The following is a 52974-nucleotide window of genomic DNA, read 5'->3' on the forward strand; positions in this document are numbered from 1 at the left end:
GAATAAGTAAAAATGTTTCACGTGAAAAAACACTAAAACTGTCGAATAAATAAATCTATTATTCTAGGTATATTTATTACTAGATTGGCCATACTAATTGATGGAGGTGTAGTAAATGGAGAATAATAAACATGTATGTGGGATATGTGATCAAACGAAAAAAGAGGGAATTTTTCTATACCAACTTTATATTTGTTCAGAGTGTGAAAAAGAAATTTTATCAATAAAATCTCAAGATGAAAACTATCAATACTATGTAGAAAAATTGAGAGCTATCAATCAATCAATATATACTATATAATGGAATCACAATTAGTGATTCCATTTATTTTTTACTATGAAGTGAGGCTAAGTCATGCAAGAACGGCAAAAGCAAATACCAATCTATCAAAAGGTTAGCAGTTTTGCTCAAAACCAAAACACTTCCTTTCATGTTCCAGGCCATAAAAATGGCAAGATATCTTTGGAACCTGTCCCTAATTACTTTCAGGAAATATCAAAAATAGATGTAACAGAAATAGAAGGTTTGGATGACCTGCATGCTCCTCAAGGGATTATTAAGAAAGCACAGAAGCTGGCATCAGAATGGTTTGGTTCTTTAGATACATTTTTCTTAGTGAATGGCAGCACCACAGGTAACTTAGCTATGATATTAGCTGCTTGTCGCCCGGATGACCAGGTGCTTGTTCAAAGAAATTCACATAAATCAATTATGCACGGTATGGAATTAGCTGGAGTGAAACCTGTTTTCTTACCACCAGCTTATAATTTTAGTAAACAACGTTATACAAATGCATCAATGGAAACATTGATAATAGCAGTTAAGAACTATCCAGATGCAAAAGCAATTATTGTTACGTATCCCGATTACTTTGGTGACACGTTTGAATTAGAGGAGTTAATTGAGATAGCCCATTCTAATAACATGCTCGTTATGGTAGATGAGGCACATGGTTGTCATTTTTCATTACCATTTATTAATGCTCCATCAGCAGTATCTTTAGGAGCAGATATTGTCGTTCAGTCAGCTCATAAAATGACACCGGCATTAACCATGGCAGCTTATTTACATATTCAATCAAAAACCATTGATTCTAATAGAATAAAGTACTATCTGCAAATGTTACAATCAAGTAGCCCTTCCTATCCGATTCTGGCAAGTTTAGATCTGGCCCGGTATTATTTAGCAACATATTCGAGAGAAAAGTTTAATACGTTACTTGCATATATAGAAGAGGTCACCCGTATTTTTATGGAGAGTGACTATTGGTCGGTAGAAGATAAGAAACCGATGGATGATCCTTTAAAGATTTGCATTAAAGTAAAGGAAGGAATAGATATCCAGCAGATAAAAAAAATGTTAGAGAGAGAACAATTATATCCCGAATTAGTTACGGAAAGACATATATTATTTGTGTTTGGTTTAGAAGCTGTGATTGATTCAGCTATCCTTCAGAAAAAACTAAGAAGAATTCAAAGAAAATTAAACTTTTCGTCGAACCATGCTACAATAGAAAATAATTCTATGTTTTATAATGATAAGATCATTCCTTTGGCGCTATCCTATGCAAGTATGAATAAGTTAGCGATGGAATGGTGTAATTGGACAGATGCTTCAGGAAGAATTGCTGCGGAAAATATCATCCCGTATCCACCGGGTATTCCTATTATAACCAGAGGGGGGGAAAAGATCAGAACATCTGCAATTGAAGAAATACAACAATTAATGCAACATAACATTAATTTTCAACCGATTAATCGTACAACCGGTTTAAATGTATATATGGAAGATGGGAATAAAATTAAAGGAGAATGAATGTGTTTATAACTTTTGAAGGTGGCGAAGGTGCTGGGAAAACAACGATTTTACATCGACTAGCACAACGTTTAACAGAAGAGGGATATCATGTGATGACTACTAGAGAACCGGGTGGTATTCCAATAGCTGAAAAAATACGAGATATCATTTTAGATAAGAAGAATTCAATAATGGATGCTAGAACAGAGGCGCTTTTATATGCAGCAGCAAGAAGACAGCACTTAGTTGAGAAAGTCAAGCCTGCTTTAGCAAAGGGTGAAATTGTCCTTTGTGATCGATTTATAGATAGCAGTCTTGCCTATCAAGGTGTTGCAAGAGGCTTAGGAGTAGAAGCAGTATTCCAAATTAATCAATTTGCTATTGCAGATCAAATGCCAGATCTAACTTTGTTTTTTGACATTCACCCCAAAGAAGGTTTAGCAAGAATACATAACAATAAAGAAAGAGAACAGAACAGACTTGATTTGGAATCGTTACAGTTCCATAATCAAGTGTATCAGGCTTATCAGCAATTACTTTTAAAATTTCCTGAACGGATCGAGAGAATTGATGCAAATTTTGATATAATAGAAGTAGAAGCAAATGCATATAACAAGATTAAAGCAAAGTTATTATGATTGATAACAAAAGGAGGCGGCAAATGTGAAATTGATTATGGCGGTTATACAGGATAAGGATTGTAATCGACTGCTTGACGCTTTACGGGACCAACAATTCAAAACAACTAAATTATCCTCTACAGGCGGCTTTTTAAAAGAAGGTAATACTACGTTGATGATTGGTTGTGAGGATCAGCATTTAGATGAAGCATTAGAAGTAATCCGGGATAACTGTAGTCAACGGGAACAAATGGTTTCACCTGTCTCTCCTATGGGTGGAAATGCAGATTCTTACATTCCGAGGCCAATTAATATAGAAGTGGGTGGCGCAACTGTATTTGTATTGCCAGTCGACTCGTTTCACCAATTTTAAAGGCAGGTATAGGTAGCCATGAAAATAAATCAGGAAATGCGTACACAATTAGATGCATTGAATAAAATTGATCAACAGGCACGTCCATCTACACAACGATTTGACTCACTGGTTAAACAGCAGTCTACACAGATGCAACAAGCAGAGTTACAAAAATTAATGGGTGATTTAACGTCGCAAGGTCAGAGAATTGCACGATTTCGTTCCTTTAAAGATCTTGCGACCTATAAAAGAATGGTTAAACGCTTTGTGAAGGAAGCAGTTGATTATGGCATGTCTCTCAAACAATCACACAGTTTTGTGTTAGATGGTGATAATCGTAAGCTGACTATTGTAGAAGAAGTCGATGAGAAATTAATGGAATTGACGGATTCAATAATGGATCAGGAAAAGAATTCAATTCAAATATTAGACCTTATTGGGGAAATAAAGGGGCTTCTTATAAATCTGTATACGTAACCTGGATAAAAGGGGATAGATTAGAAATGGTGACTAATCCATCCTCTATATTTTTAGGATGAAAGTAGGCAATCAAATTGAGTGTACTATGGGAAGATATGATGAAAAAACAGCCTATTGTAAGTAAAATGATAATGAATAGCATAGAAAAATCCAGGATATCTCATGCCTATCTGTTTCATGGCGATAAAGGTACTGGCAAAAGTCAATTAGTCCAATTATTTGCGATGAGTATATTCTGCAAGCAGCGTATAACGATTAATCCCTGTCATCAATGCAGTGATTGCCGTCGTATAAAAAGTGGGAATCATCCTGATTTACATCAGATTATACCGGATGGTGCAAGTATAAAAAAGAGCAGATATTAGATTTGCAGAAGGAATTTACTTATACAGGGTTAGAATCTAACAAAAAAGTATATATTATTTACCATGCAGAAAAAATGACGGATAATGCTTCTAATCGACTGTTAAAATTTTTAGAAGAGCCTAGTCAGCAAACCACTGCAATTTTATTAACAGAAAATAGCCAGGCTATCTTACCTACCATTCGATCAAGATGTCAAATGATCGCTTTTAAGCCATTAAATCCAAAGCAATTAGAAGAAAGTCTTCAATTAGAAGGATTGTCAGAGGCAAACGCTCGAATAATGACCGCTATTACCAATAATTTATCGGAGGCCATTGATAAGAGCAAGGATACTTGGTTTGCACAGTCACGAAAATTAGTGGTACAATTAATTGAAATGCTTCAACATAATCGAGGTGAAGTGCCAATATTCGTGCATACACAGTGGATGCCTCATTTTAAAGAACGTTCGCAATTGCAGGAGGGACTGGATTTATTATTAATTTGGTTTAGAGATATTGTTCATTATCATCTTGAAGAAACCACTGCAATCGTTTTTGCCAATCACCAGGATAAATTAGAAGCAGCAAGCATGTTTTGGTCATTAAGCCATACGACAGAAAGCTTGCAATTTATTATGGAGGCTAAGCGAAAAATAGAACAGAATGTGCACCCACAATTAGTATTGGAGCAACTAACACTTCAAATACAGAGGTGAATTTTAGTGATAGAAGTAATTGGTGTCCGCTTTAAGAAGGCGGGTAAAATATATTATTTTGATCCCATTGACTTAAAAATCGATAAAGATAATTATGTCATTGTGGAAACAGTAAGAGGTATAGAGTTTGGCAAGGTTGTTGTAGCAAATAAACAAGTGGATGAAGAAGATGTTGTTCTTCCGTTAAAACAAGTGCTTCGCATTGCCAGTGATAAGGATAAGCTTATTGTCGTAGAAAACAAGGAAATTTCGGAAGAAGCTTACCAGACCTGTCAGACGAAAATTAAAGAGCATGAATTGGAAATGAATTTAGTCGACGTGGAGTATACCTTTGATCGAAATAAAGTCATTTTCTATTTTACAGCAGATGGCAGAGTGGATTTTCGTAATTTAGTTAAGGATCTTGCGTCAGTATTCAAAACTCGAATAGAGTTGCGTCAGATTGGTGTAAGAGATGAAGCAAAGCTATTAGGTGGTATCGGTCCTTGTGGTCGTATGCTTTGTTGCTCCACCTTTTTGGGTGATTTTGAACCAGTATCCATTAAGATGGCTAAGGATCAAAATTTATCTTTAAATCCTTCTAAAATATCTGGTTTGTGTGGCCGTCTAATGTGCTGCTTAAAGTATGAGAACGATGATTACGAAACAGCTAAGAAGGAATTGCCAGACCTTGGTGAACATATCACAACAAATCATGGTCGTGGAAAGGTCGTTGGTCTTAATATTCTAGAACGGTTAGTTCAAATTGAAATTCCTGAAAAGGAACGAATGATTGAATATACGTTAGATGAATTAATTGATGAGGGAGTTATTAAAGCCCAGGCCACAGAATAATGGGGTGGAAGTGACGTGAACAGAAAAGAATTATTTGAACAGGTTTCTGATATGGAAGAACAAATTGGCCAATTGTATCAGCAACTAGGTGATTTAAAACAACAGTTAGGTGAAATGTTAGAGGAAAATCATCGCATAGAAATGGAAAACCATCACCTCAGACAGCGATTGGATAATGAAACAGAAGGTCAGGTTGGTCATGAGCAGAATGAAGATGATCTTGTTATCGGAGAAGGCTATGATAATTTAGCAAGACTTTATGAAGAGGGATTTCATATTTGTAATGTCCACTTTGGAAGTCCAAGACAAGAGGGCGATTGTTTATTTTGCCTGCTCTTTCTTAACAAAACAAAATAATAACAACTTTAAGGCTGACGCAAAACAAGTGTCAGCCTTTTCACTAGAAATCAACCTAGATAACTCATACACAGTATAACTAAACTGCGAAGTACTGGTTTGTTTTGAAAGTAAGATAAGTGTATACAAAAGCTCCGTCCATATACTTCGCTTTCCGCGGGCATGGCCTTAGCCTCCTTACTCACTTTGTTCGTTGCGGGGTCTTCGGCTCACGCTATTCCCGCAGGAGTCTACGTAAATGGACTACGCTTAAGTATAGTGCTACAAAGCTTGTGAGAAATAGTATTTTGAAACGAAGGCATATTACTTCTCGCATAAACAGGACTCTATTCAAAGCGGAGGAAAAATGCGACACTCCTAGGGGGATCAGTGCGAACTGAAGATCCACTTTGGAAAGGGCTCTTCTTTTCAAAGTTAGCTGAAGTCGCACCCCCCCCTGGAAAGGGAGTATTTTTACGTAGCGCTGATTTTAATCCCATCAAATTACTTTAAATTGAAAGTTTTCACTTGTTCGCAGTTTGGGTCTTTTATTTAGTCAGATTTTGTTTAGGAGATTTATATCTAGTGAAAATTGTAATGAGGAGAAGGATTATGCAATTGAAAGACGATGAACGAATTGATGATTTATTAGCAGACCAAACGATGAAAATTATCCAAAGTCCAACGGTGTTTTCTTTTTCAATTGATGCAGTATTACTCGCAAACTTTGCTTCCGTGCCTAAGACAAGGGGAAAAATCTTAGACTTGTGTACAGGTAATGGCGTGATTCCCTTATTGCTGTCACAAGAATCAACGGTGCCCATCACAGGCGTAGAGATTCAGGAGCGGTTATATGATATGGCGTGCCGAAGCATAGAGCTTAACGAGCTAACACCTCAAATTGATATGATCCATGGAGATTTAAAGGAAATGCCCTCCTATTTTAAGAATAATAAATTTGATTTAGTTACTGTGAATCCACCTTATTTTCAAACCACGAATAAAGACCATCAAAATAGTAACGACTATTTAACGATAGCAAGGCATGAAATATACTGTACACTGGAGGATGTAATTCAATCGTGCAGCAAGTTAGTGAAATCTGGCGGGAAAGTAGCGATGGTTCATCGTCCAAATCGCTTTGTGGATATTGTTACGCTATTCCGTCAATATAAAATTGAACCTAAAAGAATCCGATTTATCTATCCAAAGAAAGGCAAAGAGGCAAATATTTTATTAATAGAAGGTATCCGTGATGGAAGGCCTGATTTAAAATTATTACCACCTTTATATGCATTTAACCAGAATGGGAACTATTCAGAGGAATTAGAGGGTATATTATATGGGAGAAAATAATCACTACGTCTATATTCTGAAATGTAAAGACGAAACATTATATACCGGATACACAACAGATATTAAACGGAGAATCGAAATGCACGAAAATGGAAAAGGGGGGGCTAAATACACGAGAGGCAGAGCACCGTTCCAACTAAAATTTCAGAAATGCTGTGCTTCTAAGTCAGAAGCATTACAATTGGAGGCAAGTATTAAAAAACTTTCAAAAAGAAATAAAATGCTTTTGATAAAGGAAAAGCAACTGGAAGGGTATGGCGCAGATGAGAATACAAAAGAGTTATCAGAATGAACAGTCTAAGGGAATCCTTTATGTCGTGCCAACACCAATTGGGAATCTTGATGACATTACTATTCGTGCCTTAAAGATCTTGGAAGAAGCGGATGTGGTATTAGCTGAGGATACAAGAAATACAGGTAAATTACTTCACCATTTTGAATTAAAGAAAAAAATGATTAGTTATCATGAGCATAATAGAATGGAAAGACAAGAGCAGGTTATGGATATGCTGAAGCAAGGACAGCTTCTGGCGTTAGTAAGTGATGCAGGGATGCCAGGTATTTCAGATCCTGGATTTGAACTGATACATGAAATTATTTCTGAGGATTTAACAGTAGTTGTTTTGCCTGGTGCAAACGCAGCATTAACAGCACTTGTTGGTTCTGGATTACCAACCGATCATTTTTATTTTTCTGGCTTTTTGCCACGCAAGAAAAAAGATAGGGAGGAAATATTCGCTAGACTGCGTACAATGGAAACAACCATCATCTTCTACGAGTCCCCCCCTCACCGTATTCAGGAAACGATCCAGGATTTAGCAGCAAATTTTGGGGATAGGAATGTTTCTATTGCGAGAGAAATTACCAAGCGCTATGAAGAGTATATAAGGGGTACTCTCGAAGAAGTTGCAGGATGGTTAGCAGAAAATCCACTAAAAGGTGAATGCTGCATCGTGATGGAAGCAATAAAGCAAGAGAATGAAAGTAGTTGGTGGCAGCATCTTACACTAAAAGAACATGTAGAACAATTAATGGAAAGAGAAGACTGTTCCAGTAAAGATGCTATTAAAAAGGTAGCAAAGGAAAGAGACGTTCCAAAACGGGAAGTATATAGCACATATCACCTAAAATAGAAAAACACGGTCAAAATATGACCGCGTTTTTCATTATTTATTTAATTTTTGTTGAATTTCATCAACTAGTATTTGTGCACCTTCAGGGCTAAGTATTAGTTTTCCATCTGCTAACGTAAAGTTATCGTCAGAAACTTCACCGGTAACCTGACATGTCATATTTGGTTTGTATTTCTGTAAGATGATGCGTTCATCATCGACATAAATTTCTAGCGCATCTTTCTCGTTAATTCCTAATGTGCGACGAAGTTCGATTGGTATTACTACCCGACCTAACTCGTCTACCTTTCGTACAATACCTGTTGATTTCATTATTTATTCTCCCCCCTTTGATAAATAAATTCGGCAAGATTCGACATCTATAGCGTAATAATACCATTAGTTGCCATTAATGTCAAACAGAAAATTACTATTTTTTCTAGGTTTTTTAAATATATTGAAAAAAACAGAACTTTTTGATAAAAATATTTGTTTTAACTCTAAGTTATATGTTGATAAAATTTAGGTGAAAATGTATTAATGATGGAAAAATCCATGAAAAATCGCTACAATAAAAACAGATTGTAAATATTGATTACAAGCCAAAAGGTTGAGGAGGCATAATATGACAGAACAAAAGAAAACTTTTTATATAACGACACCCATCTACTATCCGAGTGGAAATTTACATATTGGCCATGCTTATAGTACGGTTGCCGGAGATGCGATGGCACGATATAAACGCCTTCGCGGATATGACGTTCGTTATTTGACAGGAACGGACGAACATGGGCAGAAGATACAGAAGAAAGCGGATGAGGCAGGAGTAACTCCTCAGGCATATGTCGATGAAATTGTGAGTGGTATTAAAGATTTGTGGGAAAAATTAGACATTTCCTATAGCGATTTTATCCGGACTACAGAAGAGCGACACAAAAAAGTTGTCGAGAAGATTTTTGCGAAATTAGTAGAACAGGGAGATATCTATTTAGATGAATATGAAGGGAATTATTGTACTTCCTGTGAATCATTTTTTACTGAACGGCAATTGGAAAACGGACGGTGTCCTGATTGTGGTGGTCCCGTAGAACGTGTGAAAGAAGAATCCTATTTCTTTAAAATGAGTAAATATGTTGACCGGTTGTTAGCCTTTTATGAAGAAAATCCATCTTTTATTCAACCAGAAAGCCGAAAAAATGAAATGATTAATAACTTCATTAAGCCCGGATTGGAGGATTTAGCGGTATCCCGAACAACCTTTGATTGGGGGATTCAGGTACCAGGCGATCCAAAACATGTTATTTATGTATGGATCGATGCGTTATCCAATTATATCACGGCGTTAGGATATGGAACAGATGATGATTCTTTATTTCAAAAATATTGGCCAGCAGATGTACACTTGATGAGCAAGGAGATTGTTCGTTTCCATACCATTTATTGGCCGATTATGCTTATGGCGTTGGATTTACCATTACCTAAGAAGGTATTTGCTCATGGTTGGATTCTAATGAAAGATGGTAAAATGTCTAAATCAAAAGGCAATGTCGTCAACCCAACAGATTTAACAGAACGTTACGGATTAGATGCTTTACGTTATTATTTATTGAGAGAGGTTCCGTTTGGATCAGATGGTGTGTTTACACCCGAGGGATTTGTAGATCGCACCAATTATGATTTGGCAAACGATTTAGGTAACCTGTTGAACCGAACCGTGGCCATGATTAATAAGTATTTTGATGGTGACGTGCCAGCGTTTCGTATATCTGAGGATCCATTTGATCAGCAGTTAGAAATTCTAGCTAAGAAAACAGTGAATAATGTCGAAGAGGCGCTAGATGAAATGGGATTCTCCGTGGCATTGACACATATTTGGAAATACGTAAGTAGAATCAATAAATATATTGATGAAACAGAACCATGGGTATTAGCAAAAGATGATCATAAGAAAGAGCGTTTAGGGAATGTAATGGCACACTTAGTCGACAGTTTACGTCGGATAGCCATACTCTTACGTCCATTTCTTGCGCAAACACCAAACCGTATTTTTGAACAAATAGGAGTTACAAATGAAGCCGAACAGACATGGGAAAGCTTATTACAATTTGGTTCGAAAGATAACGATAATAAAGTAGTGAAAAAAGATCCAATCTTTCCACGTTTAGATGTCGAAAAAGAAGTGCAGATTATTAAGGAAATGATGACTAAACCGCAGCCTGAGAAGAAGGAAGAAGAACAGGTGTCTGCTAACGAGATTACCTATGACGAATTTATGAAGCTTGATTTGCGAGTAGCAGAAATAACCCACGCAGAAAAGGTGAAAAAAGCAGATAAATTATTGCGAATTCAGCTTGATCTGGGAATAGATAAAAGACAGGTGGTATCAGGTATCGCTGAATACTATACACCTGAAGAGCTGGTTGGGAAAAAAGTGATTTGTGTGACAAACTTAAAACCAGTAAAATTACGTGGGCAATTATCGGAAGGTATGATTTTGTCCGGAGAAGACAAAGACGGTTCGTTATCACTCGCAACAGTAGAAGCAGATTTACCAAACGGATCTATAGTGAAATAATAGTAAACAACGCTTATCATCTAATATGTGATAAGCGTTTCCCTTTAGGAAACAAAACAGCAAGCAATGGAGGATTAATTATGTTATTTGATACACATATTCATTTGAATGTCTCTCATTTTGATGAGGATCGAGAAGAAGTATTACAAAGGGCGAAAGAAGCAGGTGTCGAAAATATGGTCATTGTCGGCTTTGATCATGAGACGATACCGAAGGCAATTGATATCGCAGAAAAATATGATTATATATACGCAGCAGTCGGCTGGCATCCTGTAGACGCTATTGATATGACGGATAAAGAGTTGGACTGGCTGGAAGAGCTTTCCTCCCATCCGAAAGTAGTTGCGTTAGGAGAAATGGGTTTAGATTATCATTGGGATAAATCTCCAAGGGAAATACAAAAGGATGTATTTCGTAAACAAATTCAATTAGCGAAAAAAGTAAAATTGCCAATCATTATTCATAATCGGGAGGCAACAGAAGATATTATCCAGGTATTACAAGAGCAAAACGCAGGAGAGATCGGAGGGGGGGTGATGCATTGTTACAATGATTCCGTCAAATATGTCGATGCGTTTTTAGCAATGAATTTTTACATTTCACTTGGCGGGCCTGTCACCTTTAAAAATGCAACATTACCAAAGGAAGTAGCTAAACATGTACCCGGAGATCGTTTACTCATTGAGACAGACTGTCCGTTCTTAGCACCTCACCCAAATAGAGGAAAACGAAATGAACCAGCATATGTAAGATTAGTGGCAGAAAAAATTGCAGAACTTCGAGAGGAAAGCTATGAAGAGGTTAGTAAAAAAACAACTGAAAATGCTAAGCGTTTTTTCGATATTTCCGGTTAGAGGTTTCCTTTAATACCAATAGTTACATCGAATGTTACCGTATTGTAAACTATTTGAAATATTTATAGGTGTAATGCAGTAGAACCCTTGGATTTACAGGGTTTTACTGCTTTTTTTATTGAAAATGGGCGTTTGACACAGCAAAGTGTTCTTTATATAATACAACAGCGAGCAACAAGGAGGGAAAGTTTATGAAACGTCTCAAATTTAATCGCGTTTTGACTAATAAAGATTTCATTTATGCCATTACATTATTGTTAATTATCGGACTAATCAGTTTCTCATTTTATGAATTGTCAAAAGCGGAAGTAAAAGTAACCCAAGGTGATGAAGTAACAACCATTCGTACTCATGCTAATACTGTTGGGGGATGTATTGAATGAACTTGTAATTGATGTGGGAGAACACGATGAACTTTCGCATAACCTGAATGACCGGGTTACAACGAATATGAAAATACAACATACAGTCGCTAATCAAGTTTTTCTCAGTATAGACGGTAAAGAAACAACCTATTATACAACAAGTAAAACGGTTGAAGACTTTTTATATGAACAAAACATTGAATTAACAGAAAATGATCAATTATCACTGGCTTTAGATACCAATGTGAACAATCAACTTGAAATCGCAATTGATAAAGCTTTTCAAGTTACGATTAATGATGCTGGGGAGAAACAACAGGTTTGGACTACTAATAGTTCAGTAGAGGAATTATTAAACGAAAATAACATTACACTCCATGAATTAGATAAAATCAAACCAAAAACTACGGCTGAATTAAATGGTGACACTGATATTGTAATAACCAGAGTAGAAAAGGTAACAGATGTAGTTGAAGAAGAACAAGACTTTCCGGTTGTCAAACGTCAGGATAGTTCCTTGGAAAAAGGAAAAGAGGAAATTGTAGCTCAAGGTGAACCAGGTGTAATTGAAAAGCACTATGAAGTAGTATTAGAAAATGGTGAGGAAGTATCAAGAGAGCTGGTAAAAGAAGAAGTTAAGCAGGAAGGTAAAGAAAAGATAGTAGCAATTGGAACTAAAGTTAATCAAACTATCTCAACTAATAACATCACTTCTACAAACAGTTCGCCAAAATCTGCAAGCAGTTCACCAAAATCTTCAGGCAGTTCTGAAGTAGTTTCACGTAGTGGTGGAGGCAACGAACCAAAGGGGAAAACATTATACATGAAAGCAACTGCTTACAATTGGGATTGTTCTTCGTGTGACGGACGTGGTCTTACGGCAACTGGTTATAACTTAAAGGCAAATCCTAACGGTGTAATTGCTGTAGATCCTAGCGTAATCCCATTAGGAACGAAAGTATGGTAGAAGGTTATGGATATGCAATCGCACGTGACACAGGTGGAAATATAAAGGGGAATAAAATTGACCTCCATATGGCAACGACACAGCAAGCATCTAGTTTTGGTGTAAGAACGGTACAAGTCAAGATTATTGAATAATTTATGAAAGCTTACCTAATCTAATTTGGTAAGCTTTTTTAAGCGAATAAAGCTAAAAATCATACAGTATAGTGTGATAAGTGAATAATGTTTCTTAGGTTGCAAAAATTCATTTATGAACATAAGGAAGATGATGCGACATAACTTTAATTTATTGAGTAGTAATCTTGAAATTTATATTAGGTGTAACAACCGCTGCGACTTGCCCACTTCGCTTTCCGGGGGGCAGTATGTCTATTTATTCATTAGTTTGTTTAGTGAAAAGTGGTGGGCTAGATGGTAAAATAAACAAAGCTATTACAAGTAAGAATGGGGGCACCTTTTTTGAAGGTAAAAGAAATTATTATCGTAGAAGGAAAAGATGATACCGCAAAGTTAAAGCAGGCTATGGATGTGGATACCATCGAAACCAACGGATCAGCAATAAATAAAGACACATTAGAACAAATAGTACACGCTAAAGATAAAAGAGGTGTAATTGTCTTTACAGACCCAGATTATCCAGGACAACGGATAAGACAAATTATTGATCAACATGTACCAGGGTGTAAACACGCTTTCTTATCTAAAGAAGAAGCTAAAGCGAAGGGAACCCAACATAGAAGTCTCGGAATTGAACATGCTTCTTTACAGGTATTAAGAAATGCGCTCAGCCAGGTGTATCAATTATCAGAAACACAGAAATCAGATATAACCCAATCAGACTTGATGAATCACGGCCTGATAGGTGGTATGGGTGCGAAGGACAAAAGGAATAAATTAGGAATGAAATTAAGAATTGGGCATATAAATGGTAAGCAATTATTAAAAAGACTCCAAATGTTTGAGATCACAAAAGAGGAATTTGAGAACGTTATGGAATCCATTAATCAGGAGGAGCATGCATGAGCGATCAAAAGGCGATAGCAACACCAAAGCGAACAAAGGAAATTTTAAATAAATATGAATTTTTCTTTAAAAAAAGCTTAGGGCAAAATTTTATAATTGATGTAAATATACTCCGAAATATTATTACAAAAGCAGAAATAACAAAAGATATGAATATTATTGAGATTGGACCGGGAATCGGGGCACTAACCGAACAATTAGCACTTGCTGCTAATAAGGTGGTGGCGTTTGAAATAGATGGGCGTCTTCTGCCTATTCTTGAAGATACATTAGAAGGATACAATAATGTAACAATCATAAATCAGGATATATTAAAGGCGGATATTATAGAAATATGTGATAAGTATTTTCAGGATAGTAAACCTGTGAAGGTTGTAGCAAATCTTCCGTATTACATTACCACACCAATTTTAATGCAATTATTAATGGCAAACCTTCCAATTGCCAGTATTACAGTTATGATTCAAAAGGAAGTAGCTGAAAGAATGGCAGCAAAAGAAAACACAAAAGAATATGGGTCATTATCTATAGCGGTTCAATACTATACAGAGGCACGTGTAGAGACGATTGTTCCCAAAACGGTATTTATGCCTCAACCACGTGTAGACTCTGCTGTATTACATTTAAAAATGCGTGAAGTTGCACCAGTAAAAGTAATGGACGAAACGTTCTTTTTTAATCTCGTTAAAGCCAGTTTTCAACAAAGGCGAAAAACGCTGCGTAATAATCTATCTCGACATTTTAATGAAGTCTTTGCAAAATTGGAAATAGAAAATGGTTTGGAGCATGTAGGGATAGATGGGACAAGACGAGGGGGGGAATCCCTGACCATTCATGAATTTGGTTCACTAGCTAATTACTTCTATCAACGAATCAAAGAAAACTCATAAAGAAAGGGTTTTCTTTTTTTTTATAGTTATTTAACAGGCCGAAAACCGCTCTATTTCTGTTTTCTATACATAATTTAAAGAAATTAAGGCAAGCTATAACCAGGAATTCCAATTTTTTTATTGACAGCTCTCAATTGGTATTGATATAATAGAATAATTTTAATTGACGGTTGGACAAGAATGTAGTATAATAAATTTTAGTGAGGTGGAGTGTATTGGCTAAAACGTTGATTGAAATTAAACAAGGTTTAGATGGAAATGTCGGCAAGCGTTTAAGAATTAAAGCGAATGGTGGTAGAAAGAAAACCATTGAACGTTATGGAACTTTATCTGAAACATATCCTTCTGTATTCATTGTTGAATTGGATCAAGATGAGAATGCATTTGAACGTGTTTCATATAGTTATGCAGATATTCTCACGGAGACGGTTGAATTAAACTTTACAGAAGAACTAAAAGCAGTAGCAGGCGAGCAGTAAACCATGCTTACTGCTTTTTTTATGGGCTGAATAATGAATTTTTTTTTAATGACAGCAGGAATGTTATCCTTATATTTCCTGGCATCAAACTTTAAATAACACATAAACTATGCTTGTCGTAAAGAACGACAGAAAGGGAGTATCTTCTATGGCTAGAAAACGAGGGATGATGTCTGATCGTTTTAAGGAAGAGCTTGCTAAAGAGTTAGGGTTTTACGACAAGGTACAGCAAGATGGTTGGGGCGGAATAACGGCAAGAGATGCTGGAAATATGGTGAAAAGAGCAGTACAGATAGCGGAAGAAAGTTTAAATAAGGACAAAGCCTAATCATGGCTTTGTCCTTTTTGCGCTATGAATCAGTTTTATGGTATCTTTACATAAAGTCAATTTCTGAATAAAAAGGCAGTGGGTGAGCAAACAGTGTATATATTGGAGAAAGCGCCAGCGAAAATAAATCTAACTTTGGATGTCTTATATAAAAGACCAGATCATTATCATGAAGTAGAAATGATAATGACTACAGTAGATCTAGCGGATCGTTTAGAATTCTTTTTATTAAAAGAAGACAGAATAGAAGTTGTTTCAGAAAACCGCTTTGTACCAAATGATGAGCGCAATTTAGCATATCGGGCAGCAATGCTTTTAAAGGAAAGGTTTCAAATAAAGATTGGAGTTAAAATTAAAATAGATAAGCAAATACCGGTTGCTGCAGGTCTTGCTGGTGGCAGTAGTGATGCTGCAGCGGCATTAAGAGGTTGAACAAGTTATGGAAACTGGGATTGTCTTTGAGTGAATTAGCAACACTGGGTCAGAAGTAGGATCAGATGTATCTTTTTGTGTTTATGATTCCACTGCACTTGCTAAAGGCAGAGGTGAAAACATCTTGGAATTGCCAGCTCCACCACATTGTTGGGTTGTTCTGGCAAAGCCGGTACAAGGAGTCTCTACACAGTCTGTATATCAATCCCTGCATTTGGATAACTTAGATCATCCAGATACTCAAGGGATGATTCAGGCAATTAAACAATCTGATTATCAAGGAGTTTGTAAGAGACTGAAAAATGTACTGGAAACAGTAACGTTACCTAAGAATCCGGAGGTAGAATTAATTAAAGCCCAAATGAAACGATTTGGAGCGGATGCGGTATTAATGAGCGGCAGTGGTCCAACCGTCTTTGGCTTAGTTCAGCAGGAAAGCAGGGCAGATCACATTTATAACAGTTTGAGAGGATTCTGTGAAGAAGTGTACGTCGTAAGATTACTGGGGAGTCATCAAACACTTGATTAAACACGTATAAAATGTTATATTTACCACAAAATATTCGGATTTTGGGGTGTAGTGATGAAAAGAAGCGATCGCCTGGTTGCGATGACCAATTATTTAGTAGAGCATCCAATGGAATTAATTTCTCTACCATTTTTTTCAGATATGTATGGTGCAGCTAAATCATCGATAAGTGAAGATTTGGCTATTATAAATAAAGTATTTAAAGAAGATGGTATAGGCTATTTAGAGTCTGTTTCTGGAGCTGCTGGTGGTGTGAAGTATATTCCGGATGTATCGAAGGAGAGGGCCGGAAAAATAATCGAAAAGTTATGCTTGGAATTAGAAGATCCAAGTCGTATTTTGCCTGGTGGCTATTTATTTATGAGTGATATTTTGGGGAATCCAAGTACTGTAAGAAATATTGGACGCCTTTTTGCCTCGCGTTTCACGGGATTAAATATTGATTCCGTAGTAACCGTAGCTACCAAGGGAATACCCATTGCGTATGCGGCAGCTGAATTCTTGCATGTGCCAGTAATCATAGTGCGCCGCGATCCTAAGGTGACAGAAGGTTCAACAGTGAGTATTAATTATGTATCGGGTTCATCAAAAAAATCCAAACGATGGTATTGTCAAAACGAAGCTTAAGTTCCAGAGAAAATGTGTGTATTATCGATGATTTTATGAAAGCAGGCGGAACGATTAACGGAATTAAAAACTTACTGCAGGAATTTGATGCTAACGTGAAAGCAATTGGTGTTTTAGCGGAAGCAGAGGATGAAGAAGAGGATCGTGTAGTGGAGGATTACATGTCCTTGGTTCAAATTAAAAATGTGGATTCTACGAAAAGGCATATCGAAGTTATAAAAGGTAATTATTTTGAATATAAAAATAGAGAATAGAGAAGAAAAAAGTCAACAGTATCATTTACAGACTGTGGAGAAGAAAAACATGCAAAAGTAGTCGAAACTTATCGAAATATGTCGTTCATCACTCTAATTAAGAAGTATCTCTTAAAAAGATAAATTATTTTTAAAATTTAGCAGGAATTATCACAAATTTGTTGAATTAAAATAATAAGTTCTTAATAAGGGAAAAGGTGGTGAAACATAAATGGAAGTAACTGACGTGAGATTACGCCGCGTGAATACCGATGGAAGAATGCGAGCTATCGCATCCATTACATTAGATCATGAATTTGTTGTGCATGATATTCGTGTTATTGATGGAAACAATGGAATGTTTGTAGCAATGCCTTCTAAGCGTACACCGGATGGTGAATTTAGAGATATTGCACATCCTATTAATTCAGGCACAAGAGGGAAAATTCAGGATGCTGTTCTGGAAGAATACCAACGTGCTGGTGAAACTGAAGTAGAATATGAAGAAGCAGGTGCTTCCTAAAAAAGAGTAAAAAGTCTAATCATTTTTGATTAGACTTTTATTTTTTGTTCTTCTTTATTGAAAATGTCATGGTTTTCATATATATTCATAATTGGGATACTATTGTGCGAAATGAGCATAATTCAATCATATATACATTTAATGTTAGGAACGGAGGGAATCATTTGTTAAATCGCTATGCAATTGTTTTAGCAGCAGGGAAAGGGACAAGAATGAAGTCGAATTTATATAAAGTTCTACATCCTGTCTTAGGTAAGCCGATGGTACAACATGTGGTAGATCAGTTAAAGACGCTAGATTTAGCCAGTATTACAACTGTAGTTGGTTTTGGTGCTGAAAAAGTACAGGAACAGCTTGGAGATGATTCTGAATTCGTGATCCAGCAAGAGCAGTTAGGAACGGGACATGCTGTACAGCAGGCAGAAAGTTTTTTGGCAAACAAGCAAGGCACAACCATTGTAGTTTGTGGGGGGATACCCCATTATTAACTAAAGAAACCTTGCAAGCAGTATTAGAGCATCATGAGAAAGAAAAAGCAGCTGTAACCATTTTAACTGCACAAGCAGATGATCCAACAGGTTATGGAAGAATTGTCAGAAATGCAGAAAGTCAGGTTAGCAAAATTGTAGAACAAAAAGATGCAACAAAAGAAGAGCAGTTAATTCAGGAAATTAATACAGGTACATATTGTTTTGATAATGTATTATTATTTGAGGCGCTGAAGAAAGTATCAAATGATAATGCGCAGGGAGAATATTATTTACCAGATGTTATTCAGATCGCGCAACAAGAGCAGCAAAAGGTTGTGGCATATGAAACAGAACAATTTGAAGAAACAATTGGTGTAAATGACCGAATTGCATTATCTCAAGCTGAAAAACTAATGAAAAAAAGAATTAATGAGCAACATATGAGAAATGGTGTAAGTATCATCGATCCAGAAAACACTTATATTGGAGTAGATGTACAAATAGGTACTGATGTAACAATTGAACCGGGATCTGTACTTAAAGGTAAAACGATTATTGAAAACGACGCAGTTATTGGTCCAAATTCAGAAATAACAGATTGTCATATTGGAGAAAGCACTGTGATGCGACATAGTGTGGCCACGTCAAGTTATATTGGAAAAAGAGTTCAAGTTGGACCATTTGCGCATATTCGACCTGAGGCAGCGATCGGCAATGATGTAAAAGTGGGTAATTTTGTTGAAATTAAGAAATCAAAAATAGATAATGGAAGTAAGGTTCCACATTTAAGTTATATCGGTGATGCAGAAATAGGCAGTGGGGGGGTCAATATTGGGTGTGGGGGGGCTATTACTGTTAATTATGATGGCAAGAACAAATTTAAGACAACGATAGAAGATGATGCTTTTATCGGATGTAACGCCAATTTAATCGCACCAGTCGTATTGGTAAAGGTGCATTAATCGCAGCAGGTTCAACGATTCACCAGGACGTGCCGGGTGAATCATTATCGATTGGCCGGGCTAAACAAGTAAATAAAGAAGGGTATGCGAGAAAATACAACAATTAATTAAGATCACATGGAGGTATACAAATGTCCTATAAGGATTCATCCTTAAAAGTATTTACATTAAATTCGAATCCAAGACTTGCCGAAGAAATTGCAGCGAATATTGGGGTGGAATTAGGGAGATGCTCGGTAACAAAGTTTAGTGATGGTGAAATTCAAATTAATATTGAGGAAAGTATTCGTGGTTGCGACGTATATGTCGTTCAATCTACGTGCGAGCCTGGTAATCAGCACATTATGGAATTATTGATTATGATTGACGCCTTAAAAAGAGCATCTGCACAATCCATAAATATTGTCATGCCGTATTATGGGTATGCAAGACAGGATCGGAAGGCGCGTGCTCGGGAACCAATTACAGCAAAGTTAGTAGCTGATTTACTGCAAACAGCTGGCGCAACACGAGTGATTACCTTAGATTTACATGCACCACAAATTCAAGGCTTCTTTAACATCCCAGTTGATCAACTAGTTGGTGTACCCATTCTTTCTAGTTATTGGAGTAAGAAGGGACTTGAGGATATAGTGGTAGTGTCTCCTGACCATGGTGGCGTAACACGTGCTCGCCAACTGGCAGATAGATTGAAAGCACCAATTGCGATTATAGATAAACGCAGACCGAGACCAAATGTAGCAGAAGTTATGAACATTGTTGGTAGAATTGAAGGAAAAACGGCAATCTTAATAGATGATATTATCGATACTGCTGGTACGATAACTCTTGGTGCTAATGCTTTAATCGAAAATGGTGCAACAGAAGTTTATGCGTGTTGTACCCATCCCGTCCTGTCCGGCCCGGCTATAGAAAGAATAGAGGAATCATCGATTAAAGAACTTGTAGTGACAAATAGTATTCCCTTACAGGATAAGAAGCATATTGATAAAATTACACAATTATCGGTAGCACCACTTATAAGTGAAGCGATTATCCGCGTGCATGAACGGCTATCAGTGAGTATTTTATTTGATTAATAAGATACTTAGCAGCTCGTTGGAATAAGTATAAACCAAGTGGATTTTTAAAAAAGAGGTTTAGCCTATGACACTTAAGGGAAAAATGTAAATATTAATATTTTTATATGGAGGATGATTATTGTGGCAGTAACTTTGGAAGCAAAAAAGAGAGAAGACTTAAAAACTTCAAATACAAAAGCTTTAAGATTAGCAGGTGATGTACCAGGTATTATTTATGGATACAAGGTAGAACCACAAACTGTATCAGTGAATAGTATTGAATTATTAAAAACGGTAAGAGATGAAGGGAAAAATGCGATTATCTCCTTACAAATAGATGGTAAATCTGTAGATGTGATGCTTCACGAATATCAGGTAGACCCTATCAAAGATCAATTAATACATGCAGACTTTTATGCTGTCAACTTACAAGAAGAATTGGACGTACACGTATCAATCGCAGTAGACGGTGAAGCGATTGGGGGGGTAAAAGAAGGTGGAGTGCTTCAACAACCACTGTATGAACTTGCGCTTAGAGCAAAACCAAAAGATATTCCAGAACAGATTACAATTGACGTTTCTGACTTAGCAGTCGGTGACAGCATTCTGGTTTCTGATCTAAAAGAGGGGGGGAAAAATTACGAAATCCTTGAGGATGAGAACACAACCATTGTATCGATTCTTGTTCCGGATGAAGTACCTGCTGATGAACCAGCAGAAGACGAAGAAGAAACAGAACCAGAAGCTACTGATGAAAAAGGCGAAGAAGAGGAAAAATAAACAGAAAAGACGCAACCATAAAAGTTGCGTCTTTTCATTTATGCTAAGAAGTATAAACCTAACCCAGCACTTACCAATTGAAATCTAAACGAAAAATAATATATGAAATATCTAAACCGCAAAGTAAATGGAGGGAGCTTTTGCTTTCCACTCCTCATACTTTCAAAGTTGTCACTAGTCCGGATTATGTGTCTGCTCGTTTTTTTTTACTAGTTTATGTTAAACTATAGAGAAGAAATAAATGTTAAAGGAAGACTTCAAAAATGAAATGTATAGTAGGATTAGGTAATCCAGGAATTAAATATCAACAGACCCGTCACAACGTCGGCTTTATGGTAATTGAGGAATTACTAAAACGACACCAATGGACATTAGATAAAAGCAAATTTAAAGGCCATTTCACATTAGAATCATTACATAGCGAAAAAGTCATATTATTACAACCTCAAACCTTTATGAACTTATCAGGAGAATCTATTCGTCCCTTAATTGATTTTTATGATATAGTGCCAGAGGATGTTACAGTTATTTATGACGATTTAGATTTGCCATTAGGAAAAATCCGGTTGCGACAAAAAGGTGGACCCGGGGGGGGACATAATGGAATTCGTTCTGTAATTGACCAATTAGGTACCAAAGAGTTTAACCGGTTACGATTCGGTATAGGTAGACCTGAGACACCAATGTCAGTCATTGATTACGTATTAGGTAAATTTAATGAATCAGATCATGATACGTTAGAACAATCCATCAACCATGCTGCAGATGCAATGGAAGCATGGATAAGTCAGCCGTTTCAGAAAGTTATGAACGACTATAACAAATAAAAGTATATTGTCGCGTATAGGAGAATACTTTACCGGTTAGAATAATAACTGATCAATCTCTTTAGAATTCCCCCCCTTAAGGAGGCGTGACGTATGACGTTATTATATACTTGCAAACATTGTGGAAGTGAAGTAGGCAGATTACAGCCTGACATGCTGGATCTGGACAAGATTGGGTGGAATGTTTTATCGATGGAGGAAAAGGCGAAGCTGTTACAGTATCGGCATGATGAGACTATTACTCTCTTTTCAATTTGTGAAAATTGCCAGCAACTATTAGATCAACATCCACAATACCACGAACTGGATTATTTTATTCAATAAACAATAGGCAAAAATTAGCTTTGGTTGAAACCAAAGCATTTTTGCGCGTTTTAGCAATAATTGAAAAAATGATCATATATTAGTTTTAAGGAAATTAGGGGGGGGAGCATTATGTATGAAATAAAACAATATCTACAAAACCGCGATGATGTGTATTCCATTATTAATGGTATTGAATCAGGCTTAAAGGAGCAATTGGTTTCGGGCCTGTCTGGATCTGCCAGAAGTATGTTTACCTCTATGTTGCAGGAAGCTTCTAATAAAAAAACGATTATAGTCACACATCAATTAACACAAGCACAACAACTATATGACGACATGTTGGAGTTTTCTAATGAACAACATGTATATTTATATCCTGTGAACGAATTACTGGCATCTGAACTAGCGGTTCAAAGTCCTGAGTTGCAGAGTCAGCGAATTGCGTCTTTATCCAACTGGTTACATAATAAAACAGGTATTTTAATTGCCCCCCCTGTCGCAGCCCTGAAAAGAATGTTGCCACCGATCGAATATTGGGAAGAATATCAGCTTCATTTTAAATTAACTCAAGTAATTGATATTGAGGATACCATACAGAAGTTAGTAGATATGGGCTACGCAAGGCAAGAGATGGCAGCAAGTCCTGGAGAGTTTAGTTTGCGTGGTGGTATCTTAGATGTATATCCAATTACAGAGGTTCAGCCAATTCGTATTGAGTTATTCGATGATGAAATTGACTCCATACGGTATTATGATGCTGAATCGCAAAGAACTTTAGAAAAAATAAGCGAGATAACTGTGCTACCTGCAACTGAATTGCTGTTAAAGGACCACGATATAGTCGCATCCGCTCAAAAGTTAGAGCAATCTTTGGCAGATATGTTAAAAAAAATAAAAAATAAATTAGATCAGCAAAATCTGAATGAGTCTATTACAGCTGACATAGATCGTTTACAACATTGTGAACGTTTTCAAGAAATGAAAAAGTATATATCCTTTTTCTATGAACATAACTATAGCTTGCTAGATTATCTGTCTAAGGATGGCTTAATCGTGCTTGATGAAATGAGCCGAATTCAAGAGACAGCAAATCATCTGGATAATGAGGAAAAAGAGTGGCTAAAGGATAATTTGCAACGTGGTAAAACGGTTAGAGATACAAGACTGTCATTTGACTGGCATGATGTTTGGCAGAACATGAACCAGCAAAAAATTTATTTATCCGTATTTTTAAGACATATCCCGAATACAAATCCAGTTAATATTGTCAATTTGTCCTGTCGCACTATGCAACAATTTCATGGACAGATGAATCTATTTCAAAATGAAATGGATCGTTGGCATAAAGGAGATTTCTCTGTAATTATACTAGGGCCTAATCAAAAACGAATGGAAAAGATTCAGGCGATTCTAGAAGATTATCAGATGAAAGCGACTATTAGTGAGACATTACCAGAGTTACCGCTTTCCCAGACAGTCATTACCCTTGGTAATATTAGCAGTGGATTTGAACTTCCCATGCATAAGATTGCTGTTATTACGGAAAATGAATTATTCAAACAGAAACTACCCAGAAAAAAACGAAAACAAAAGATATCCAATGCTGAGCGAATTAAAAGTTACCAGGAGCTTCAAATTGGAGATTATGTTGTCCATTCTAATCACGGGATTGGACGATATATTGGGATTGAGACGCTTGAGGTGAATGGTCTTCATAAAGATTTTATGTTACTTCGTTATTCGGGGGACGACAAACTATTTGTACCGATCGATCAAATTGAGCTTGTGCAGAAATATGTAGGTTCAGAAGGAAAAGAGCCGAAATTATATCGATTAGGCGGTAGTGATTGGAAGAAAGTAAAAAGTAAAGTACAGTCTAAAGTAGAGGATATTGCAGACGACTTAATAAAACTGTATGCAGAAAGGGAAGCAGCAAAGGGCTTTGCCTTCTCGCCTGATACAGAGTTGCAGCATGATTTTGAAGCGTCATTTGCTTATCAGGAAACAGAGGATCAATTGCGTTGTGTGGAAGAAATTAAACAGGATATGGAGAAGGAACGGCCGATGGATAGACTGCTTTGTGGTGATGTCGGATATGGTAAAACAGAAGTGGCTATTCGAGCAGCCTTCAAAGCAATTACTGAGGGCAAACAAGTGGCAATTCTAGTACCTACAACTATTTTGGCCCAACAACATTATGAAACAATAATGGAAAGATTTCAGGATTACCCGATTAACATCGGTTTAATGAGTCGTTTTCGTACGAGAAAACAACAAACAGAGACGTTAAAGGGACTTAAAACAGGGACTATCGATCTTGCGATTGGTACCCACCGGTTATTATCAAAGGATGTCATTTATAAAGATTTAGGATTATTAGTAGTAGATGAAGAACAACGTTTTGGGGGGGTTAGGCATAAAGAGAAAATAAAGCAATTAAAAACAAATGTTGATGTTCTTACGTTAACCGCAACACCGATACCAAGAACTTTGCATATGTCGATGCTAGGCGTGAGAGATCTGTCTGTCATTGAAACACCACCGGAAAATCGCTTTCCTATTCAAACGTATGTAATGGAATATAATATACCATTAGTGCGCGAGGCAATTGAGCGGGAGTTAGCACGAGGTGGCCAAGTCTTTTTCTTATATAATCGAGTGGATTCCATTGACAGAATGGCACAGGAAATTCAAGCTCTAGTAGAAGAGGCTCGTGTTTCTGTTGCACATGGTCAAATGAATGAATCTGAATTAGAAAATGTCATGTTCTCTTTCTTAGACGGGGAATCAGATGTATTAGTGAGTACGACAATTATTGAAACGGGTGTAGATATTCCCAATGTGAACACGTTAATTGTATATGGTGCTGACCGTATGGGATTAAGTCAACTTTATCAACTGCGGGGGGGAGAGTCGGGCGATCTAATCGTGTCGCATATGCTTATTTCACCTATCAAAAAGATAAAGTCTTGACCGAAGTGTCTGAAAAAAGGTTGCAGGCGATAAAGGAATTTACAGAACTAGGTTCAGGTTTTAAAATTGCGATGCGCGATTTATCGATTCGAGGGGGGGCAGGGAATATTCTGGGGGGGTCTCAACAACATGGGTTTATAGATTCTGTAGGGTTTGACATGTATTCTCAGATGCTAAATGAAGCAGTAGAGGCGAAAAAACAAGGAAAAGCTGTGGAAGAGATAAAACCATTCGAAGTGGAATTGGATTTGAAGGTGGATGCTTATATTCCTGATGACTATATTCCAGACGAGAAACAGAAGATTGATATGTATAAAAGATTTCAATCGATCTATTCACAAGAAGATATTCATGATTTGCGTGATGAGTTAATCGATCGCTTTGGTAACTACCCAACAGAGGTAGAAAATCTATTCCATGTTTCAACACTTAAAATGATGTCAAAGAAAGAGCGGATTGAATCCATCTCAGAAAGAAAACAAAAAATAGAAGTGATTGTAGCGGAAGAGAGAAGTCAGGAAATAGATGGTGCTAAATTATTTGAATTTGCCAACCAACATGGCAGATTGATTCAGTTAGGGACAGAAGAACGAAAATTAAAAGTGGAATTTAAATTTGATAATCAGCAATATATGAAGCGTTATGAGGTCCTGGAAGAGTTTATTCAAGTTCTTCAGGAAATGAATCAAACTCTGGTTGGATAACAGTCTAAATTAATCATCCGAAAAAAAGGTATAGTTTCCAATTTAATTAATCATACTAACCTTACAACATAATTATTTCAGTTTAAGAAATAATGGTATGTAATGTTCTATTACAGAAAGCGAGGTAAATGATTAATATGAAGGCTACAGGAATTGTACGTCGTATTGATGATTTAGGAAGAGTAGTTATACCAAAGGAAATTCGCCGTACGCTGCGAATCAGAGAAGGTGATCCACTTGAAATTTTTGTGGATCGTGATGGGGGGGAAGTCATATTAAAGAAATATTCTCCGATCAGTGAATTAGGCGATTTTGCAACAGAGTATGCAGAGGCATTATTTGATTCATTGAATTTATCAGTACTGATCAGTGATCGCGATGAATATATCGCTGTTGCAGGTGATTCCAAAAAGAATTATTTAGGGAAAAGTATTTCGAAGAAAATTGATCAGTTATTAGAAAGTCGTGAGTCAGTTATGGTAACTGACAAAAGTGCTATAGAAGTAATTGAAAATAAAGAGGAAGAGCTTGAGGCATACTTGTTACAACCAATCATAACAGGGGGAGATCCGATTGGTTGTATCGTGTTGTTCACAAAAGAAAAGAAAGAATTCGGAGATGCTGAAAAAAAAGCAGCCCAAACCGCTGCAATATTTTTAGCCAAACAAATGGATTAATAGTGAATGATAGAAGAGGCTTGATCAAAAGTTATTTGATATAAGTAAAATCCGAACAAACATGCGAATTCTGCGATGGGTGGAATTTGTTATCGTTCGGATTTTTTATTACATAACAGGAAGATGATGCGACATAACTTTAATTTACTGAGTAGTAATCTTGAAATTTATATTAGGTGTAACAACCGCTGCGGCTTGCCCACTTCGCTTTCCGGGGGGGCGTGTCTTCAGCTAACTTTGTAAAGAAAGACACTTTACAAAGTGGATTTTCAGATCACGCTGATCCCCCCCAGGAGTCGAAGCGGACGCATGCGCTAGATACTATTCTACAATAGATGCAAGCGGTAAAATTTTGACTTTCCTATCCCAATTTATAGGTATCATCGTATGGAAAGTCAAAAGGATATCGGTAGTTATCTTTGTATAGCAATCAACAGTGTGCAGCCGGAGCGGCTGTTTAGCAGTAAAAATCTTTCAAAATTGCCACAGGAGTTATGTCACATAATCTTTCTTATGTGCATCTTAATTTCTTACATCATTCGACTTTATGGTGGAAAATAATTGATTTGTCCATTCTCCATTTTAATTCATTAAGCTTTAGCTGATGATATCCTCGTTACTTTTTAGTACAATAAAGATAATAGTTGTTGAATACGAATGGAGGTGGAGTGATATGGAAGAGCAGATGAAGGTTAAGAAAGCGCTAAATAATAATGTGATTATTGCCACACATCCCCCTCTATCAGGAAGTTATTTTAATCGGAAAAGGTATCGGATTTGCCAAGAAAAATGGTGATATTGTGCCACAAGATCAGGCAGAGAAAACTTTTCTATTAAAAAGTGAACAGGAACAAACACAATATAAGCAATTGATGGCGTATATCGATCCACAATTAATGGAAATATTAAACGACATTATTGTGTTAATTGAGACTCGTATGGGCCAAACACTTCACGAACATATACACGTAGCATTAACAGACCACTTATCATTCGCGATCAATCGTGCGAATCAAAATGTTCAATTTTCAAACCCATTCTTGTTTGAGATTGAATCGCTATATCCAAAGGAGTTCCAGGTAGCCCATGAAGTGGTGTCGATGATTAAGGATAAGGTAGGCGTTAGCTTCCCGGCTGGTGAAATAGGGTTTATAGCTTTGCACATCCATAGCGCCGTTACTGATAAAACGATCCATGATATAAATCGTCATCATCAATTAATTGCAAAATTAGTGGAGATTATTGAAGAAAATTTAAAAGTGAAGCTGGAACGAAATAATATAAATTATAATAGACTTATTCAACATCTACATCGCGCAATTGAAAGAGTGTATCAAGGAGAACAGCTGGGTCAACAAACAAATTTAGCAAATATGTTGAAAGTAACATATCCACTATGCTATAATCTAGCTTGGAAATTAGTTAAGGTCATGCAACAACAATTACATATTCATGTGGATGAATCAGAAGTATTATATTTAACGATTCATTTACAACGATTAATGCAATCATAAACGTGTTACTGATACGATCAGGCATGAGTAAAAAGGTTGTTTTGGGAAAAGATAGTGGGGGGGAAGATATATCTCTCCATCCTTTTCCGAAACAAGTGTCCCTTTACTCATGTCTTTTTTTATTGCCTTATCGTTTGTGGATAGTTGAGGCATGAATCTAACAAAAAAACTAAAGGAGGATTTCCAATGTCCAATGTATTTGGAACGCTACAAAAAGTTGGGAAAGCGTTAATGACACCTGTAGCCTTATTACCTGCTGCCGGTATATTATTAGCATTTGGTACAAGCTTTGCACAAGATCAGTGGGTGGAACGATTCCCATGGTTTGGTAATGAAATCGTGCAAAAAATATTAGAAGTCATGTCAGAGGCAGGTGGGGTTGTCTTTGATAATTTACCATTACTCTTCGCCGTCGGTGTTGCAATCGGTTTGGCAAAAGGTGATGGTGTTGCAGGTCTAGCAGCAATTATAGGGTATTTAATCATGAATGTCACGATGAGTGTATTTGGTAATATCACACCTGAAATGACAGAACAAGCCGCCTATCAAAATGTTCTCGGTATTCCCACTTTGGGCACAGGTGTCTTCGGGGGGGGATTATAGTCGGTATCTTAGCGGCCTATATGTATAATAAGTTTTTTGATATTGAGTTGCCGCAGTTCTTAGGGTTCTTTGCAGGTAAACGATTCGTTCCGATTATTACGGCGTTTACTTCTCTAATCTTAGGTATTGTTATGTATCTGGTATGGCCATTTGCTCAGGATGGACTTAATGCTATATCACACTTTATGTTAGAAACAAATCGAACTCTTGCAACTTTTGTGTTTGGTGTAGTGGAACGAGCACTCATTCCGTTTGGTCTGCATCACATTTTTTATTCACCATTTTGGTTTGAATTTGGTTCTTATACAAATGCAGCCGGTGAAATTATTCGTGGCGATCAGCGAATCTTCTTTGAACAATTAAAAGATGGTGTTGACTTTACTGCTGGTAATTTCATGACAGGTAAATTTCCATTTATGATGTTTGGTTTACCTGCAGCTGCATTGGCTATCTATCATACAGCTAAACCGGAAAAAAAGAAAATTGTTGGAGGAATTATGTTCTCTGCAGCACTTACCTCCTTCTTAACAGGTATAACGGAACCGATGGAATTCTCATTTTTATTCGTAGCACCATTACTATTTGCAATTCATACAGTGTTCGCAGGTCTATCCTTTATGACGATGTACTTATTAGATGTTAAAATTGGTATGACGTTCTCTGGTGGTCTGATTGACTTTATGCTATTTGGTGTGATGCCTAATCGCACAGACTGGTGGTGGGTGATTATCATTGGTCTAATCTTTGCGGTTATTTATTATTTCGGCTTCCGTTTTGCAATTACAAAATTCAATTTAGCTACACCAGGACGTGAAGATGAAGCAGAGGATAGTGACGATATAGGTATAGGAGAAGTAGACGATCGTCCGTATGAAATCTTGTCTGCTATGGGTGGAAAAGAAAACATTACGAGTCTAGATGCATGTATTACTCGTTTACGTGTAAGTGTAGGCGATAAAAACAAAGTAGATAAAAAACGATTAAAACAATTAGGTGCTTCAGGTGTAATGGAAGTAGGTAATAATATTCAAGCCATTTATGGGCCAGTATCCGATACAATTCGTGGCCAAATGCAGGATATTATGGATGGGAAAACAGCGATTAAAAAAACTGAAACAAAGAATGAAGATCAATTAAATTCATCAAGCGAAAATGTAATAGTTGGTGACCTTAATTTCGTTAGTCCAATGCAAGGCGAAATTGTCTCATTATCAGAAGTTCCAGACCAAGTATTCTCACAAAAAATGATGGGTGATGGTTTTGCTATTAAACCGACAAATGGAGAAATTGTGTCTCCTGTGAATGGTAAAATTGTTAATATCTTCCCTACGAAGCATGCGATTGGCATAGAAGCAGATAGTGGTACTGAAATACTGATTCATATCGGTATTGATACGGTTAACTTAAAAGGGGGGGAAGGATTTACTGCCAAAGTTGCAGAAGGTGATCAAATTAAGCAAGGGCAAGTCTTGATGGAAGTTGATCTCGATTATATTAATGAAAATGCTCCATCTTCAATAACTCCTGTTATCTTTACTAATTTAGGAGAAGGCCAGTCCATTCAACTAAACGCATCAGGTAATGTGAACAAAGAAGACAGAGATATTTTACAGATCAATCAATAAAGTAATCCAAACCTCTAGCTCTAAACAGCTAGAGGTTTTTTAATAAGTAAAGAAAACAAAATCATAATTTTGAAATTTATAATAGGTATAACAACCGCTGCGGCTTTTCAGCATTTAGTACCATTTCAAAATTGCCACTGGAGTTACTGCACATTATCTTTCAGATGTTTAGTAGGTGAATATTTATTCAATCAAAGGAAACAGTTATAACCGGTTTATAGCAATACCTATTTTAAGTAGCTATGGTATAATGACAAGGAATTGAGATGACGAAGGAAGTATATGATGGAAGATTCGAGACAGACCGGAAAACTTTATAAAGGTGCTTTTGCGCTGATGCTCGCAGGCCTATTCAGCAAAGTTATTAGTGCATTTTATCGAGTGCCTTTACAAAACTTAACTGGTGATATTGGATTCTATATTTATCAACAAGTCTATCCTATCTTAGGGATAGCGTTTATGCTTGCTTTATATGGGTTTCCTGCAGCCATTTCGAAATATATAGCAGAGCACAAATTACATAGATATAACAAAGCAATTTATAATCCTATCTTTTTTACTTTAATGAGTTTTTCTCTCTTGCTATTTCTGGTCGTTTTTTTGTTTAGTCCATCTATTGCCAAAATGATGGGAGACACCTATTTAATTAGTCCAATCAGACATACAGCATGGGTGTTTTTATTTGTACCTTTTGTTGCATTATTAAGAGGCGGATTCCAATCCCAGCAGTCGATGCAACCTAGTGCATATTCACAGATAATCGAACAAATAGTAAGAGCGGCAATTATTATTCTGATCGCAATCTTAATCTATAAAGGCAAGATTTCGGTCTATCAAATTGCTGATGGTGCTGTAATTTCAAGTGTCTTAGCGTTAAGTGCTTCTTTTGTCTTTTTATATGTATTTGGTAAAAGACACTTCAAAAGTTTCTCTGTAAAACCGCTGGAGGAAATTCGTATTTCCGATCTGTTCTATTCTATTATAATAACTGGAGTTGTTATTAGTCTGAATCATATGTTATTGCTGCTCATGCAATTAGCAGATGCATTTACGGTAGTGCCAGGCTTGCTTACATATGGCAACTCTTTAACCGAAGCGGCAGTCTGGAAAGGTATTTTTGATAGAGGCCAGCCTCTTTTGCAATTAGTAACTATCGTGGGATCATCCATTGCTTTAGCCCTTGTGCCCCAAGTGACAAAAATGAACTGGCAAATGAATGAGGAGGAGACTCTTGAAAAAATTCGTTTATCTACAAAGTATTGTCTGATTATTTCATTAGGAGCTACAATTGGACTGATTGTACTTTTACCTGAAATCAATCAACTGTTTTTTGAGAATCAGCAGGGGGGGACCATGAGTCTAAGAATACTTGCGATATCACTATTATTCACTTCACTATCCGTTACAATGGCATCTACTTGCAAGGATTCGGTTATATGAAGTGGACAGCATTTACTTTGTTCCTAGGTCTGTTAATAAAAATTGTCCTTAATCAATGGTTAATACCGTGGTTTGGAATTCGCGGTGGAGCGCTGGCTACTGTCATAACAGTATTTTTTATTTTTATAAGTAACTTTCTTTTGCTGCGCTACACATTAAAATATGCGCCTGTATTTATGGTTTCTTGGTTAAAAATAATAACAGCGGGATTCTGGATGGCTATCCTGTTAAGTGGTTTAAAGTTAGTTCAGCCCTTGTTATTTCAAATCGATAATCGCATAATATTATTCTTTTTCGTTACCAGTTGTGTGACATTAGGCTTGATCGTCTATGCGATGCTCATTCTATATGGTAAAGTACTATCACAAAAGGAGATAGAGTCATTTTCGATGTTTAATAAATGGAAGAAAGGAAAGAGATAATATGGAACCAAAGATAGAAATTATTGGACTTGGGGGGGCAGGTGATATTAATCAATTACCCCTTGGAATTTATCGTAAATTAATGAATGAAAGCATCACATGTTATGTTCGAACAATGGATCATCCTGTTATTAATACCTTACAAAAAGAAGCTATATTGTTTGAATCCTTTGATGATATTTACGAAAAACATGATCAGTTTGAAGCGGTTTATCAGGAAATCGCAAAAATTTTAGTAGCAAAGGCAAAAACGAATGGCAATATCGTCTATGCTGTACCAGGCCATCCGATGTTAGCAGAGCAAACCGTACAATTGTTATTGAAAAACACGGAAGTGAAAGTTGAGATTATTGGGGGGTCAAAGCTTTCTGGATGATTTATTCTCCGCCCTAAAAATTGATCCGATAGAAGGTTTCCAATTTTTAGATGCTACTTCCTTTGAAAGACAACAAGTACAATATCAACAGCATCTCGTGTTTTGCCAAGTATATGATCGTTTCATTGCATCAGAAATAAAGCTGACATTATTAGAGGATTTGCCTCCTGAGTATCCCGTTTATATTGTAGAGGCGGCAGGCAGTGTACAGGAAAAGATTAATAAGATCTCTTTAGTGGAATTAGATCAACAAATAACACTAAGTAATTTAACTAGTCTGTATATCCCACCGATAGAAAAGGAAAAATTAAATCATCAGTTTTTTCGTTTGAAGGAAGTGATTACGAGACTAAGAGGGCCGGGAGGATGTCCGTGGGATCAAAAACAAACACATGAATCTTTAAAGAAATATTTGATAGAAGAGAGCTATGAAGTAATAGAAGCAATAGATGCAGAAGATGATGATGCACTAGCAGAAGAACTAGGTGATGTATTATTACAAGTTCTTTTACATAGTCAAATTGGTGAAGAAGAAGGATTTTTTACAATCGATGACGTAATATATAGTATTACTGAAAAAATGATTAGGCGCCACCCACATGTATTTGGAGACCTTGAAGTTGTAGATGAGTCGGATGTAATAAAAAATTGGGAGCTCATTAAAAAAGAAGAAAAGGGAAAAACAGAGGAAAAAGTAATGGGCAGTTTAACGAAGGGTCTTCCGGCTCTGCTTCTAGCTGAAGAAATCCAAAAAAAGCTGCGAAAGCAGGATTTGACTGGATTGAGATAGAACCAATATGGGCAAAGGTCTATGAGGAGTTAGAAGAATTTAAAGAGGCCGTTCAACAAGGGAATATATCCGATCAGGAAAAAGAATTCGGAGATATTCTGTTTGCAATGATTAACATAGGGAGATATTATGAGATTAACCCAGAAACTGCTTTGATACGAACGAATCATAAATTTGTACAACGTTTTCAATTTGTAGAGCAACAAGTAAAAGAATCAAACAGAGAATGGGGGGGAACCTTCTCGTTAGCGGAGCTAGATCGTTTCTGGGAACAGGCAAAGCAATTTGACAGGTAATTATTATATAAAAGGAAGGGAATTATCTATGCGTCTAGATAAATTTTTGAAAGTCTCGCGTTTAATAAAGCGCAGAACCTTGGCAAAGGAAATCGCAGATCAAGGTAGAATTCTTGTGAATAATAATGTAGCCAAAGCTGCTACAACTATAGCGGTAGGGGGGGATGAATTAAAGATCCAATTTGGCCAAAAGCTGTTAACCATACAGATTGACCGTTTAAAGGAAACCGTCAAAAAAGATGAAGCAAGTGAGTTATATACGATAAAGCATGAAGAATATATCAAGCAATAGTTTTCATCAAAGTTCTAAACTTGTCCCTTTATTCATATATTAGTGGTGGATAAAAGGGAGGGAAATAAGATGGATTACTATGATAAAAAAACAATACCAGCACCGCAAATGGAACACCATGTAAAAATGACAAACCGTCGACTGCTGGAGATAGATGGCGTAAAAGAAGTCGATAGCTTTGATAGTGAAGAATTTCTCCTGCAAACAGTTATGGGATACCTTGTTATCCGTGGTGATAATTTACAGATGAAGAATTTAGATGTCGAAGCGGGACATGTATCTATTAAAGGTAAGATTTTTGAACTTTCCTATTTGGACGAGCAACATGGGAGAAAGCTAAAGGGCTGTTTAGCAAGCTTTTTAAATGACATTAAGCACGCAGTTCATCACCATGATATCTATGATATTATCAGGTATTTATCTGGGAGCGAGTTACTTTACTTTTAAGCGACTGGAACGGTTGTGGTTATCTAGCATAATATGGAAGTATATATTCGAATTTTTATTCTGGCTATTACAGGCTGTAATCCTTTATGTTATTCTATTTCTAATAAATGAAGGTGTTTTAAGGTTTTATGTGTTTTTAGCGATCATATGCGGTTATGCGATGTTTAAAGGTTTATTTGAACAAGCTATAGTCGCGTTAACGACATGGTTTTTCGAGCTATTTACCGGGTTTATCGTTTTTTTTACAAAACAATCGAACTATTAATTGTGAAGCCGGTTCTATTTCTTATCACAGTGCTTATCGTTAGTATTACAAAGGTTTTCACACTGGTTTTACAGCTCATAATTCTCTTGCTGAGAATAATAAGTTGGCCATTCAAGCCGGTCGTTTTGTTAGTATCTAAGTTATTTCCGGAAAAATGCATAAATATATACATCTTTTTAAACGGATTTATAGTAAAATAAGAAGAAATGAATAATATTTGCGAAGGAGGACATGGTGAAGATGCCGAAACGGAATAATATTTCACGAATAAATGACTCATTTATAAAGCAATATGATGCACAAATGGAGCGTCAACAACGCAAAAAAAAGAAACTACATCGCAGGTTAATGCTATTTGGTATCATTGTGGCAATCACCATGATAAGCCTCGTTACCTTTCATTTGGATCAACGAGCTAAATATCAGGGTATGCAGCAAGAGTATGGAGAGCTTTCAAATGAGTTAACAACCCTTCAAAAAGAAGAGAAAATGTTAACAGAGGAAATTGAGCTGTTAAACGATGAAGAATATTTATTGCAAATAGCAAAAACGAATTATTTCTTTACGGAAGAAGGAGAAATCGTCTTTAAATTTTCTGAAGAAGATCCCTCTTATTGACACCGTTTAAAATGCCTGGCTATAATATAAGTGTAGCATATTTTTTTTAAATTCTAAGGAGGAGCAATGTTTTTATGTCAATCGAAGTAGGCAGCAAGGTGCAGGGTAAGGTAACAGGTATCACTAATTTTGGGGCATTTATTGAGTTGCCTGGGGGGAAAAACAGGTCTTGTCCACATTAGTGAGGTTGCCGATAATTATGTAAAGGACATTAATGAACATTTGACTGTTGGAGATGAAGTAACCGTTAAAGTTCTTAATGTAGGAGACGATGGAAAAATTGGTTTATCTATTAAAAAGGCAAAGGATAACCCACCGCCGTCCAATCGTCGTAAAAATCAAGGAAGTCCAAAAAACAATAACCGCGATCGAGGCGAATCATTTGAACAGAAAATGAACCGTTTCTTAAAGGATTCTGAAGACCGCTTAGCTACACTTAAAAAGCATACAGAATCAAAACGTGGCGGTGGAGGCGGGGGGGCGAGAAAAGGCTAAACACTTGCTGTCTATGTTGTAGAGATAAGACGGATGTGACTCGTAATTATATATAAAAAAGCTATCGATTATATAATCGATAGCTTTTTGGGTATAGCGGCGGAGGGAATCGAACCCACGACCTTACGGGTATGAACCGTACGCTCTAGCCAGCTGAGCTACACCGCCACCATATTAAATTGAAATCTATCTTTCCTGAAAGACACAAATGAAATAATACACCAGCTAGCTTTATCTGTCAACAGTAAATATAACTATATTATCAAATTTAAATATTCTCCAAATTTAAACACCCTTCTCTTTTAATTCAAAAAAATATGGAATGACAATCGACATTAAAAACACAAAAAATAAATGGTGATTTGGCTTATTAATGAGATCTATTAAGCCTGTACCTGAAAAGCGTCATAAATGTAAGAAAGTGATATTACTTATATTTAGAAGAATAGCGTCGAACTTTTTAGAACGAAAGCTTCCTTAGTTTGACAAAAAATAAAAAGAAAGTGTGATTTAATTTGATAGAGGAGTGATATAAATGAACACATATACAGAAAATAAACCAAAATCTTTTCTTGCTAGTAATGCTTCTAGCTTAATGAATTTACAGAAGAAAGTTTACCGAACAGGGACAAAACTGTTGGTTGAGAAGGGTTTGCTGCTATGTCTTATTGGATTTCTATTAGGACGAGCTGTGATTTTATCAACTCTATCGCCGTTTGTGATAGCGTTTGTTGCAGCTGTATGGTTTTTGCGTAGAGATAAATTATTACCTCTCATTACCTTCTCTCTATTAGGAGCATTTACATACAGTGTTTCTCACAGCTTCTATATTTTCCTATCTATTTCTGTATTAATGGTGTTGTCTCTTTTTATCTATCAATCTAAGGCAGCGGAAAAGGTTCTGCCCATTTTCGTGTTTGTTGCTGCTTCAGTTTCCCGCATCAGTTTATATGCTATGACAACAAAGTTAACTTATCTGGAATGGATTATCGCATTAGTAGAAGGGGGGGTGCTAGCAGCTCTATTACTACTTATTTTTATGCAAAGCATTCCACTATTATCACCAAAACGATATAAACCATTATTAAAAAATGAAGAAATTGTCTGTTTCATTATTTTGTTAGCATCGATTCTTACCGGACTAATTGGTGTTGAAATTTATCAGGCTCAAATGGAGCAAGTTCTAGCCAGATACCTTGTTTTGGTGCTTTCATTAATTGGCGGGGCCGCTATTGGATCAACGGTTGGTGTAGTGGCGGGACTAATACTAAGTCTTGCGAATATAGCGAATATGTATCAAATGAGTTTGTTAGCCTTTGCTGGTTTGCTAGGTGGTTTATTAAAAGAAGGCAAAAAATTAGCAGTAGGCGTAGGACTTTTAATTAGTACTTTATTAGTAAGTTTATATGGTGATACTGTATCAACTTTAGCAGTAGCTTTATTGGAATCTGTCTTTGCAATTTTGCTGTTTTTTATTACACCAAGCAAATGGATTAAGCAGGTTGCCAAATATATTCCTGGAACCATTGAGCATACCAATGAACAAGAACAATATTTGCAAAAGGTTCGCAATGTAACTGCCCATCGCGTGGAGCGATTTTCCAATGTCTTTAAAGCACTCTCTCTCAGCTTTAAGACCGAGTCCTCTCAACTAAAGGAAGAGGAATTAGAAATAGATTATTATTTGAGCAACGTTACAGAAAAAACATGTCAAACATGCTTTAAGAAAGAATCGTGCTGGGTGCAGCAGTTTGATAAAACTTATCAGCTTATGCGAGATGTGAAAGATCAATTGGAAGTCGATAATCAATTAAATAATATTACGAACAGGCAATTTGAAAATCACTGCATTAAATCAAAGAAGGTGATGGATACGATGCAACAGGAATTATCCTTCTTTCAGGCTAACCAGCAATTAAAAAAGCAAGTTCTTGAAAGCAGGCGCTTTGTAGCTGATCAATTGGAAGGTGTATCAGAAGTAATGGAAAACTTCGCGATGGAAATATTAAAGGAGAAGGAAAATCATGAACAACAAGAAATTGAAATAGTGGCCGCTTTGAAGCATGTGGGTATCGAATTAGAGAAGTTAGATATTTATCGTCTGGAGAAAGGCAACATCGATATAGAAATGGTCATTTTATTTCAGCATTACCATGGAGAAGCAGCAAAGCTCATCGCACCAATTTTATCTGATATCCTTGATGAAACCGTGATTGTAGTAACAGAAGATTTATCTCCTTTAGCGAAGGGACATAGCTTTTTTACGTTTGGTTCTGCTCGAAAATTTGTCATTGATACCGGGGGGGTTGCCCATGCAGCAAAAGGAGGTGGCCTTGTTTCAGGTGACTGCTTCAAATCGATGGATTTAGGGGGGGCGGGGAAAGTACGCTTTAGCGATTAGTGATGGAATGGGGGGGAACGGGGACCGAGCGCATGAGGAAAGTACAGAAACACTACGATTGTTACAACAAATTCTTGAATCTGGATTACATGAACAAGTTGCCATTAAGTCGATAAATTCTATATTAGCTCTACGAACTAACGAAGAGATCTATGCAACCTTGGATTTGGCGATGATTGATTTACATCATGCAGCCGTTCGGTTTCTAAAGGTTGGTTCTACACCGAGTTTTATTTTGCGCCATGATTCAGTTGAGAAAATAGAAGCTAGCAATCTGCCGATAGGGATTTTAAAAGAAGTAGAGGTAGATGTTGTCAGTGCACAATTAAAGGCTGGGGGATTATTTAATTATGATGAGTGATGGAATTTTTGAAGGACCAAAGGAAATTGAAAATGTGGATATGTGGATAAAACGAAAACTGTTAGAAATGGAAACCAAAGAGCCACAAGCGATGGCAGATCTTCTATTAGAAGAAGTGATTCGTACACAAAAAGGGGGGGAAATAGAAGATGATATGACGGTATTGGTTGCTCAAATAAATGAAAACCAGCCACAGTGGGCACCAATTCGATCATTTCGTCATTTTGAAAGGGAAGATATCAGTTAATGAAATTGGGAAAACAGGTATAAACTCTCTGATTATTGGCGATCCTTACTAACAAAATCAGGACCAATAGCAGGAGGGAATTGTAACGTGCATACAGGGACTCTTAAACAAATACTTTTAATTACAGATGGTTGTTCTAATCAGGGGGGAAAATCCAGCACATATAGCTAGTATCGTTGCCGAACAAGGGATTACTGTAAATGTTATTGGAATATTGGAAGATGAGCAATCGGAGCAGCCGGAAGGATTAGAAGAAGTGGAAGAAATTGCGAGTTGCGGACAGGGAGTTAGTCAGATTGTTTATCGGGAAATGCTTGCACAGACTGTTCAGACCGTTACCAAGCAAGCCATGAATGAAACTTTACAGGGGGGGGTTGTAAACAAAGAATTAAAACAAATATTTGGTAACGAAAAGACGATGGAGGAATTACCCCCCAGATCAACGTGGAGAAGTAATGGAGGTAGTAGATGAACTAGGTGAGACGTGTGATCTGGAAGTGTTAGTGTTGGTTGATACCAGTGCCAGTATGACGAATAAATTACCGACCGTACAAGAAGCTTTAATCGATCTTTCGATTAGTATGAATGCGCGAATTGGACGGAGTCGTTTTGCTGTCTACCAATTTCCAGGCCGGAAAAATCGATTCACCTTTTGGTAGACTGGACATCCAAGCTTGAATCGATTTCCACCATTTTTGCCAAAATCACTAGTGGTGGCATTACACCGACAGGTCCGGCTCTAAAGGAAGCGATGTATCAATTCGGTAAAAAGACGCTGCGAAGGAGATTTATTAAAGATGATTACACAGACATCGAAGAAGCCTGATATCCTGTTAAAAAAAGGGCAAATCATTGCTGGTAAATGGCATCATCGTAACTATCAGGTAGTTAAAGAGTTAGGTCATGGTGCAATAGGCTCTGTTTATTTGTGTGTATATGCAAATAGACAAGTTGCCTGAAGATGAGTAAACAAAGTACGTCGATCAGTTCAGAAGTGAATGTCTTAAAGGCATTTCAATCGGTTCAAGGTTATCACCTTGGACCTTCTTTGATAGATGTCGATGATTATGAAACATCTGATGGCTATCAATATTCCTTTTATGTAATGGAATATATTTCCGGTGAAACGCTCCATGATTTTATTAGGCGCAATGGCATGAGTGGTTAGTATCCTTATTGATTAGCTTTGCGAAAGACTTACAGGTATTGCATAATGAAGGCTATGTTTTTGGAGATTTAAAAATAGAGAATTTAATCGTAACAAGAAAACCCGCACGATTAAGGTGGGTGGATGTAGGTGGTACCACATTACGTGGAAGGGCAATCAAGGAATATACAGAATTTTATGATCGAGCGTATTGGCAGTATGGATCAAGAAAAGCGGAACCTGGCTACGACTTGTTCGCATTAGCTATGATCATTTTACGAGTCTATTATCCTAATGGCTTTACAAGGGGAAGTAATCCGAAGAAAACCTTACAAACCAAAATAAATCAGGCTATTGATATAGCACCATTAAAACCATTATTACTAATGCTCATTGACGGTTCTATCAAAGATGCTAATCAGGTAAAGGACTTTATATTAACCTATTTTGTTCAGCAGAAAGACAAAATGGACCGAAGAGTTCTTTTGGCTAAACCCAAAAAGCAGCATGAGGGATATTATCCTTTTATCGAAATTGGGAGTATATTAACTATTGGAGGAGTTTGCTATCTCTATGTTACATTATTTATGTGATAAAAGGTTTTTTGTACATAGTATGTTAAATAGTGGGTAAGAAAATGGATGGGGGGGGGTGGTCCTTGAAAAAAACGATTCTTGATGATAAAGTTTTACCATTTATTCAAAAACATCAATTATTACATAATGGTGCAACCGTCTTAGTTGGGGGGGTGTCGGGTGGTGCAGACTCTTTATTGCTGCTACGTTATTTATTATCTATCCAACAATCCTGGCAATTAAAAATCATGGTTGTGTCGATTGACCATAGCTTGCGTGGTGCAGAATCAGCGAGTGATGTAAAATACGTGGAGAGTGTTTGTCAGGAATGGAACGTGCCTTTTACCTCGAAGAAAGTGGATGTAAACCAACGTAAAGCAGCACTAAAGGAAGGCACCCAAGTTGCAGCACGATCTTTGCGTTATCAGGCATTTGAAGAAACAATGAATGAAGTGAAGGCAGACCTATTGGCGTTAGCACATCATGGAGATGATCAGATTGAGACCATACTAATGCGCATAGTCAGACAATCTAATCCTTCATTACTAAAAGGGATACCAGTAAAAAGAAAGATGTCAAATGGATACATTATTAGACCTTTTTTATGCTTGACTAAAGATGAAATCTATCATTTCTGTCAAGACTATCAGATTATTCCAAGAGAAGATCCTTCTAACCAATCCACTGTATATACTCGTAATTATTTTCGTTTGAAGATATTACCTTTATTGAAGGAACAAGATCATCATGTCCACCAGCATGTACAAATGTTAACGGAACGTGTTGCAGAAGATCAGGTCTATCTCGAAACCAAGGCGTATGAAATGGTGAAGGAAACTGTCAACTTTACAGGAGAAGTCGCCTTTTTTGATATAAACGGTTTTGTCACATACCCGATTACTTTACAAAGACGAGCCTTTCATCTAATATTAAACTGTCTGTATCATGAATTTTCGCAGGATATCACCTATCAACATGAAGCAGATTTTTTTTCATTATTAAGGCAAGAGAAAAGTAATGTGTCGTTGGATTTCCCGGGATCATTAAAGGTAACCAAAAATTACGACGAGGTGCGATTCTATTTCCCGGTACCTGTAAAGGAAGAGTGGAAAAATCACCAGTTACTAAAGATTCCAAGTATAATAACTCTAACAGACGGTTCTAAGTTAACTATAAATTATACTTTGGAGAATACCGATGAAGACCATCATACTTTACATATTCCAGCAGAATGCGAGTCATTGCTGCCGCTAAGTATCAGGGTACGACAGCCAGGTGATCGAATGTATGTAAAAGGTTTAAAGGGGGGGCACAAGAAAGTAAAGGATATTTTTATTGATGAGAAAATACCCGCTTATAAAAGAGACAGTTGGCCACTAGTGTTTGGTGCTGATGGCACACTATTGTGGTTGGTTGGTCTGAAGAAGGCTGAAATCAAAGGAAAAAGTGCAATAGGAAAGTATATTATTCTGACATCAACGGATAGGAAGGAATAGGAGGCAGCATGATGCATGACGAAATCAAAGAAGTGCTTATATCTGAAGAACAGATCAAAGAAAAGTGTCAAGAAATAGGCAAGCAGTTAACAGAGGAGTATCAGGGTAAATATCCCTTGGCAATAGGAGTATTAAAAGGAGCCTTACCTTTTATGTCTGATGTGTTGCGTTCCGTTGATACCCATTTAGAAATGGACTTTATGGATGTGTCTAGTTACGGCAATGAAATGCGTTCTTCTGGTGAAGTAAAAATTGTAAAAGATCTTGATACACAAGTAGAAGGTCGCGATATTTTAATAATAGAGGATATCATTGATAGTGGACTTACCTTAAGCTATCTGGTGGACTTGTTTAAATACAGGAAGGCAAAATCCATTAAACTTGTTACTCTATTAGATAAACCAGAGGGAAGAACTGCCAATGTTAAGGCTGACATTGCAGGTTTTAATGTGCCAAATGAATTTGTAGTTGGTTATGGATTAGACTATCAAGAGAAATTTCGTAATCTTCCATATATCGGAATTTTAAAACCAGAAGTATATGGTGGAGAAGAATAATAAAAAATTTATGGTTAGTCGATTGTAATTAGTTGTCATAGTGTGTTTTTATATGGTACTATTTACTATAGTTTTCTCGTTTTGGGAGGAGGTAGGCAATGAATCGGATTATTCGTAATGTGATCCTTTATTTTTTAATATTTTTAGTGGTAATAGGGATCATATCAGTATTCAGCAGCCAAAATAATCAGGCTGAGGAATTAAAAGTAAGTGAGTTCATGCAAGCATTAGAAAATAACGAAATTAAGGAAATGGTAATGCGCCCTGCTAATGGTGTAATACGCATTGTTGGGGGAATTAGAAGCTGAGGACAAAAGCTTTGTTACTAATATTCTTAATAGTCCAGGTATTGTGGAAAGTGTAGAACAAACTGCCGAAGACCAAGGGATATTAAATGTGAAAGAAGAGGAACAACCAAGTGGATGGGTTACATTCCTGACAACCATGATTCCATTTGTTATTATATTCATTCTGTTTTTCTTTTTACTAAACCAAGCTCAGGGTGGCGGAAGCCGAGTAATGAACTTTGGCAAAAGTAAAGCAAAAATGTATAATGAAGAAAAGAAAAAGGTTGGTTTCCGTGATGTAGCAGGTGCGGATGAAGAGAAACAGGAATTAGTGGAAGTAGTAGACTTCCTAAAAGATCCTCGTAAGTTCACTGCTATTGGAGCTAAAATTCCTAAAGGGGGGTTTTATTAGTAGGTCCTCCTGGTACAGGTAAGACATTACTTGCAAGAGCTGTTGCAGGTGAAGCTGGAGTTCCGTTCTTCTCTATCAGTGGTTCTGACTTCGTTGAGATGTTCGTTGGTGTTGGTGCATCACGTGTTCGTGACTTATTTGAAAATGCGAAAAAAAATGCACCTTGTATCATCTTCATTGATGAAATAGATGCAGTTGGCCGTCAACGTGGCGCTGGTGTTGGTGGGGGACATGATGAACGTGAACAAACCCTTAACCAATTGCTAGTAGAGATGGATGGTTTCGGTGAAAATGAGGGAATTATCATTATCGCTGCAACAAACAGACCTGATATCCTGGATCCAGCCTTATTACGTCCAGGCCGTTTCGACCGTCAAATTACAGTAGATCGTCCAGACTTAAGAGGGCGAGAAGATGTGTTAAAAGTACATGCACGTAACAAACCATTTGCAGACGATGTGGAGTTAAAGACAATTGCAATGCGTACTCCAGGGTTCTCTGGTGCAGACTTAGAAAATCTTTTAAATGAATCGGCACTTGTCGCAGCAAGACATGACAAAAAGCAAATTGACATGGAAGATGTTGATGAGGCAATTGATCGTGTTATTGCAGGTCCAGCTAAGAAAAGCCGAGTTATTTCTAAAAAAGAAAGAAATATTGTAGCATATCATGAAAGTGGACATACCATTATTGGTATGGTATTAGATGATGCAGATATGGTTCATAAAGTAACAATTGTACCTCGTGGGCAAGCAGGCGGATATGCTGTGATGTTACCACGTGAGGATCGGTACTTTATGACAAAACCAGAATTGCTTGATAAAATCACAGGTCTATTAGGTGGTCGTGTATCAGAGGAAATTATTTTTGGTGAGGTAAGTACAGGTGCACATAATGACTTCCAGCGTGCCACCGGAATTGCTCGTAAGATGGTAATGGAATATGGTATGAGTGATAAAATTGGTCCAATACAATTCGGTAATACCAATAGCCAGGTATTCTTAGGAAGAGATATGCAAAATGAGCAGAACTATAGTGATGCGATTGCATTTGAAATTGACAAAGAAGTACAAAACCTTATCAATATATCTTATGAGCGAGCTAGACAAATTCTAACAGAAAATCAAGATAAGCTAAGACTTGTGGCGAAGACTTTATTAGAAATAGAAACGTTAGATGCGAAACAGATTAAGTCATTATTTGATGATGGAGTATTACCAGAGCCTGTTGTTTTTAAACAAGAAGGAGAAGATAAAGCTCCTGAAAACAAAGAAAATGACGATGCTGATGATACGGAAGATGATAAATCTTCTGATCTAAAAGTAAACATCCAGTCAAAGTCTGAGGAAAGTTACTTTGATAAGGACTCTGACAGCTATTTTGATAAAGACAAAGATACACCAACAGATAGTTCTGAAGATAAAGACAAACAATAACACCCAAGAGACTTAGACAAAAGTGACTTGAAATAAGTAAAAGCCGAACGATAATGCGAATTCTAATGAGAATTTATTATTGTTCGGCTTTTTTAATTGGATAGTAGGAAGATAATGCGCAGGAGCAAATCAACAGCGCAGGCGTTCGCTTTCACTCCTACGGGATGTTTTTCTCCGAAGATCCACTTTGGCTTGCCGAAGTTAGCTGAGGAGAAACCCGTGGAAAGGAAAGTGGACAAGCTGGAGTGGTTTTTACGCATATCATTCCTTATTATATAGAATATATATTTACTTAATTAGTCCTATGAATACGGATTTGATATCATGGGTAAATGGGGGGGAGACTTTAGAGTTTAATCAATTAACTTGCGAGCAGAGGGTTGCAAGCTATACAATATGAAAATAAGCAATGACTATTATTAAATATAGCGGAGGATACTATGATTTTTGTATTAGATGTAGGAAATACCAATACAGTTTTAGGCGTATTTCGCGATGGACAGTTAACCTATCAATGGCGAATGCAAACAGATAAGAACAAAACCGAAGATGAATATGCCATGTTTATTAAATCGTTGTTGGAGCATGAAGGGTTAACCTTTTCTGACATTAACGGAATAATCATTTCATCTGTAGTACCACCAATTCTATTCGCCCTTCAACGAATGGCAGATAAATACTTCTATAGCAGTCCGATGATAATTGGGGACGATAAGGTGAACCCTTATTTAAAAATGAAATACCCTAATCCTAAAGAATTAGGTGCTGACAGAGTCGTCAATGCAGTGGGCGTCATTAAAGAATATGGTTCGCCAAGTATTATTATTGATTTTGGTACAGCCACCACCTATTGCTATATTAATAATCAGGACGAATATGTAAGTGGTGTTATTACACCTGGTATTAATATTTCATTAGAAGCACTCTATCAAAATGCTGCAAAGCTTCCTAAGATTGAATTAAAGAAACCGGCAGCAGTATTAGGTAATTCTACGATTGAAGCAATGCAATCGGGTGTATATTTTGGATATGTGGGACAAGTAGATGCTGTAGTGAATCGTATAAAACAGGAAACAGGTGGACAGCCCCAAGTTATTGCTACTGGAGGCTTAGCAACATTGATAGCTAAGGATTCTTCTGTGATCGATATTGTCGATCCTTATTTAACTTTAAAAGGGTTGTATGAGATATATAAACAGAACGAGCAAGATTTTTTTTAAGAGAAAGGAAGATATAGAGTGGATGATTATTTACTAAAGGCAACCGGGTACAACGGGGGGGACGTGAGAGCTTACGCAATACGTACAACAAATACGGTGGAAGAGGCAAGAAAAAGACAGGATACGTGGGCGACCGCATCTGCTGCCCTTGGACGGACGATTACAATAACCACCATGCTAGGAGCTATGCTCAAAGGCGAAGATAAATTAACGGTAAAGGTGGAAGGTAATGGCCCGATGGGAGCGATCATTGCTGATGCGAATGCAAAAGGACAAGTAAGAGGCTATTGCATCAATTCCCACGTTGATTTTGAGACAAATGAACAAGGTAAGTTAGATGTGAAAAGAGCAGTAGGAACAGAAGGCACACTTAGTATCGTAAAGGATCTAGGCTTGAAAACAAATTTTACAGGACAAGTACCAATTATTTCGGGAGAGATAAGTGAGGATTTCACATATTATTTAGCAAATTCAGAGCAGGTTCCGTCAGCTGTTGGTGCTGGTGTATTAGTCAATCCTGATCACAGCATTTTAGCTGCTGGCGGATTTATTGTGCAAATGATGCCTGATGCTTCTGAAGATACGATTACTAAAATAGAAGCGAGTATTGCGGAGATTCCTCCAATCTCAACTATGATTCAACACGGAAAGACACCTGAAGAGATATTAGATGCTATTATAGGTGCAGACCATTTAAAAATTCATGAAAAGTCTCCAGTGGAATTTTCCTGCCCTTGCTCCAAAGAGAGATTAGAAACTGCCATTCAGGGTTTAGGAAATGAGGAGATCGACGCGATGATTCGCGAAGATCATGGCGCTACGGCATCTTGTCATTTTTGTAATGAAACATATTCATTTACTATTAATGAATTAAAAGCTTTAAAGACGCATTAGGGGGGAGTAATAGTTGAAGATATCACGTCTTGTATTATGGTCTATTATTTTGCTATTACTCATAACAAATCTAACGACAATTCTTCTGTTATCAGGAAAAAATAACGAAGATGCATATATACTAAGTAACAATAATAAAATAGATCGTAATAAACCGTTGGCAGAAATTGAAAAAGAAGAGATTATGTATCAGGATTGGATGGCAAAGCTGATTAATAAGCATGGAGAACAAGTCTTAAATGAAATGATTGACAAGGAAGTTATCTTCCAATTAGCCAACGGGAAGATATCGAAATAGAGCCTAAGATAGTAGAACGCGAGATAGCAAGAATGATGGTGATGCAAGGATTATTATCTAAAGAGAAGCGCGAGCAAAAAATAACAGAATGGACCGAACAAATTAAGTATCGTTATTTTTTGCAATATTTATTAACGAAAGATATTTCTGTTTCTGCATCTGAAATACAAGAGTATTACAATAACTATCAAAACCAATATCAATTTGATGATACAGTCCAGTTGTCCCATATTTTAGTGTCCGGCCAAGAGGAAGCGGAGTATGCGATAGCAAAGCTAGAAGAAGAGTCTTTCTCGAAAGTAGCTAAGGAGTTTTCAATTGACGCAGAAACGGCTGATCAAGGGGGGGGCTATTTAGGGTATTATTCTGAGACGAGCAGTTTTATTCCTGAGGTGTATTATGAAACAGCTTCTTCCATGGAAGAAGGGACATATAGTAGTCCGATTCAGGTAGGGAATGAGTATGCAATAATTTTCCATCATCAACATCTTCCTGCCATCAATTTAAATTATGATGAAGCATTTCAAGAAGTGAAACAGGATATAGCATTGCCTGAAACGACTGAAGAAGTAGATGGATCTCAATTATGGAATCAATTAGAAGTTGATTTCTTGTATAAAGAGTAATAAGTCATAGATTTACAAGTTGACAAATGTAGGCAGTTTCATGTACATTGTATATAAAACCAATTATATTACTTGGAATTGAGGAGGAACTGAAATGAAAGTAGCTCAAAATATTGCGGAACTTATTGGAAACACTCCGATTGTAAAGTTGAATCGGACAGCAGATCCGGAAAGTGCTGAGATTTATGTAAAACTGGAATATGCAAATCCTGGTAGTTCGGTAAAAGACAGGATTGCATTAGCGATGGTGGAAGCTGCAGAAGAGGATGGTACTCTAAAAGATGGGGATACTATCATTGAACCTACTAGTGGGAATACTGGAATTGGTTTAGCGTTGATTGCTGCAATTAAAGGGTATAAGGCGATTCTGGTAATGCCTGATACAATGAGTATGGAAAGGCGTAACCTATTGCGGGCATATGGTGCAGAACTAATTCTTACACCAGGTGCGGAAGGCATGAAAGGTGCAATTGCAAAAGCAACTGAATTACAGAAAGAGCACGGCTATTTTATGCCACAACAGTTTAATAATCCTGCAAATCCAGCTGCACATGCTCGTACAACAGGTAAAGAAATTGTGGAACAAATGGGTGATCAACTAGATGCGTTTGTTTCTGGAATCGGAACAGGTGGAACAATTACGGGTGCAGGTAAAGTATTGAAAAATCAGTATAAAGATATTAAAATCTTTGCGGTGGAACCAGCAGATTCAGCCGTATTATCTGGTGGTAAACCTGGTCCTCATAAGATCCAGGGGGATTGGAGCAGGATTTGTGCCAGAAGTATTAGACACAGATGTTTATGATGAAGTTATCACGGTAACAAATGATCAGGCATATGAAACAGCTAGAGAAGCCGCAAAAAAAGACGGCGTTTTAGGCGGAGTATCCTCAGGTGCTGCCATTTATGCGGCGAAGCAGGTAGCTCAAAAACTTGGCAAAGGAAAAAAAGTGCTTGCCATTTTGCCTAGTAACGGGGGGGAGCGTTATCTATCTACTCCTCTTTATCAATTTGATGAGGAATAAAAAGAGGAACTGGCGACGGTTGTAAAACTTTTATTTTTAAAAGAAGTGGGATTTTCCCTGCGATGGGACTCTCGCGAGACAGTTAACGTAGCGGTAAACTCAACGACCATCTGAAAAGGTGGTCGTTTTTTATCTTTATATGTGTTATAATCTTTTGTTATGAACATTATTTAATTTTTATGTATACGAGGACGGATATCATGGAAAAATGGTTGTGCACAAAATTAAAGAACTATTACTATCCAAATAAAACTTTGGTGATGGGAATTCTTAATGTTACACCAGATTCTTTTTCTGATGGTGGGAAATATAACGAGATCGATCATGCCATTCGACAGGCAAAAAAGTTGGAAACTGATGGGGGGGCAGATATTATTGATATTGGTGGGGAATCCACCAGGCCTGGACATACACCTGTAACCGAACAAGAGGAATTAGAGCGGGTTATTCCAGTTATAGAAGCGATTGTTAAGGAAGTAACGGTCCCGATATCTATTGATACCTTTAAATCGAAAGTAGCGAGATTATCTCTTGAAGCTGGTGCATCTATTATTAATGATATATGGGGGAGCCAAAAGGGAGCCAGCAATTGCAAAGGTGGCTGCAGAGTTTGAAGCACCAATTATTTTGATGCATAACCGGGAAAAACCTATGTATTATTCTTTGATAGATGATATCTTAACAGATCTGAAGGAAAGTATTCAAATAGCGCTAGATGCAGGAGTTAAAGCAGAACAGATTATCGTTGACCCCGGTATAGGATTTGCCAAAACCTATGAAGAGAATATAAAGACTTTGCAACAATTAGACAGGCTGAGAGAGTTAGATTACCCTGTATTATTAGGAACTTCGAGAAAATCTATTATAGCGAAAACGTTGAATTTACCTGTTGATGAACGTGACGAAGGAACAGGAGCAACCGTATGTTATGGAATGATGAAGGGTTGTGAAATTGTTCGCGTTCATAATGTAGAGATGAATGTACGAATGGTAAAAATGATGGATAAGTTATTAGGTAAGGGTGGTGAGCGAAATGGATAAGATTTATTTAAATGAGATGGTTTTTTATGGTTTTCATGGAGTCTTCCCCGAAGAAAAGAAATTGGGACAACGATTTCTTGTCAATCTAATGTTAGAGGTGGATCTAAAAAAGGCGGGAGAATCAGATGATATTGATCAGTCTATAGATTATGGATATGTTTATCAATTAACCAGGGAGGTCTTGGAAGGTCCGTCTAAAAATCTATTAGAAGCGGTTGCGGAGGAGCTCTCAACGGTATTACTTTCCCGTTTTAATTTGCTAAAGGCGTGCACTGTAAAAGTGATTAAGCCTGATCCACCAATTCCAGGACATTATCAATCAGTTGCAGTGGAAATTTACCGGGAGCAGTCATTATGAACAAAGCGTATATAGCATTAGGATCTAATATTCAACCGAGACTCCATTATTTGCATCAGGCAATTGATATATTATCCGATCATCCAAATGTTGAAGTCTTGAAACAATCGTCCATTTATGAAACGGAGCCAGTAGGATATACGGAGCAAGGACAATTTTTAAATATGGTTTTGGAAATTATAACTGATTTAGAGCCTCATCTTTTATTAGATGTGTGCCAAGCAATTGAAAGAAAGTTAGGACGAAAGCGTGATATAAGATGGGGCCCAAGGACAATCGATCTTGACGTTTTAGATTATAATCAGGAAAATATAGAAACAGAAAGATTGAGGTTACCACATCCTCGATTACATGAAAGGGCATTTGTATTAATTCCTTTAGCGGAACTAAGTGAACAATTATATATAACGGATCAACAATGTAATGTCTCAGAATTATTAAAACATATACCTGCACAGGATAAAAAAGGGGGGGTCAACAGATGGAAGCAAACAATTGGGGGGGTAAACGAATCAAAGCCTTTCGGAAGCTAAAGGGATATACACAGATTGAATTTGCAGATAAATTAGGGCTATCTGTTTCTTATCTGGGGGGGGAGGTGGAAAGAGATAAGCGACAGCCATCAGCAAAAAACCTGGAGGAAATAGCTGCCTGTCTTCAAATATCGATTGAAGAATTACAACCGAGGGAAAAATAAATTTTTGGTGTTTCACACGATTATTGGTAATGACTGTGCAATTTGCAGATGCTAATAATGTGTATCCCGCCAATATCTATATGCGATGGCCGGCTTTAACTGATTTCACAGAAGGTGCGCTGTCTTATCATTTGCAAGAATAAGAACAATCAGCAAACGTGCCTTTAAGCTTGAACTTATTGACATGTAAGCATTCCTTTTCTATACTATTTATGAATGTATTGCTGCCAGTACGATGCTGGCAGTTTTTTGATATAAGAGACAGACGGTATAACTATTTAACTATATAAGAGGTGAACAGAATGAGCGAAGAACTTAATGAACAGATGCGAGTGAGACTGGAAAAAATGCAAAATTACCGCGAACAAGGTATCGATCCATTTGGAGATAAATTTGTGCGTACTCATTTTGCGGAGGATCTGTTAGAGAGCTATCAGCAGTTCTCAAAAGAAGAGCTAGAGGAGAAAGCAATTAAAACAACAGTTGCAGGGAGAATTATGACGAAGCGAGGCAAAGGTAAAGCGGGCTTTTCTCATATTCAGGACCTAAGTGGTCAAATTCAATTATATGTGCGTAAAGATAAAATTGGAGATGACGCTTATGAAATTTTTAAATCTGCTGATCTTGGTGATATTGTAGGAGTTACAGGTACGGTTTTTAAAACGAATGTTGGGGAACTTTCAGTTAAGGCGGATAAGTTTACGATGTTAACGAAGGCATTACGTCCGTTGCCAGAGAAATTTCACGGTTTAAAAGATGTGGAGCAACGTTATCGTCAAAGATATCTGGATCTAATAACAAACATGGACAGCAAAAATACATTTGTCCTTCGCAGTAAGATTATTCAGTCAATGCGTCGTTACTTGGATGAGAGAGGTTTTCTTGAGGTGGAGACGCCTATGATGCATGGGATTGCAGGTGGAGCATCAGCACGGCCATTTAAAACACACCACAATGCATTAGACATTCCATTGTATATGCGAATTGCAATTGAACTACACTTAAAGCGTTTAGTAATTGGTGGTATGGAAAAAGTATATGAAATAGGAAGAGTATTTCGGAATGAAGGTGTATCGACCAGACATAACCCAGAGTTTACGATGATTGAATTATACGAAGCATATGCAGATTATCACGATATTATGGAGCTTGTAGAGAATCTTGTAGCGCATCTTGCTAAAGATGTCATGGGATCTACTAAAATAATGTATGGGGGGGAGTATGAAGTCGATTTAGAACCTCGATGGACAAGACTTCATATGGTGGATGCTATTAAAGAAGAGACTGGTGTAGACTTTTGGAAGAAAATGTCTGACCAAGATGCGATAGCTTTAGCCAATGAACACGGTGTTGAAATTAAAGAAGGAATGACTTACGGCCATATTGTTAATGAATTCTTTGAACAAAAGGTGGAGGAGACATTGATACAGCCAACCTTTATATACGGTCATCCTCTTGAAATTTCACCTTTAGCTAAGAAAAATAAAGACGATGAACGTTTTACTGATCGATTTGAACTATTTATAGTTGGGCGTGAACATGCAAATGCATTCTCTGAGTTAAATGATCCTATTGATCAAAGGGAAAGGTTTGAAGCACAAGTCAAGGAGAAAGAGCAAGGTAATGACGAAGCTCATGAAATGGATGAGGATTTCTTAGAAGCTCTAGAGTATGGTATGCCGCCAACTGGTGGCTTAGGTATAGGAATTGATAGATTAGTGATGCTGTTAACTAATTCTCCATCTATTAGAGATGTGCTATTATTCCCACAAATGCGTAATAAATAGGCTTGAAACTAAGTTAGATAAAAGTCAAATGATAAAAGTAAAATCCGAACGTTGATGTGAATTCTATGAGAATTTATTATCGTTCGGATTTTTTAGTTGCATAATAGGAACATAATGTGTATTAGCTCCAGTAGCCATTTTGAAAGTTTGAATGTTTCATGATTTGGCTATGTGACAGAGTGCAATTGATATGTTCCAGTCTTATTTTTAGCTGGATTAAAGTTTTCTACACAAAAATTCAATTTGTTGTTGACACAATAATTTAAAATATGGTATATTATTAACCGTCGCTGAAAACGACAAAACAAAATTATTATCTTCGAAAGAACAACAGGAATTAAAATAACTTTTAAAAAGTTATTGACATTAACTGCTGAGGATGATATGC

At 36.9% G+C, this 52974-nt stretch carries 49 protein-coding genes, 1 tRNA gene and 14 pseudogenes; 62 read left to right on the forward strand and 2 right to left on the reverse strand.

What is annotated here, in order from left to right:
* Positions 1–115: 115 nt before the first annotated feature.
* The 12 genes and pseudogenes from JCM21714_RS12140 to rsmI all read left to right on the forward strand — a co-directional run bounded on the left by JCM21714_RS12140 (position 116) and on the right by rsmI (position 7975).
* A complete protein-coding gene (locus tag JCM21714_RS12140; protein WP_035724707.1) occupies positions 116–301 on the forward strand; it encodes a sigma factor G inhibitor Gin in 186 nt (61 codons plus the stop codon).
* A gap of 54 nt (positions 302–355) precedes the next feature.
* Positions 356–1816, forward strand: coding sequence for an aminotransferase class I/II-fold pyridoxal phosphate-dependent enzyme (locus tag JCM21714_RS12145; RefSeq protein ID WP_035724709.1), 1461 nt, complete (start codon positions 356–358; stop codon positions 1814–1816).
* Positions 1813–2436, forward strand: coding sequence for a dTMP kinase (tmk, locus tag JCM21714_RS12150; RefSeq protein ID WP_035724710.1), 624 nt, complete (start codon positions 1813–1815; stop codon positions 2434–2436). Before JCM21714_RS12145 ends, tmk begins: the two co-directional genes overlap by 4 nt.
* Before the next feature lie 25 nt (positions 2437–2461).
* Positions 2462–2791 (forward strand): cyclic di-AMP receptor DarA, encoded by a 330-nt coding sequence (gene darA, locus JCM21714_RS12155; RefSeq protein WP_035724712.1) that lies wholly within the window; start codon positions 2462–2464, stop codon positions 2789–2791.
* Between the two features lie 18 nt (positions 2792–2809).
* The gene (locus JCM21714_RS12160; protein ID WP_035724714.1) at positions 2810–3250 is read left to right on the forward strand and encodes a YaaR family protein; all 441 of its coding nucleotides are present in this window, start codon (positions 2810–2812) and stop codon (positions 3248–3250) included.
* A gap of 134 nt (positions 3251–3384) precedes the next feature.
* Positions 3385–3776: pseudogene (locus tag JCM21714_RS24230) on the forward strand (DNA polymerase III delta subunit-related protein); the annotation flags it as partial.
* Positions 3777–4046: 270 nt separating this feature from the next.
* Positions 4047–4316: a DNA polymerase III subunit delta' C-terminal domain-containing protein gene (locus JCM21714_RS24235; RefSeq protein WP_369403582.1), complete on the forward strand. Its 270-nt coding sequence runs from the start codon at positions 4047–4049 to the stop codon at positions 4314–4316.
* Between the two features lie 6 nt (positions 4317–4322).
* Positions 4323–5150, forward strand: coding sequence for a PSP1 domain-containing protein (locus tag JCM21714_RS12170; RefSeq protein ID WP_035724716.1), 828 nt, complete (start codon positions 4323–4325; stop codon positions 5148–5150).
* 15 nt (positions 5151–5165) lie between these two features.
* Complete coding sequence (gene yabA, locus JCM21714_RS12175) at positions 5166–5507, forward strand: DNA replication initiation control protein YabA (RefSeq protein WP_035724717.1); 342 nt, start codon at positions 5166–5168, stop codon at positions 5505–5507.
* A 591-nt stretch (positions 5508–6098) separates the two neighbouring features.
* Positions 6099–6842, forward strand: coding sequence for a tRNA1(Val) (adenine(37)-N6)-methyltransferase (locus JCM21714_RS12180; RefSeq protein WP_439644464.1), 744 nt, complete (start codon positions 6099–6101; stop codon positions 6840–6842).
* Positions 6829–7134, forward strand: coding sequence for a GIY-YIG nuclease family protein (locus JCM21714_RS12185; protein ID WP_035724719.1), 306 nt, complete (start codon positions 6829–6831; stop codon positions 7132–7134). The genes JCM21714_RS12180 and JCM21714_RS12185 overlap by 14 nt, the downstream gene beginning before the upstream one ends.
* Positions 7106–7975: a 16S rRNA (cytidine(1402)-2'-O)-methyltransferase gene (gene rsmI / locus JCM21714_RS12190; protein ID WP_035724722.1), complete on the forward strand. Its 870-nt coding sequence runs from the start codon at positions 7106–7108 to the stop codon at positions 7973–7975. Before JCM21714_RS12185 ends, rsmI begins: the two co-directional genes overlap by 29 nt.
* Positions 7976–8008: 33 nt before the next feature.
* On the opposite strand, the gene abrB is transcribed toward rsmI, so the two are convergent.
* Entirely contained in the window at positions 8009–8287 is a 279-nt protein-coding gene (gene abrB, locus JCM21714_RS12195) for a transition state genes transcriptional regulator AbrB (protein ID WP_035724724.1), read from the reverse strand.
* Positions 8288–8579: 292 nt separating this feature from the next.
* Here abrB and metG point away from each other — a divergent pair, with 292 nt between their 5' ends.
* From metG to JCM21714_RS12325, 30 genes and pseudogenes are all read left to right on the forward strand, one after another.
* Positions 8580–10529: a methionine--tRNA ligase gene (gene metG / locus JCM21714_RS12200; RefSeq protein WP_035724727.1), complete on the forward strand. Its 1950-nt coding sequence runs from the start codon at positions 8580–8582 to the stop codon at positions 10527–10529.
* 80 nt (positions 10530–10609) lie between these two features.
* A complete protein-coding gene (locus tag JCM21714_RS12205; RefSeq protein WP_035724730.1) occupies positions 10610–11383 on the forward strand; it encodes a TatD family hydrolase in 774 nt (257 codons plus the stop codon).
* Between the two features lie 191 nt (positions 11384–11574).
* Positions 11575–11766, forward strand: coding sequence for a hypothetical protein (locus tag JCM21714_RS21655; protein ID WP_235182818.1), 192 nt, complete (start codon positions 11575–11577; stop codon positions 11764–11766).
* Positions 11759–12715 (forward strand): resuscitation-promoting factor, encoded by a 957-nt coding sequence (locus JCM21714_RS12210; RefSeq protein ID WP_235182819.1) that lies wholly within the window; start codon positions 11759–11761, stop codon positions 12713–12715. The genes JCM21714_RS21655 and JCM21714_RS12210 overlap by 8 nt, the downstream gene beginning before the upstream one ends.
* Positions 12709–12849, forward strand: coding sequence for a 3D domain-containing protein (locus tag JCM21714_RS21660; RefSeq protein ID WP_235182820.1), 141 nt, complete (start codon positions 12709–12711; stop codon positions 12847–12849). Before JCM21714_RS12210 ends, JCM21714_RS21660 begins: the two co-directional genes overlap by 7 nt.
* 167 nt (positions 12850–13016) lie before the next feature.
* A complete protein-coding gene (locus tag JCM21714_RS19855) occupies positions 13017–13214 on the forward strand; it encodes a hypothetical protein (RefSeq protein WP_148295026.1) in 198 nt (65 codons plus the stop codon).
* Entirely contained in the window at positions 13174–13737 is a 564-nt protein-coding gene (rnmV, locus tag JCM21714_RS12215) for a ribonuclease M5 (protein ID WP_035724731.1), read from the forward strand. The genes JCM21714_RS19855 and rnmV overlap by 41 nt, the downstream gene beginning before the upstream one ends.
* Complete coding sequence (gene rsmA, locus JCM21714_RS12220; RefSeq protein ID WP_035724733.1) at positions 13734–14627, forward strand: 16S rRNA (adenine(1518)-N(6)/adenine(1519)-N(6))-dimethyltransferase RsmA; 894 nt, start codon at positions 13734–13736, stop codon at positions 14625–14627. Before rnmV ends, rsmA begins: the two co-directional genes overlap by 4 nt.
* A 215-nt stretch (positions 14628–14842) precedes the next feature.
* Positions 14843–15106, forward strand: a complete 264-nt coding sequence (gene veg, locus JCM21714_RS12225; protein WP_035724735.1) for a biofilm formation stimulator Veg — start codon at positions 14843–14845, stop codon at positions 15104–15106.
* Positions 15107–15254: 148 nt separating this feature from the next.
* Positions 15255–15434: a small, acid-soluble spore protein, alpha/beta type gene (locus JCM21714_RS12230; protein ID WP_035724737.1), complete on the forward strand. Its 180-nt coding sequence runs from the start codon at positions 15255–15257 to the stop codon at positions 15432–15434.
* 93 nt (positions 15435–15527) lie between these two features.
* Positions 15528–16395: pseudogene (gene ispE, locus JCM21714_RS12235) on the forward strand (4-(cytidine 5'-diphospho)-2-C-methyl-D-erythritol kinase).
* Between the two features lie 54 nt (positions 16396–16449).
* A pseudogene (gene purR / locus JCM21714_RS12240) lies at positions 16450–17276 on the forward strand (pur operon repressor).
* A 211-nt stretch (positions 17277–17487) separates the two neighbouring features.
* Positions 17488–17778 carry a septation regulator SpoVG gene (gene spoVG, locus JCM21714_RS12245; protein WP_035724739.1) on the forward strand — a complete coding sequence of 97 codons (291 nt, stop codon included), beginning with the start codon at positions 17488–17490 and terminating at the stop codon, positions 17776–17778.
* Between the two features lie 164 nt (positions 17779–17942).
* A pseudogene (gene glmU / locus JCM21714_RS12250) lies at positions 17943–19317 on the forward strand (bifunctional UDP-N-acetylglucosamine diphosphorylase/glucosamine-1-phosphate N-acetyltransferase GlmU).
* Positions 19318–19335: 18 nt separating this feature from the next.
* Entirely contained in the window at positions 19336–20289 is a 954-nt protein-coding gene (locus JCM21714_RS12255; protein ID WP_148295027.1) for a ribose-phosphate diphosphokinase, read from the forward strand.
* A 123-nt stretch (positions 20290–20412) separates the two neighbouring features.
* Positions 20413–21051: a 50S ribosomal protein L25/general stress protein Ctc gene (locus JCM21714_RS12260; RefSeq protein WP_035724744.1), complete on the forward strand. Its 639-nt coding sequence runs from the start codon at positions 20413–20415 to the stop codon at positions 21049–21051.
* A 263-nt stretch (positions 21052–21314) separates the two neighbouring features.
* Entirely contained in the window at positions 21315–21878 is a 564-nt protein-coding gene (pth, locus tag JCM21714_RS12265; RefSeq protein ID WP_035724748.1) for an aminoacyl-tRNA hydrolase, read from the forward strand.
* Positions 21879–21971: 93 nt separating this feature from the next.
* Positions 21972–22202: an anti-sigma-F factor Fin gene (gene fin, locus JCM21714_RS12270; RefSeq protein ID WP_035724752.1), complete on the forward strand. Its 231-nt coding sequence runs from the start codon at positions 21972–21974 to the stop codon at positions 22200–22202.
* Between the two features lie 111 nt (positions 22203–22313).
* A pseudogene (gene mfd / locus JCM21714_RS12275) lies at positions 22314–25861 on the forward strand (transcription-repair coupling factor).
* 137 nt (positions 25862–25998) lie between these two features.
* The gene (gene spoVT / locus JCM21714_RS12280) at positions 25999–26538 is read left to right on the forward strand and encodes a stage V sporulation protein T (protein ID WP_035724776.1); all 540 of its coding nucleotides are present in this window, start codon (positions 25999–26001) and stop codon (positions 26536–26538) included.
* Positions 26539–27211: 673 nt separating this feature from the next.
* A pseudogene (gene glcT, locus JCM21714_RS12285) lies at positions 27212–28052 on the forward strand (glucose PTS transporter transcription antiterminator GlcT).
* Between the two features lie 186 nt (positions 28053–28238).
* Positions 28239–30280, forward strand: a pseudogene (gene ptsG / locus JCM21714_RS12290) (glucose-specific PTS transporter subunit IIBC).
* A gap of 285 nt (positions 30281–30565) precedes the next feature.
* The gene (locus JCM21714_RS12295; RefSeq protein ID WP_052000573.1) at positions 30566–31720 is read left to right on the forward strand and encodes a polysaccharide biosynthesis protein; all 1155 of its coding nucleotides are present in this window, start codon (positions 30566–30568) and stop codon (positions 31718–31720) included.
* Entirely contained in the window at positions 31717–32142 is a 426-nt protein-coding gene (locus JCM21714_RS18445; RefSeq protein ID WP_052000574.1) for a polysaccharide biosynthesis C-terminal domain-containing protein, read from the forward strand. Before JCM21714_RS12295 ends, JCM21714_RS18445 begins: the two co-directional genes overlap by 4 nt.
* A 1-nt stretch (position 32143) precedes the next feature.
* Positions 32144–33604, forward strand: a pseudogene (yabN, locus tag JCM21714_RS20545) (bifunctional methyltransferase/pyrophosphohydrolase YabN).
* Positions 33605–33632: 28 nt separating this feature from the next.
* On the forward strand, positions 33633–33896 hold the full coding sequence (locus JCM21714_RS12305) for an RNA-binding S4 domain-containing protein (protein ID WP_035724755.1): 264 nt from the start codon (positions 33633–33635) through the stop codon (positions 33894–33896).
* Positions 33897–33965: 69 nt separating this feature from the next.
* Positions 33966–34264, forward strand: a pseudogene (gene yabP / locus JCM21714_RS12310) (sporulation protein YabP).
* Positions 34265–34296: 32 nt separating this feature from the next.
* Entirely contained in the window at positions 34297–34608 is a 312-nt protein-coding gene (gene yabQ / locus JCM21714_RS12315; protein ID WP_369403583.1) for a spore cortex biosynthesis protein YabQ, read from the forward strand.
* 240 nt (positions 34609–34848) lie between these two features.
* Positions 34849–35226 carry an FtsB family cell division protein gene (locus JCM21714_RS12320; protein ID WP_035724756.1) on the forward strand — a complete coding sequence of 126 codons (378 nt, stop codon included), beginning with the start codon at positions 34849–34851 and terminating at the stop codon, positions 35224–35226.
* 74 nt (positions 35227–35300) lie between these two features.
* Positions 35301–35721: pseudogene (locus JCM21714_RS12325) on the forward strand (S1 domain-containing RNA-binding protein).
* A 94-nt stretch (positions 35722–35815) separates the two neighbouring features.
* Here the strand turns inward: JCM21714_RS12325 and JCM21714_RS12330 are convergent.
* Positions 35816–35889, reverse strand: a tRNA-Met gene (locus JCM21714_RS12330).
* Positions 35890–36256: 367 nt separating this feature from the next.
* On the opposite strand from JCM21714_RS12330, the gene spoIIE reads away from it, so the two are divergent.
* The 20 genes and pseudogenes from spoIIE (at position 36257) to lysS (ending at position 52586) form a co-directional block, all read left to right on the forward strand.
* A complete protein-coding gene (gene spoIIE, locus JCM21714_RS12335) occupies positions 36257–38122 on the forward strand; it encodes a stage II sporulation protein E (RefSeq protein ID WP_369403579.1) in 1866 nt (621 codons plus the stop codon).
* Between the two features lie 7 nt (positions 38123–38129).
* Positions 38130–38483, forward strand: a complete 354-nt coding sequence (locus JCM21714_RS24240) for a SpoIIE family protein phosphatase (RefSeq protein ID WP_369403580.1) — start codon at positions 38130–38132, stop codon at positions 38481–38483.
* A complete protein-coding gene (locus tag JCM21714_RS24245) occupies positions 38476–38730 on the forward strand; it encodes a SpoIIE family protein phosphatase (RefSeq protein ID WP_369403581.1) in 255 nt (84 codons plus the stop codon). Before JCM21714_RS24240 ends, JCM21714_RS24245 begins: the two co-directional genes overlap by 8 nt.
* Positions 38731–38817: 87 nt before the next feature.
* Positions 38818–39556, forward strand: a pseudogene (locus JCM21714_RS12340) (VWA domain-containing protein).
* Positions 39528–39689 (forward strand): hypothetical protein, encoded by a 162-nt coding sequence (locus JCM21714_RS21665; RefSeq protein ID WP_235182821.1) that lies wholly within the window; start codon positions 39528–39530, stop codon positions 39687–39689. The pseudogene JCM21714_RS12340 and the gene JCM21714_RS21665 overlap by 29 nt, the downstream one beginning before the upstream one ends.
* A 2-nt stretch (positions 39690–39691) precedes the next feature.
* A complete protein-coding gene (locus JCM21714_RS21670; RefSeq protein WP_052000579.1) occupies positions 39692–39898 on the forward strand; it encodes a hypothetical protein in 207 nt (68 codons plus the stop codon).
* Between the two features lie 8 nt (positions 39899–39906).
* Positions 39907–40470, forward strand: coding sequence for a hypothetical protein (locus JCM21714_RS21675; protein ID WP_052000580.1), 564 nt, complete (start codon positions 39907–39909; stop codon positions 40468–40470).
* Positions 40471–40535: 65 nt separating this feature from the next.
* Positions 40536–41948: a tRNA lysidine(34) synthetase TilS gene (tilS, locus tag JCM21714_RS12350; RefSeq protein ID WP_052000583.1), complete on the forward strand. Its 1413-nt coding sequence runs from the start codon at positions 40536–40538 to the stop codon at positions 41946–41948.
* Positions 41949–41959: 11 nt separating this feature from the next.
* The gene (hpt, locus tag JCM21714_RS12355) at positions 41960–42505 is read left to right on the forward strand and encodes a hypoxanthine phosphoribosyltransferase (protein ID WP_035724758.1); all 546 of its coding nucleotides are present in this window, start codon (positions 41960–41962) and stop codon (positions 42503–42505) included.
* Positions 42506–42603: 98 nt separating this feature from the next.
* Positions 42604–44640, forward strand: a pseudogene (gene ftsH, locus JCM21714_RS12360) (ATP-dependent zinc metalloprotease FtsH).
* A 440-nt stretch (positions 44641–45080) separates the two neighbouring features.
* Positions 45081–45860, forward strand: a complete 780-nt coding sequence (locus JCM21714_RS12365) for a type III pantothenate kinase (RefSeq protein WP_035724760.1) — start codon at positions 45081–45083, stop codon at positions 45858–45860.
* Between the two features lie 18 nt (positions 45861–45878).
* Positions 45879–46754, forward strand: a complete 876-nt coding sequence (hslO, locus tag JCM21714_RS12370) for an Hsp33 family molecular chaperone HslO (RefSeq protein ID WP_035724762.1) — start codon at positions 45879–45881, stop codon at positions 46752–46754.
* A gap of 13 nt (positions 46755–46767) precedes the next feature.
* The gene (locus tag JCM21714_RS12375; protein WP_035724764.1) at positions 46768–47052 is read left to right on the forward strand and encodes a hypothetical protein; all 285 of its coding nucleotides are present in this window, start codon (positions 46768–46770) and stop codon (positions 47050–47052) included.
* Positions 47053–47084: 32 nt separating this feature from the next.
* Positions 47085–47678, forward strand: a complete 594-nt coding sequence (locus JCM21714_RS12380) for a peptidylprolyl isomerase (protein ID WP_035724767.1) — start codon at positions 47085–47087, stop codon at positions 47676–47678.
* Between the two features lie 94 nt (positions 47679–47772).
* Positions 47773–48703, forward strand: a pseudogene (cysK, locus tag JCM21714_RS12385) (cysteine synthase A).
* Between the two features lie 200 nt (positions 48704–48903).
* A pseudogene (gene folP, locus JCM21714_RS12390) lies at positions 48904–49744 on the forward strand (dihydropteroate synthase).
* Positions 49737–50102 (forward strand): dihydroneopterin aldolase, encoded by a 366-nt coding sequence (gene folB, locus JCM21714_RS12395; protein ID WP_035724768.1) that lies wholly within the window; start codon positions 49737–49739, stop codon positions 50100–50102. Before folP ends, folB begins: the two are co-directional and overlap by 8 nt.
* Positions 50099–50635 (forward strand): 2-amino-4-hydroxy-6-hydroxymethyldihydropteridine diphosphokinase, encoded by a 537-nt coding sequence (gene folK, locus JCM21714_RS12400; protein ID WP_035724769.1) that lies wholly within the window; start codon positions 50099–50101, stop codon positions 50633–50635. The genes folB and folK overlap by 4 nt, the downstream gene beginning before the upstream one ends.
* Positions 50584–50799 (forward strand): helix-turn-helix domain-containing protein, encoded by a 216-nt coding sequence (locus JCM21714_RS12405; protein ID WP_035724771.1) that lies wholly within the window; start codon positions 50584–50586, stop codon positions 50797–50799. The genes folK and JCM21714_RS12405 overlap by 52 nt, the downstream gene beginning before the upstream one ends.
* Before the next feature lie 302 nt (positions 50800–51101).
* A complete protein-coding gene (gene lysS / locus JCM21714_RS12410; protein WP_035724772.1) occupies positions 51102–52586 on the forward strand; it encodes a lysine--tRNA ligase in 1485 nt (494 codons plus the stop codon).
* The last annotated feature ends 388 nt before the right edge of the window (positions 52587–52974 follow it).

The sequence above is a fragment of the Gracilibacillus boraciitolerans JCM 21714 genome (assembly GCF_000521485.1).
Lineage (GTDB): Bacteria > Bacillota > Bacilli > Bacillales > Amphibacillaceae > Gracilibacillus > Gracilibacillus boraciitolerans.

Excerpts from the sequence above, each read along its gene's own strand:
- JCM21714_RS24245 (WP_369403581.1), top strand. The coding sequence starts at position 38,476 with ATGAGTGATGGAATTTTTGAAGGACCAAAGGAAATTGAAAATGTGGAT.
- yabQ (WP_369403583.1), top strand. The coding sequence starts at position 34,297 with ATGATATTATCAGGTATTTATCTGGGAGCGAGTTACTTTACTTTTAAG.
- JCM21714_RS12365 (WP_035724760.1), top strand. The coding sequence starts at position 45,081 with ATGATTTTTGTATTAGATGTAGGAAATACCAATACAGTTTTAGGCGTA.
- JCM21714_RS12230 (WP_035724737.1), top strand. The coding sequence starts at position 15,255 with ATGGCTAGAAAACGAGGGATGATGTCTGATCGTTTTAAGGAAGAGCTT.
- abrB (WP_035724724.1), bottom strand. The coding sequence starts at position 8,287 with ATGAAATCAACAGGTATTGTACGAAAGGTAGACGAGTTAGGTCGGGTA.
- rsmA (WP_035724733.1), top strand. The coding sequence starts at position 13,734 with ATGAGCGATCAAAAGGCGATAGCAACACCAAAGCGAACAAAGGAAATT.
- hpt (WP_035724758.1), top strand. The coding sequence starts at position 41,960 with ATGCATGACGAAATCAAAGAAGTGCTTATATCTGAAGAACAGATCAAA.
- JCM21714_RS12295 (WP_052000573.1), top strand. The coding sequence starts at position 30,566 with ATGGAAGATTCGAGACAGACCGGAAAACTTTATAAAGGTGCTTTTGCG.
- JCM21714_RS21665 (WP_235182821.1), top strand. The coding sequence starts at position 39,528 with ATGATTACACAGACATCGAAGAAGCCTGATATCCTGTTAAAAAAAGGG.
- rsmI (WP_035724722.1), top strand. The coding sequence starts at position 7,106 with ATGAGAATACAAAAGAGTTATCAGAATGAACAGTCTAAGGGAATCCTT.
- pth (WP_035724748.1), top strand. The coding sequence starts at position 21,315 with ATGAAATGTATAGTAGGATTAGGTAATCCAGGAATTAAATATCAACAG.
- JCM21714_RS21660 (WP_235182820.1), top strand. The coding sequence starts at position 12,709 with ATGGTAGAAGGTTATGGATATGCAATCGCACGTGACACAGGTGGAAAT.
- JCM21714_RS12305 (WP_035724755.1), top strand. The coding sequence starts at position 33,633 with ATGCGTCTAGATAAATTTTTGAAAGTCTCGCGTTTAATAAAGCGCAGA.
- JCM21714_RS21655 (WP_235182818.1), top strand. The coding sequence starts at position 11,575 with ATGAAACGTCTCAAATTTAATCGCGTTTTGACTAATAAAGATTTCATT.
- JCM21714_RS12180 (WP_439644464.1), top strand. The coding sequence starts at position 6,099 with ATGCAATTGAAAGACGATGAACGAATTGATGATTTATTAGCAGACCAA.
- spoVT (WP_035724776.1), top strand. The coding sequence starts at position 25,999 with ATGAAGGCTACAGGAATTGTACGTCGTATTGATGATTTAGGAAGAGTA.
- JCM21714_RS12160 (WP_035724714.1), top strand. The coding sequence starts at position 2,810 with ATGAAAATAAATCAGGAAATGCGTACACAATTAGATGCATTGAATAAA.
- fin (WP_035724752.1), top strand. The coding sequence starts at position 21,972 with ATGACGTTATTATATACTTGCAAACATTGTGGAAGTGAAGTAGGCAGA.
- metG (WP_035724727.1), top strand. The coding sequence starts at position 8,580 with ATGACAGAACAAAAGAAAACTTTTTATATAACGACACCCATCTACTAT.
- JCM21714_RS21670 (WP_052000579.1), top strand. The coding sequence starts at position 39,692 with ATGAGTAAACAAAGTACGTCGATCAGTTCAGAAGTGAATGTCTTAAAG.
- spoIIE (WP_369403579.1), top strand. The coding sequence starts at position 36,257 with ATGAACACATATACAGAAAATAAACCAAAATCTTTTCTTGCTAGTAAT.
- JCM21714_RS12405 (WP_035724771.1), top strand. The coding sequence starts at position 50,584 with ATGGAAGCAAACAATTGGGGGGGTAAACGAATCAAAGCCTTTCGGAAG.
- JCM21714_RS12140 (WP_035724707.1), top strand. The coding sequence starts at position 116 with ATGGAGAATAATAAACATGTATGTGGGATATGTGATCAAACGAAAAAA.
- JCM21714_RS24240 (WP_369403580.1), top strand. The coding sequence starts at position 38,130 with ATGGGGGGGAACGGGGACCGAGCGCATGAGGAAAGTACAGAAACACTA.
- JCM21714_RS24235 (WP_369403582.1), top strand. The coding sequence starts at position 4,047 with ATGCCTCATTTTAAAGAACGTTCGCAATTGCAGGAGGGACTGGATTTA.
- JCM21714_RS12145 (WP_035724709.1), top strand. The coding sequence starts at position 356 with ATGCAAGAACGGCAAAAGCAAATACCAATCTATCAAAAGGTTAGCAGT.
- JCM21714_RS12205 (WP_035724730.1), top strand. The coding sequence starts at position 10,610 with ATGTTATTTGATACACATATTCATTTGAATGTCTCTCATTTTGATGAG.
- spoVG (WP_035724739.1), top strand. The coding sequence starts at position 17,488 with ATGGAAGTAACTGACGTGAGATTACGCCGCGTGAATACCGATGGAAGA.
- JCM21714_RS18445 (WP_052000574.1), top strand. The coding sequence starts at position 31,717 with ATGAAGTGGACAGCATTTACTTTGTTCCTAGGTCTGTTAATAAAAATT.
- tmk (WP_035724710.1), top strand. The coding sequence starts at position 1,813 with ATGAATGTGTTTATAACTTTTGAAGGTGGCGAAGGTGCTGGGAAAACA.
- lysS (WP_035724772.1), top strand. The coding sequence starts at position 51,102 with ATGAGCGAAGAACTTAATGAACAGATGCGAGTGAGACTGGAAAAAATG.
- folB (WP_035724768.1), top strand. The coding sequence starts at position 49,737 with ATGGATAAGATTTATTTAAATGAGATGGTTTTTTATGGTTTTCATGGA.
- JCM21714_RS12380 (WP_035724767.1), top strand. The coding sequence starts at position 47,085 with ATGATGGTGATGCAAGGATTATTATCTAAAGAGAAGCGCGAGCAAAAA.
- folK (WP_035724769.1), top strand. The coding sequence starts at position 50,099 with ATGAACAAAGCGTATATAGCATTAGGATCTAATATTCAACCGAGACTC.
- JCM21714_RS12185 (WP_035724719.1), top strand. The coding sequence starts at position 6,829 with ATGGGAGAAAATAATCACTACGTCTATATTCTGAAATGTAAAGACGAA.
- JCM21714_RS12320 (WP_035724756.1), top strand. The coding sequence starts at position 34,849 with ATGCCGAAACGGAATAATATTTCACGAATAAATGACTCATTTATAAAG.